Source organism: Amycolatopsis sp. NPDC004079 (assembly GCF_040610415.1).
In the GTDB taxonomy this organism is placed as follows: domain Bacteria; phylum Actinomycetota; class Actinomycetes; order Mycobacteriales; family Pseudonocardiaceae; genus Amycolatopsis; species Amycolatopsis halotolerans.
Map to the genome: position 1 here is coordinate 55194 of NZ_JBEXMH010000023.1, position 55067 is coordinate 110260.

Here is a 55067-nt window from a genome sequence, read left to right on the forward strand (position 1 = left end):
CGGAATGCTACGGCTGGTCCAGCAGCGGAGACCGGGACCGCGCGACGCTCGCGGTCCGCGCCGGCCGCAACGCCGTCCTCGTCATCGTTGAGGACGAACTGCTGACTTTGACGACGATCGGCGCGAACCAGCTGATCCGCGCGGTCGTCGAACAACTGCCGGATTTCCCAGCCGCCACGATCACCGAATTCACCGTCCCCAAAGCCGAATACGACCAGGGCCGGGTCAGCGACTCGTACACATTGGACACCAGCAGCGACTACACCCGCACTTCCCCCGAGGACCGGCTCCGCACCTTGATGGAGTCGCGAAGGGCCGCCAGCCACCAGTTGTTCGTCGCCGCCCGGCCCGGCGGCGCCCGGAGCGCCAGCATGCCGTTGACCGCCTTGGACAGCCTCGACCACGGCAGAGTCCTCACCTACCTGCTGGACGGACCGCACGGCGACGTCGCCATCGCCTGCGGCCCCGGTACCGCCGATTACCTCACCAGCGCCCTCGAAAACACCCTCGGTTCGCTCCGCGGCTGATCAGGCAGAGAATCGCTCTTAGGCCACTGCCTAGTCTTTCCGCCAACCAGGGTCCCCGAAAGCGTCCGCCAGCTCATCCGCACGGCAAGACTCCCCGCAATGCGCACCCAGCGCCAGCTCAGCCCCGGCGTCCCGCCAGAACCGCGCCTGCTCGGCGGTGGTCAAACCGTCCACGATGACCTCCGCCCCGACCCGGTGCGCCAAGCTCGGCAGCTCCCGGAACAGGTCGACCACCGGCGAGTCCGGCGCGACCCCGTCCAGCAGCCCGCAGTCCAGCCGCACGCCGTACACCGGCAGGTCGACCAGCGCGGCCAGCGCGCCGTCGCCCAGCCCGCTGACGCTGATCACCGGCCGCACTCCCAGGCCGGACAGCTCCCGCAGGTTGTCCCTGGACTCGCCGAGGTCGGCGGCCAGGGCCAGCATGGGCAGTTCGACCAGCAGCCGCTCGGCCGGGAAGCGCGTCTCCTCCAGCACGCCGACCACCCGGGTGAGCAGATCCGTATCGGCCGCCTGGTGCGGGCTCAGACTGACCAGCAGTCGCAGGTCGCGGTCGAGCCGTTGCCGCCACCAGCCGACCTGTTCGCAGGCGGTGTTCAGCAGCCATTCGCCGATCGGCAGCGTCAGCCCGGTGGTCTCGGCCAGGCTGCGGCAGCGCTCGTCGGACAGCGCGCCCGCGCCGGGCGGATCCCAGCTGAGCAGCACTTCCACCCCGTGCACCGCGCCGTCGCCCAGCCGCATCAGCGGCCGGTACCGCTCCTGGACATCCCCGTGTTCGAAGGCGCCCGGCATGACCGCGGCCAGCTCGTCGGTCTTGCGGTCCATCCGGTTCTGCTCGGGATGCGACAGCTCCCACTGCCCGTGCCCGTTGGCTTTGGCCCGGCGCAGTGCCTGGTGGGACTCGCGCAGCAGATCGGCGGCGTCGCGGCCGTCGGCGGTCCGGCTGACCACGCCGACGCTGATCGACAGGGCCAGCCCGTGTCCGTCCACATAGGTCGGTTCGGCCAGCTCCTGGCGCAGCTCGCGCACCAAGCACCCCGGCGGCGGGGTGTCCGGCGCGTTCTCCACCAGCACCGCGAACTCCGCGTCCCCGAACCGCGAGAGAAGGGCTTTCTCCTTTGCCAGCACGGACTTCAGCCGCCGCGCCACGGTGACCAGCAGCTGTTCGGCCGCGCGCTCGCCGAGGCCGTTGCGCACCACCGCGAAAGCGTCCAGCTCCAGCCGCAGGAGCGTCACGCCCAGCTCCGGGTCGGCCTCGCCCAGCGCAGTCTCCATCCGCGTGCTGAAACACTGCCGGTTGGGCAGGCCGGTGAGCACGTCGTGCAGGGCCTGCCGGCTGATTTCGTTCTGCAGCAGGAACAACTCGGTGCCGTCCTCGACCACGGTGACGAAGTGGCTGGGCTCGTCCCCGGCACCGTGCAGCAGAGAGGCGGTCAACGACACCGAAACCGCCTCGCCGTCGTGGTGCAGCAGCCGCTGCGACTGCTTGATCCGCTCGACCTTGCCCGCCAGCAGCGCGCGGTAGTCCTCGCGCAGAACGGGCACGTAGTCGGGATGTACCAGCTCGAACAGGTCGCATCCGGTCAGCTCGTCCGGAGCGCGCCCGAGCATCACGCCCGCCGCGGCGTTCACGGTGACCAGCCTGCCGTCGAGATCGGCGACCAGGATGCCGCTCGCCGACGACGTAGCGACCTCGTCGAATCGCGCCTGTGCGGTCCGCAGCTCGTACTTGGCGTCCCGCACGGCCTTGAGCAGAGACAGTTTCAGGTTCTCCTGCTGGGCCAAGGTGGCACGCTGCGCGGCCGCCGCCACGCTCGCGGCCAGCGCGCCGAGCACGCCCACGACACGTTCGGCGATCTTTTCGACGGGCTGGAACTCGGGCAGCGCGAGCAGGCCCTTGCCCAATACGCCCATCGTGGCAGTGAGCGCCTGCCCGCCCGCGCAATTCAACTCGACCAGCCGAGTGCCCGCGGCCTCCAGCGAACCGGTACTGCCTGGCGGGTTCCCGGGCCCGCTCTCGTGCACCTCGGTGCACAAGTCGTCCAGCAGCGCGGCCAGCTCGGTCTCGAAACTGTTGTGCGCCAGCGGAACGTAGCCGGTCCCGCCCAGCAAGTAGGCCCACTTGCGCGCGAGCAGGACGCGTTCGCGGCGCCCGTCTTCGGACGGCTCCGGGAGCAAGGATCTGCCGGGCTCGGTCACGGGCTCACGACTTCCGCGCCACGCCTGCGTAGATCAGTTCGTTCCACACCGGGTCCTCGGCGATGTCGGTGGGTCCGGCCGGTCGCCAGTTGCCACAGCCCACCAGGCCCGGCTCGACCAGCGCCAAGTCCCCGAGCAGGCCCAAGACCTGGTCGTGGGGACGATCGTACGGCACCTCGCCGCGCCGATCGGCCAACCGGCCGGTGGCCTCGGCGATCACGTCCGGGTGCGCGTCGGACGTGAGGTGGGTGAAGGCGACCAAGCTGCCCGGGACCAGGGGTTCCTGATAGGCGCGCACCACCCCGGCCGGGTCGTCCTCGTCCGGGATCCAGTGCAACAGCATGATGCACAGCAGGCCCACCGGCTCGGAGAAGTCGATCAGCCGCCGGACCTCCGAGCTGTCCAGCACCCCGGCCACGTCCCGCACGTCCGTGTGCAGGACCGCGGTGCGGTCGTTGCCCGCTAGCAGCAGTTCGCTGTGCGCGACCGCCACCGCGTCCTTGTCGACGTAGACCACCCGGGCCTCGGGGTCCTCCAGCTGGGCGATCTCGTGCACATTGCCCACGGTGGGGATGCCCGCGCCCAAGTCGAGGAACTGACGGATGCCCCGCGCGAGCATGAAGCGCACCGCGCGGCCGAGGAACGCGCGGTTGAGCCGCGCCGACTGCCGGACCCAGGGCAAGGTCCGCTCGATGTAGTCCGCGGTGGTGCGGTCCGTCTCGAAGTTGTGTCTGCCGCCGAGCCAGTAATCGTACACTCGGGCGATATTCGGTGAACTCGTGTCTATTCCGGCCGGGACCCAGTCCCGTGTACCCACCATCGGCCACCTCATCGATTTGGGAGCCGGAACAGCATACTCACCCCGGCGGCGATGCCTTAATCCGTCAATCGTGGGTGGGGTGCTACCCATTCGGGCGCTGCCGGCGCGGCTGAATGGCGCGTAACGTAGCGGCCTTCCCGATTCCCCCTCATGCCAAGGAGTTCTCGTGTCGGTCCGGGCGGCACCCGGACGGTGGCCCCTGCTGGGACACACACCCGCACTGGTCCGCCGTCCCATCCCATTCACCGCCGGGCTGCGGGAACACGGCGATGTGGTCACGCTGTTTCTGGGTCGGCTCCACACCTATTTCGTCACGAATCCGGAAATTATTCACCGCGTATTAGTCACGAACGGCGCGAATTTCGGAAGCGGGTTCATGTTCCGCAAATTCCGCCCGTACGTGGGCAACGGCCTGGCCCTGTCCGACGAGCCCTTCCACCGCAGGCAGCGCAAGCTGATGCTGCCCGCCTTCGGTCAGCAGCACCTGCGCCGCTACGCCGAGAACTGGGTCCGGGCGACCACCGCGCTGGCCGAGTCCTGGCGGCCGGGCGAGGTGCGACAGATCGACGCGGACATGCAGGCCCTGGCCATGACCAACGTGGGCGAGGCGCTGTTCGGCACCGAACTGGGCGAGGAGGCGATCCGCGAGGCCCGCCGCTCGATCCCGCTGATCATTCAGCTGGGCATGTACCGGGTGCTCTCCCCGGGCTTCGCGGAGAAACTGCCGTTCAACCGCCGCTTCGACCAGGCCATCGCGCGCATGAAGGCCGTAGTGCAGGAGCTGATGGCGAGCCGCGACGCCGACACCGACCACGGTGACCTGCTGTCCACGCTGCTGCTGGCCAGGGACGCCGAGACCGGGGAGCGGATGACCCGGGAGCAGGTGCACGACGAGGTGATGACCCTGCTCACCGCGGGCACCGAGACCACTGCGCTGATCCTGGCCTGGACCTGCCACGAACTGGGGCGCGATCCCGCCCTGGCCGAACGGGTGCGGGCCGAGGCGGACCAGGTGCTGGGCGGGCGCCCGGCGACCTTCGACGACTTGCCCGCGCTGGTCTGCACCGGGCACGTGGTCAGCGAGGTGCTGCGGATGTACGCCCTGTGGATCCTGATGCGCCGGACCGAACAGGAGATCGACCTCGGCCCGGTGCGGCTGCGGCCCGGCGACGAGGTGATGTTCAGCCCGCTCACCATGCACACCGACCCCCGGTACTGGGATCACCCGGAAGTATTCGATCCGGACCGCTGGTCCACCGAGCGGGTGCGGTCGTTGCCGCCGGGGGTGTTCATTCCGTTCGGCAACGGGATCCGGCAGTGCATCGGCCGCCTGTTCGCGCAAGCCGAGGTGGTCCTCGGGGTGGCCACGATTTTCGCGCGGTGGCGCCTAGAACCCACCGGCCCGGTCCGGGTCCGGTACACCACCATCGCCTACCCACGTGGCATGCCGATGACGGTACGTCCGAGGAATTAGTCGCTCTCACAACGGAATATGGAGTTTTTGTGCGTTTGCTCTTGCGCCGCGCCGCCGTCGCGGCGGCGGCTCTGCTGTGCGCCGGTACGGTGCTCGCCCCAGCACAGGCGTCCGCCGACGAGGCGGTCTGCCAGGATCTGACCATCCCCGTGTCACTGGTGGACCTACCACCGCTCGGGCTCAACGACCAGACCATGTACGGCAGGCTGTGCGTCCCGCCGGGCGGCAGCCACACCCTGCAGGTGCTGGTGCCCGGCGGTACCTACAACTCGACCTACTACGACCCGCCCGGCCTTCCGGACACCCAATCGTTCCGCAAGGCGGTGAACAACGCCGGATACGCCACCCTTGCGGTGGACCGGGTCGGTTCAGGGCGCAGCTCCAAGCCGCCGAGCGCGCTGCTGACCGCGAGCAGCCAGGCCAACGCGGTGCACCACGCCATCCAGGCGATGCGGACGGGCACTGTGGGACCTCGATTCGACAAGATCGTCCTCGTCGGGCACTCGCTCGGATCGGCCACCACGATCATCGAGGCGGCCACCTTCCACGACGTGGACGGCGTGGTGGTCACCGGGTTCACCCACCGGCTCGCCCCGCTGACGGTGTCGCCCACGGTGGCCGCGGTGATCCCCGCGGCGCTGGACGAGAAGATGTCCAAGGTCGTCGGGCTGGACCCGGGGTACCTGACCACGGCGAACGGCACGCGATACGCCGCTTTCCACAATCCTGGGCCGTTCAACCAGCAGGTCATCGACGAGGACGAGGCGAACAAAGACCTGGTCACGGCCGGTGAGCTCGTGGACGCCGCCCTGCTCGGCATTGTGCTGCCCTACAGCAGGCAGATCAACGTGCCGGTGCTGGTGGCCATGGGCGAGGAGGACGGCGTGTTCTGCGGCCCGCTGGCCAGCGACTGCTCCAGCGCGGAAAGCCTGCGGCAAGGCGAGGCCGCGTACTACTCGCCCGAAGCGAACCTGCGCACGTTCGTGCTGCCAGGCTATGGGCACTCGATCAACTACGCGTCCAATGCACCACTGCTGCACGACGCGGTGACCAGCTGGACGAACGAAATGGTCGGCCAGTAACGCATTCTGTTTGAGCATTGCCCGTCCGGCTCCGCATGACCGGAGCCGGACGGGCAGAAGGCTCGCACGACATTCTGGAACTTGGCGGAACTGCTGCGTTCTATCGCCTGCCGCTGCCCGCGTCCTGATCGGCGTCGTCACCTGGGGTCGCTGCTGTACTTTGCTGCTGTACAACACGAAAAAGGCCCTTCCCGGATGCCGGAAAGGGCCTTTGATTCACTGTGGAGCTGAGGGGAATCGAACCCCTGACCTTCTCGATGCGAACGAGACGCGCTACCAACTGCGCTACAGCCCCTAGGAGCGTGAGCCCCTGTTGTTCAGTGCTTGGAAAGCTTAGCAGCGCCCTCCAGGCACCGAACAGCGGGGGTCACTCTCCGACGGCCCGGCGGTAGGGGCCCGCGGTGGGCTCGGCGAGTTCCTCGAATGCGGGGTCCTCGTCGTCCAGGTCGACCACGACGGCCTGGCGGCGAATGCGGGACATCGGGGACGGCTTGCGCTCCACGATGTCGCGCGGCACCTCGGGTTCGACGACCTCGACGTCCTCCTCTTCCTCCTCGAAAGAGTCGTACGCCTCGGGAGAAGGAGCAGGGGCCGTCGTCGAGTAGCGGGCCATCCGACGCTGCCGGATTTCGTTCTCGATGCGGACCTGACGGCGGAGGTACACGAGGTAGCCGACGAGGGCGATGTCGACCGCGGCGTGTGCCCACCACGCAAGGGAGAGCGCGAATCCGGCGATCACAGCCGTCACGACGGCGGCGATCAGCAGGATCACGACTATCCGCTGACGGAAAGCGTACTTGGCCTTGGCAGCGATCTCCGCCGCTTCCGGGTCGAAGCCACCTCGGCCGGGCCGGTAGCTGCGGCGTTCGCGGCGCGGCGCGGCGGCACGTTCGGCGCGCGCGGGCTGCGGGAGCGGCTCCGGCTCGGGTTCGGGCTCCTCGTCCAGGTCAGCGTCGAGTTCCGCCTCGAGTTCGGCGAGATCGTCCTCCACCGAAGGCTTCGCATTGTCGGACACGGCGTCGTCCTCCTGTCCCTCGTTGCGAGCACTGCCCCTTCGCACTACCCGGGCGGCCAGCGCGGAGGTTGGCGTCCGCGCGACTTGCTGGCGTTTGCGAGCCACCATGGGCACGAGAACGACGAGCCATGCCGCGGCGAGCGCGACGATGATCACCGAACTGGGCATCTCCCGTCACCTCCCCCGATCCTCTGCTGTAGTCACGCTAGCCACAACAGTCACACAGGAGGCGCAGACTCGCCGGGTTCGATCACGAAAATGCATCACCGCATTAGGTGAATCTCACAGGATGTGGTAACGCGTGATCATGCTGGGACGCGTAGTCACCGTCAGGCCAGGTCGGCGCGCCCGGAGGCCACCAGTCGGGACACCAGGCCGTCGCCGGTCTCTTCTTTCGTCACGGCGAAACACAGGTGGTCACGCCATGCGCCAGCGACGTCGAGGTACCGCTCGAACAGCCCTTCCTGCCGATATCCGGCCTTCGTGAGCACGCGGATGCTGGCGTTGTTCTCCGGGCGCACGGTCGCTTCCAGCCGGTGCAGGCCGGCGACATCGAAAGCGTGATCTGTCACGAGCGCGACGGCCGCCGTGGCCACGCCTCCCCGGACGATCTCGGACGACACCCAGTACCCGATCCAGGCCGACCGGAGTGCGGCTCGGATCACGTTACCGACAGTGATCTGCCCGGCGAACTTTCCGTCCACCGTGATCGTGAACGGCAGGCACTGGCCCCGCCGCGCCAGCCCGCGCAGCGCCGCCCACTGCGACGGCCACGACCAGAACGCGTTGCGGTCGGCCCACGGCCCGATGCCGGTCGGCTCCCACTCCTCGAGGTGCTCGCGGTCGCGCAGCCGGACGCGGCTCCACTCGCTCGCGTCGCGCAGCCGCGCCGGGCGCACGGCGAGCACGCCTGCCGGGACCCGCAGCGGGCCGAGCGTGGCGGGCCAGCCCGGGTGCCGGTTTTCGACCGAGTCGGCGAGTGCGGCCACGGATCAGGCGCGTTGGGCGAGGAAGGTGACCTTGACCTGGTCGCCCGCGGCCACCTCGGTGAGATCCTCTTCGACGGTGATGAGGCAGTTGGCCTCGGCCAGCGACGCGAGCAGGTGCGCGCCCGACGTGCCGAGCGGCTGCACCAGGTACTCGCCGTTCGCTTCGTCGCGCAGCAGCTGGCCGCGCAGGTAACCGCGACGGCCCTTCGTCGAGGTGATCGACGACAGCAGCCGCGCCCCGACCACCCGGCGGTGCGGGTTGCGGGTGCCGCGGGCGGTGCGGATCAGCGGCCGCACCAGCACCTCGAACACCACGAGCGCGCTCATCGGATTGCCCGGGATGAGGAACGTCGGCACCGAATCCGGGCCGAGCCTGCCGAAGCCCTGCACCGAACCGGGGTGCATCGCGACCCTGGTCAGGTCGATGTGCCCGAGGTCGGACAGCGCGGCGTGCACCTCGTCGCCGGAAGACCCGCCGGCCCCGCCCGCGACGACCACGATCTCGGACATCAGCAGCCGTCCTTCGACGACCTCGCGCAGCCGCTTCGGGTCGCCCGGCACGATGCCGACCCGGCTCACCTCGGCGCCGGCGTCGCGCGCGGCCGCGGCCAGCGCGTACGAGTTGACGTCGTAGACCTGGCCGACCGACGGCGTGCGGTCGATGTCCACCAGCTCGTCGCCGACCGACACGATCGACACCCGAGGCCGCGGGTAGACCAGCACCTTCGCACGGCCGACCGCGGCCAGCAGCCCGACCTGCGCGGAGCCGATGGTGTCGCCCTTGCGCACCGCGACATCGCCGATCTGCACGTCCTCGCCGGCCCGGCGCACGTAGCCGGCGGACGGCACGGACCTGGTCACGGTGACCTTGGCCTGGTGGCCGTCGGTGTAAGCGGTCGGGACCACGGCGTCGGCGAGCGTGGGCAGCGGCGCGCCGGTGTCGACGCGTACCGCCTGGCCCGGCTGCAACCGGCGCGGCTGACGCGAGCCAGCCGGGATTTCGCCGACGACCGGCAGCTGGACCGGTTCCTGTCCGGCGGTGCGCACGTCGACGCTCCGCACCGCGTATCCGTCCACCGCGGCCTGGTCGAACCCGGGCAGCGCGTGCTCGGCGACCACTTCCTCCGCGCAGAGCAGGCCCTGCGCTTCGGAGATAGCGACGCGAACCGGCCGCGGGCGCACGGCGGCGTCGAGAGTCAGCGCGATCTGCTCGTCGACCGAGCGGAAGTCTCCGGATTCAGCGGATTCTTCCGTCGGGACAAGGATTTCCGCCGTTTCCGCCGCTGCGACGGCCTGCACCGCCGGTTCGGTCGCCGCGCCTTCTTCGGTCGGGGTGGCGGGGGTGGAATCGAGGGAGTCCGTCATGGGCGATCGTTTCCGATCCGTTCGGTCAGCCAGGCGCGCAGCGACGGCCCGTAATCCGGGTCCTCGAGCGCGAAATCGACAGCGGCGCGGAGGAATCCGCCCGGGTTGCCCAGGTCGTGCCGCCCGCCGCGGTGGACGACGATGTGCACGGGGTGCCCTTCCTGGATCAGGAGCGCGACGGCGTCGGTGAGCTGCAGCTCGCCGCCCGCGCCGGGCTCGATCCGGCGCAGCGCGTCGAAAATCGCCCGGTCGAGCAGGTACCGCCCGGCCGCGGCGTAGGTCGACGGCGCGTCCTCCGGCTTGGGCTTCTCGACCATGCCGTGGACCTGCTTGACGTCCGGGTCGTCGGTGTCGGTGACGTCGAAGACGCCGTACGGGGAGATCTGCTCCTTCGGGATGTCGAAGGCGCACAGCACGCTTCCGCCGTGCTGGGCGCGGACGGCCGACATCCGGTCGAGGACCCCGGCGGGCAACACGAGGTCGTCGGGCAGGAGCACGGCGACGGCGGTGTCCTCGTCGGTCAGGTTCGGCTCGGCCTGCGCGACCGCGTGCCCGAGCCCGAGTGCCTGTTCCTGGATCGCGACCTCGACGTCCAGCAGTTCCGGCGCACGGCGGACCTTCGCCAGCAGCTCAGTCTTGCCCTTTTCCTCGAGCGTCTTCTCCAGGTCCGGTTTCGCCTCGAAGTACCGGACTACGGATTCCTTGCCCGGCGAGGTGACGATCACCAGCCGCTTCGCCCCCGCACTCGCCGCCTCGGTCGCGACGATCTCGATCCCCGGCGTGTCGACCACCGGCAGCAGCTCTTTGGGCACCGCTTTCGTGGTCGGCAGGAATCGCGTGCCGAGGCCTGCGGCAGGCACGATGGCGGTTCTGAAGGTCTGGGTGGTTGAGGCGCCCGTCATGGGCGCAAAGCCTAACCTGGTCTCATGCACGAGCCGGGCAATGAGACCCCGAGCAAGGCGGAGTGGCGGACACGAATCCTTCGCGCCCGCGCCGAACTGCCCCCCGAAGCCCATGCTCGCGAGGCGGCCGCCCTGGCGACCGCGGCGTCGTCGATCCACGCGGAAACGGTGTGCGCGTACCTCCCTTTCGGCACTGAGCCCGGCCGAATCTCCCTGGTGAACGCCCTGGCCGCGCGTGTTCTGCTGCCCGTCATCCCGGACACTCCCGGCCCGCTCGACTGGGCCGAGTACACCGGCCCGGACGCTCTGATCCCCGGCCGCCTCCGCGGCGTCCTGGAACCGTCAGGCCCACGACTGGGCATCAGCGCGGTGGCATCGGCACAGGTGCTGCTGATCCCAGCCCTGGCCGTCGACCGCCACGGCACCCGCCTCGGCCGCGGAGCCGGCTACTACGACCGCACCCTGACCGCCGCGGCCGACACCGCCCGCGTGGCTGTGGTGCGCGCAGAGGAGGTCGTCGACCACCTCCCGGCCGAACCCCACGACGTGCCCATGACCGCCGTCCTGACGCCCTCCGGCCTCATTCAGCTGCCGACCGCCGCTGGCGCTCGGTGAGGCGAGTGGTCACGACCACCTGACCGGGCCGCCGGGTTCGGCGCTACCGCTTCGGTGAGGCGAGTGGTCTTGACCACTCGACCAGGTATGTCGGGTTCGGTGTCGCCGCTCGGTGAGGCAAGTGGCCACGACCACTCGACCGGGCCGCGCCGGGTTCGGTGCCGCCGCCCGAACCGAATGACCGCCATCATGGCCCGCTGGCCAACTGCCCAGTCGCCAGCTGCCCAGCTGCCCAGTCGAAGGCCCCAGCCGATAGCGCCACCCGATCGAAGACCCCAGCCGACAAACTGCCGTCCGCCTGAAGACCCCCAGCCGATGGCCGCTACGACGGCCCCCGCTGCCGACCAGCGCCCGAACCGAAGAGCCGTCCGCGGACGCCCAGCAAGAGCCACCTCGCCAGCCTCAGCCGACACCCGGCATCCACAACCGCCCGGCACTGAGCCACCAGCTCCGACCAGGTCACTCGCGCCGCGCACGGTCAGCCGGACACGTCGCCAGCTCCGCCCACCTCATTCACCTCAGCGTTCACCCACGAACCACCCAACCTCCCAAATCACCGAAACCACGCATAAACCCGTAATCCACACCGGCAGCTGCCCAAACCGGCGCACTTCGAGCCGCCCACAGACACCGCCCGACCCCGCCAACCGGCCCAGCGAAGGCCCAACCGACCGGACCAGCCGCGGTCCAGCCACCGAGCCGCACCCGCCCAGGACGTCCTGACCAGCGCCAACCCGCCGCTACCCCTTCCGCCGCAGCACTGTGAGCAAGGGGTAATTGCGCTGAGGGAATGTCGTCCAGCACAATTGGGTTAGCACTCTTGTAGGTCGAGTGCCAGTGCATGAAGGAGCTTCAGTGCCCACGTACCAGTACGCCTGCAAGGAATGCGACCACCGCTTCGAAGCGGTGCAGTCCTTCTCCGACCCCAGCCTGACCGTCTGCCCGCAGTGCTCCGGTCCACTGCGCAAGGTCTTCAGCTCGGTCGGCGTGGTCTTCAAGGGCAGCGGGTTCTACCGCACGGATTCGCGTGAATCGAGCAAGTCGAGCACTTCCGCGACTCCGGCCAAGACCGAGAGCGCCAAGTCCGACTCGTCGTCCACCACCTCCTCTTCGTCGACGTCTTCTTCGTCCTCGAACACATCGTCCACGACGAGCACGACAAAAACGGCTTCCACGCCCTCCTGACCCCCGAGTTATCCACAAGGGGCCAGTTGTCCACAGGTTCGCGAATCGACCCTTTCGGTCGGTTCGCGACGTCCTTAACGTCGGATTCGTGCGGCATCCCGTCGCATCGGAACCGACGAGGGGACAACCGTGAACACCTTGCTCAGCCGCCTTCCCGCGCTGCCTGACGTCCGTCTGCCGCGCGGTCGGCGAGCCCGGATGCTCCGCCGGTGTCTCGCGGCGGCCTTGCTCTTGGCCGGCCTGCTCGTCCTGTTCCTCCCGCCCTCCGCACGGGGCGCACCCGCCACAACAACGGTGGTCTCCGCACGCGATCTGCCCGCGGGCTCGGTCCTGCGCGCTGCTGACGTGCGGACCGTCGCGCTGCCCGACGACCTCCGCCCGTCCGGTGCACTGTCGGCGTCCGACGCGGCGGTGGGGCGGCTGCTGTCCGGCGCGGCCCGGGCCGGCGAGCCCATCACCGACGTCCGGCTCCTCGGCAACAACCTCCCCGTAACGGGTGAACCCGGCGCGGTCACGGTCGCCGTCCGGCTCGCGGACGCGGCCGTCGCCGAGCTGCTTCAGCCGGGTCAGCGCGTCGACGTCGTCGCGGGCGCGGATACCACAAATTCCGCGTCTGTGCTGGCCAGAGGGGCCGCGGTGGTCACCGTCCGGCGTTCCGACGACTCCGGGAACCGCACGCTGGGTCCACCGCAGAAGGGTCCGCTGGTACTGCTCGCGCTGCCGGCGCAGGTTGCCACGCAGGTCGCTGCTTCCTCGCTCGAACGACCGGTAGCGGTTACTCTCCGCTAACCCGACCCTGTTCTGATGAGCGACGGCTGTCTCACGACGGCCAGACGCCCGTCCCGAATCCCCTGGGAGCAGCAGTGCTGAAAGGTTTCAAGGACTTTCTGATGCGCGGCAACGTCGTCGACCTCGCGGTCGCCGTCGTGATCGGCGCCGCGTTCACCGCGATCGTCACGGCGTTCACCAACGGCCTGATCAAGCCGTTGATCAACGCGCTCGGCGGCTCGGACGCGGCGAAAGGCCTCGGCTTCAACGTCCTGCACGGCAACGACTCGACGTTCATGGACTTCGGCGGCGTGATCAACGCGGCGATCAACTTCGTGATCGTCGCCGCGATCGTCTACTTCCTGATCGTCCTGCCGATGAAACACGTCCAGGAGCGGCGCAAGCGCGGCGAGGAGAAGGGCCCGGCCGAGCCGACGGACGTCGAGCTGCTCACCGAAATCCGCGACCTGCTGCGCGCGCAGCAGGGCAACGGCTCCTCCAGCAGCGGCAACTGAGGGGTCAGCGATCGTGATGCGGGGGCCGGTTCTCGAGGTACCACGAATCCGGAGTGGTCTCCGGGCCCCGGCCCCGCTCATCGGACGTGGTCTCCGGCAGCACGTCGCCGAAGATCTCGTCGACCCGGCGGCGGCGCTGGGCCTCGGTCACGCGGGGACGTCGTTCTTCGTGCGGCATGGGTCCATCGTCCCACCTGTTGTTTGACAAGTGCAGAGAGATACCCCGCCGGGCTCAGACCTCTTCGAGGCCGGAGAGCTCGTCGATCACGTGCGGGACCAGCGAGGAAAGGGTCGCCATGCCGTCGCGCACAGCCGCGCGCGAACCGGCCAGGTTGACCACCAGCGTGCTGCCCGAAACTCCGGCAAGGCCGCGGGAGATCCCGGCGTCGACCGCGCCCGCTGCCAGTCCCGAAGCGCGCAGGGCTTCGCCGATGCCCGGGATCGGACGGTCGAGAACGCCGGAGGTGGCGTCCGGTGTGCGGTCGCGCGGCGACACCCCGGTGCCGCCGACCGTGATCACCAGGTCCGCACCGCCGATCACCGCCGTGTTGAGCGCGTTGCGGATGCCCGCCGTCTCGGCCTCGACCACGACGACGCCGTCGACGATGAACCCGGCCTCCTCGAGCAGCTCGGTGACGAGCGGCCCGGAGGTGTCCTCGTGCTCCCCGTGCGCGACCCGGTCGTCCACAATCACCACGAGTGCCCGGCCCAGCCGCTGTGCGCTCCGTTCCATGCCGACACCGTATCCGGTTCCGGGCCCCCTTCGCCGCCGCGGGCCCGGTGATTTCTGACGATTCGGTGACGTGGTCCGCGCAGGCCGCGCGCGCCACAGGGCAGGCGGCCTAACGTCGGCGAGGTGCGAGTGCTCATCACCGGCGGCGCCGGGTTCATCGGGTCCCGGATCGCTGACCAGCTGGCCGACGACGGCGACGAGGTCGTCGTGCTGGACAACCTGCTGTCCACCGCGCACGGCTCCACCACGCCACCCGAATACACCCGGCGGCACCGCTTCCTGCGCGGTGACGTCACCGACACCGAGATCGTCGCCGAACTGCTCGACGGCGTCGACGCGGTCTGCCACCAAGCCGCGGTGGTCGGGCACGGAGTGGATCCCTCCGACGCGCCCTCGTACGCGCTGAACAACGACTACGGCACCGCCGTGCTGCTGGCCGCGATGCACGCGGCGAAGGTGCGCAAACTCGTGCTCGCCTCGTCGATGGTGGTCTATGGCGAGGGCCGTTACGCGTGTGCGGAGCACGGCGTCGTCCCACCGTCGCCTCGTCGGCAGTCCGATGTGGACGCCGGACGATTCGAACCCACCTGCCCGCACTGCGGTGCCGAGTTGGGCTGGCAACTCGTGCCCGAAAACGCGCCGCTGCTGCCTCGAAGCACGTACGCGGCAACCAAACTGGCGCAAGAACACCTCGCGGGCGCATGGGCACGGCAGACCGGCGGCACGGTCTGGGCGTTGCGCTACCACAACGTCTACGGCCCGCGGATGCCGCAGAACACGCCGTACGCCGGGGTGGCGTCCCTGTTCCGCTCGGCGCTGGAACGCGGCGAGGCGCCGACCGTGCTGGAGGACGGACGGCAGCAGCGAGATTTCGTGCACGTGGACGACGTGGCCCGAGCGAACGTCCTCGCGCTCCGGAGCGACGGTCCGGAGGCAGACCTCACGCCGCTGAACATCTGTTCCGGACAGCCGCACAGTGTCGGCGACCTGGCCCGGGAGCTGGCCCGCGCCTGCGGCGGGCCGGAGCCGCGGATCGTCGGCGGCGCGCGGCCGGCTGATGTCCGGCACGTGGTCGCTGACCCGGCCCGAGCACGGGAGCTGCTCGGATTCCGGGCGGAAACGTCCTTCGCGGACGGCATCGCCGCGTTCGCCACCGCGGAGCTCCGCGCACCCGTCACCCGATGAGGTGAAGATCACTTTCCGGAATGAATCGGCCGTACCGGATCTTGATGTTGGGCATGCGTTCCATCGTGGTGGGGGATATCGAAATCCACGCACTGACCGACGGACGGCTGCAGCTGCCGTCGTCGTTCTTTCCGGGACTCCTGGGCAAGCGCTCGGCACCGAGCACCGTGCCCGTGGTCCTTGGCGCATTCCTGATCCGGACGAGCGGCCGCACCGTGCTGGTCGACGCTGGTTTCGGTCCGCGTCCGACCGGTGAGCCGCACCTGCCGCAGCACTCCAAAGAGCAGCTGCACCCGGTCGTCAGCGCCGCCGAAACCGAGCACACCGGAAGCTTGCCCGCAGCGCTCGCCGAAGCCGGAGTGGCCCGCGAAAACATCGACACCGTGGTGCTGACTCATCTGCACGCCGACCACATCGGCTGGGTCGCGCCGAACGGCGAGCCGTACTTCCCGAACGCCGAAGTGCGGTACGGCGCGCCCGACTGGGCGGCGTTCGTCGAACCGGCGGGTCGACACGACCGCGGCCGGGTAGCGCTGGAAGCCCTTCGCGCCCAGGGCAAACTGCGTCCGATGCTGGACGGCGAAACGGTCGCTCCCGGCGTCACCGTTCGGCATGCTCCCGGGCACACGCCGGGGCATCACGTGCTGGAGGTCGCGGATCAGGACCGTCGCGCCGTCCTGATCGGTGACGTGTTCCAGATTCCGGAGCAGATGGCCGATCCGACGATCGGTGCCGCGTCCGACGTCGATCCGGGGCAGGCGGAGCTGACCCGTCGTCGCTGGCTGGGCGAGGTGGCCGGCACCGGGACCATCGTCGCGGCGGCGCATTTCCCGGACGAGCCGTTCTTCCGGATCGCGGCCGACCGCACCGTGGAGCCGATCTCGGCCGTCGCCGCACCCTGACCGTCCACAATAGACAGTTCAGGACGCCGCCAACGGCAACCGCACCTCGAAGCGGCATCCTGGGCCGTGGTTCTGCACGCCGATCCGTCCTCGATGTGCCTCCACCAGGCCCTTCGCGATCGCCAGGCCCAGTCCGCCGCCGCTGGTGGTGCCGCTGCGGTCGGGGGTGCGGGCTTGCGTGCCGCGGAAGGCGACGTCGAAAACCCGGCTGATCTCGTCGTCCGGAATCCCGCCGCAGCCGTCGTCCACGGCCAGCAGCGCCTGGCCGCCGTCGATGCCGAGCTGCACGGCGACCGTGCCGTCCGGAGGGGTGTGCCGGATGGCGTTGGACACGAGGTTCCGCACGATCCGCGCCAGCTCCGGATCGCTGCCGGACACCACCGGCCACGCCGACGCGTTTTCCAGCACCCGCACGCGTTTGCGGTCCGCCACCGGTGCCTGCGCGGCGACCGCGTCGCTCACCACGTCGCGCAGCGGGACCGCCGACATGCTCAGTTCTAGTGCTCCCGCGGTGATCCGGGACAACTCGAACAAGTCGCCGACCATGCCGGACAGCCGGGTGGTCTCGCCGCTGATGCGCTGGGCGTAGTCGGCCACCTCAGCGCGCTCCGAGACCACGCCGTCGGCCAGTGCCTCCGCCATCGCCTGGATCCCGGCCAGCGGACTGCGAAGGTCGTGGCTGATCCACGCGACCAGTTCGCGACGCGACTTCTCCGCCGCGCGTTCGCGTTCTCGCGCCTCGCGTTCCCACACGCTGCGCCGCGCGATGACCCGGCCCAGCACCATCGCCGCGGGCACCGCGACTAGTGCCACGAGCAGGCACACGAGCAGTTCGGTGGTCAGGGCCTCGGTGAACATGAAGCCGCTCACGCCGAGGATTCCGACCAGCATCGCCGCGATCGGAGTCAGCACGAGGGTGGTCATCGTGGTGGCCAGCGACCGGCGCCGCAGCAGGTAAAGCGCGAGCCCGCCCAAGGCCGCCACGGGCAAGGCGAACAGCAAGGCGAGCGGAAGAATGTGCAGGACGTGGACGAACATGTCCCACGCCGACTCGCCCGAGCCGATCATGACTGTGTCCGGTCGTAGCGGTAGCCGACGCCCCACACCGTCGCGACGCGGATCGGTTTCGCCGGGTCACGCTCGATCTTCTCGCGCAGCCGCCGCACGTGGACGGTCACCGTGGACTGGTCGCCGAAGTCCCAGCCCCACACCTTCTCCAGCAGGTCAGCCCGGCTGAACGCGACGCCGGGGTGGGAGAGGAAGAACGCGAGGAGGTCGAACTCGCGTGTGGTCAGCGGCAGCACCGCGCCGTCGAGAGTCGCTTGGCGGGCGGTCATCTGGAGCCGGAGGTTGCCGTCCGCCAGCTCAGCGGTGGGCGGCTCAGGTCGTGGCATCCGGGCCCGGCGCAGCACGGATGCCACGCGCAGCGTGAGTTCCTTGGGGCTGAACGGTTTGGTGACGTAGTCGTCGGCCCCCAGCTGTAGCCCGGCGATGCGGTTTTCCTCCTCGCCCAGTGCGGTAAGCATGACGATCGGCACCTGGCTCGTCTGCCGCAGCCGCCGGCACACCTCCAGGCCGTTGAGTCCGGGCATCATCACGTCGAGCACCACCAGGTCCGGCACGCGCTCGGCGAATTGGGCGAGCGCCGCCGTGCCGTCGCCGGCCAGGTCGACGGTGAAACCGGCGGTTTCGAGGTAACGGCGGACGACGTCGCGCACCGTTTCGTCGTCGTCGACCACGAGCACACGACCCGCTTGGTCTTCCATGCCTCACCTCACCAGTTCGTCAACAGCAGGTGGTTGACCGCGAGCGCGACCACCGCCTGTCCGGCCAGCCACCAGCGGCGGTGGCCCGCCGGAAGCAGCGCCGTGGCCGGGATCAGCCACGCGCCGAACGGTAGCCAGATCCGTTCTACCTCAGCCTTCGACAGGCCGGACGAATCGGCGAACACGATCGTGAGCACAGCCGCGACCACGATCAGCAGCACCGGATCGCGCAGGAGCGTCTTGCGAGACGGCAAGAAGACGGCCGAAGCCACTCCCCTGCGGGCCGCCGCGACCACTGCTGGCCCGCACGCGACCGCCACCGCGGCCAGGTCGGCCCACACCCAGTAGGAATACGGCCGCACTACCGCGACGCCCTGGTAGTAGCGCTCGACCACGAGGTGGTAGCCGTCGAACCACCAGAATCCGGCCAGGGCGAACACGGCGATCACTGCCAACGCGCCGAGGACAGCGGCTGCCGCGGCCCGCCATTGTCGGCCGAGCAACGCGACGGCCAGCGCGACCAAGCCGAGCAGGACAAGGCCGTAGGAGAGGAAGATGCCGAATCCGATGAGAATCCCGGCAGCCAATCCGGTGGGCCAGGCGTAACCACGGCGCTCGCGGAAGCCCACCGACGCGAGGGCGAGCAGTGCGATGCCGGTGGCGGTCACGCCAGCGAAGAGACCGTCAGCGGACACTCCCAGCCAGATAGCACCTGGGCTGAGCACGGCGAACGGCAGCGCCGCGCGGGCTGCGTCGGGACGGCCGAGCAGGGCAATCGTCGCTGGTACCGCGACCGCGACCAGTGCGGCCACCAGCACCACGGCGGTCGACGCCCACGCACCGCCGTGGAGACCGAGCCGGTCGAGCCAGACGAAGACGAGCGTCGCGCCGGGCGGGTGTCCGGACACGTGGGTGGTCCACGAGTTCGGCTGGAAATCGAGGATGCGCGAGGAGAATTCGCGGAGGAAGCGCGGGATGTCCGTGATGCCGGGGACTTCGTGCAGGTACTCCTGCGGAGTGGTCAGCCGGCCGGTGAAGCCGCGGGTCCAGCCGTCCACCAAGGCGAGCGAGAAGATCCAGGCGAGGGACGCCAGGTAGCCAGCAGCCAGGGCGCGTCGCCATCGCAGCCGGGCGGCCAAGGCCGGGCCGTACAGGACGACACCGGCGGCGATCAGGACAGCGAACACCGAGCCGGGACCGACGTGCGGCAGCCAATACGCGAACAGCGGCGGTGCGAACGCGTAGATCACCACGCCCGAGCCTGGCCGGTTGTAGTACACGCCAACGGCAGTCGCGGCGGCGATCACCACGAGGGTGACGCCGACCGTCACGAGATCACCGCGGAACCGGGGACGGACGGGAACCGGGGGCGGCGGCTCGGCGAGCCGGGCAGCCTTCGTCGACTCGCTCATCGCCGGTCACGATAACCCCGTCGGCGGCCGTTCGGCAGGTTTCCCGCGGATCCGTGAGAAGTCGGTAAGATCTTGACCGACGTCAGGATTTGGTAAGCACAGCAAGGGTTCTGCACTGTCCTTTCCAGACTTACCGTACGCCTCGTGAACGAATTCGGAGTGGACGTCGTCCTCCCCTGTCTCGACGAGGCGGCCGCACTGCCCGGCGTGCTCGCCGGCCTCCCGCCGGGGTATCGCGCGATCCTCGTGGACAACGGATCGAGCGACGGTTCTCCCGGCGTCGCGGCCGCGCACGGCGCGAAGGTCGTCGACGAGCCGCGGCGCGGTTACGGGGCCGCCGTCCACACCGGGCTGGAGAACGCGACCGCTGACATCGTCTGTTTCGCGGATGCGGACGGATCGCTCGATCTGGCCGAACTGCCTCGTCTGGTCGCCGCGGTCGCGGATGGCGCTGACCTCGCGGTCGGACGGCGGGTGCCGGTGTCCCGGGCGGCTTGGCCGTGGCACGCGAGAGCAGGCAATGCCGTCCTCTCACTGCTCTTGCGGTCGCGCGGGCTGCCGGTGCGGGACATCGCGCCGCTGCGGGCGGTGCGTCGCCGGGAACTGCTGGCTCTCGGCGTTGCCGACCGGGCGTTCGGCTATCCGCTTGAGCTGCTGGTGAAGGCTCAGCGTGCGGGCTGGGTGGTCCAGGAATTCGACGTCACTTACCGGGAACGGGCGCGGGGCACGAAATCGAAGGTGTCCGGTTCGGTGCGCGGCACATTGCGTGCGGTGCGGGACTTCGGGCGGGTGTTGGTCCGATGAAGTTCTGCCTGCTTGTGGTCGCGAAAGCCCCGGTGCCGGGGTTCGCGAAGACTCGGTTGTGCCCGCCCGCGACCGCGGAACAGGCAGCGGAGATCGCCGCTGCTGCGCTGCTCGACACGTTGGACGCCGCGTTCGCCACGGACGGCGCGATCACCGTGGTGGCGATGACGGGCGACCTCGCGGCAGCGGCGCGGGGTGCCGAGATCGGTCGCGCATTGCGCAAGGCGACTGTGATTGCGCAACGGGGCTGGGATTTCGGTACCCGGCTGGCCAATGCGCATTCCGACACCGCTGCGGTGCATGCCGGTTTGCCCGTGCTGCAGATCGGCATGGACACGCCGCAGGTCTCTCCCGCGTTGTTCGCGGCGGCGATCGAGCCGGTCGTCGCCGGAGCCAGCCGCGCGGTGCTGGGCGACGCTGAAGACGGCGGCTGGTGGGGGCTTGGGCTCGCTGATCCGCGGCAGGCGCAAGTGCTCGCCGGAGTTCCGATGTCGCGTCCGGATACTGGGTTTCGCACCCGATCGGCGTTGGCGGATGCGGGGCTCCGGGCAGGTGAGCTGCCGACGTTGTCCGATGTGGACACCATGGCGGACGCGGTGCGAGTGGCCGCGATCCGGCCCGGCGGCAGGTTCGCGGCCGCGGTCGACGCAGTGGGAGCGATGGCATGAAACTCGTGACCGGCCGGGAATTCGACCGCGGGCTTCTTGGCTATCACTGCTGGCTGGAGTTGGCGAACGGTGGCCGCATCGAGCTTCCGGTCGGTCGTTGGGCGGACGGTTGCGACGCGGGCGACGCCGTCCTGCTCGACGCGTGCGAGGGTCCGACGCTCGACGTCGGCTGCGGACCTGGCCGTCTTACTGCCGCGTTGACGCGCCGAGGCGTGGTGACCCTTGGTGTGGACAGCTCGCCGGTCGCCGTGCGACTGACTCGACGCCGTGGGGCGAGCGCGTTGCAGCGCAACGTTTTCGCTCGCTTGCCTGGCGAGGGACGATGGAATCACGTGTTGCTGGCCGACGGCAACATCGGGATCGGTGGCGATCCCGATGCGCTGCTGCGGCGAGTACGCGAGTTGCTCACGCCCGACGGTGACGTGCTCGTCGAGTTGGAGGAGCCCGGCCACGGCGTACGCCGGGATCACGTCCGGCTGCGGCCGGATCCCGCGGACGGCCGGTGGTTCACGTGGGCGTGGGTCGGCGTCGACGCCATCGCGGAAATCGCGGTACGGACTGGGTTCCGGGTTGTGTGGACGACCAGTCGCGGGCACCGCTGGTTCGCGAAGCTGGCACGCGCGTGAAACGCGGACGGCTGGCGGCCGCGTGGCGCCGACTCGATGCTCGGGTCACCTCGGCACAAGCCAAGATCGGCGAACGAGCCCGTGCCGTCGATCGCCGGGTCCCGAAGGCGGAGCAGTTCAAGGGCGGCGCGCACGGCGAGCGCGTGACAGCCAGGGTCGGCAGCCTGCTCGGACTCGCGTTCCTGATCTGCTTCGTCACCGGGCTGTTGAGCCATTTGATCCAGCATCCGCCCGAGTGGTTCTTCTGGCCCAGCCGGCCCGTCTGGCTGTATCGGGTGACGCAGGGCGCGCACGTGCTGTCCGGGATCGCGGCGATTCCGTTGCTGCTGGCCAAACTGTGGAGTGTCTACCCGAAGCTGTTCGAGCGGCCGCTGGTGCGTTCGGTGCCGCACGCGGTGGAGCGGCTGTCGATCCTGGTCCTCTCCGGGGCGGCGTTCTTCGAGCTGAGTTCGGGATTGCTGAACGTCGCGCAGAACTACCCGTGGAACTTCTACTTTCCGCAGGTGCACTACGCGGTGGCGTGGGTGGCGATCGGGTCGGTCCTCGTGCACGTCGCGGTGAAGCTCCCGGTGATCCGGCGGGCGCTGACGCGAGAGCGTGCGGCGGTCGAGCCGTCTGGCCCGGGGTTGTCGCGCCGAGGATTCCTGACCACCACTGGGATCGCGACCGGAGTCGCTGTGTTGGCCACTGCGGGAGCGACGGTTCCCGCCCTGCGGAACGTGTCCGGGTTGTCGTGGAGCTCGGACAAAGGTTCGCAGAAGTTGCCGGTCAACCGCACGGCTGTGGCGGCTCAGGTGACGCGCGCCGCGCAGGATCCCGGGTGGCGGCTGTCCGTGGTGACGCCAGCGGGAACGCGGCAGTTCACGCTGGCCGAGTTGCGGGCGTTGCCGCAGACCACTGTGGACTTGCCGATCGCGTGCGTCGAGGGATGGAGCCAGATGGCGACGTGGCACGGCATCTCGTTCCCGGACCTGTTGCGTGCGGCCGGCAGTTCGCCGGGGGTCGACGTGCGCGTGTCGTCGCTGGAGAAGACCGGGCTGTACGGCGTCAGCGTGCTGCCTGGCGAGCACACGGCCGACCCGCTCACGTTGCTGGCGCTGGAACTGAACGGCGAGGTGCTGAACCTCGACCACGGCTATCCGTGCCGCGTGATCGCGCCCAGCAGGCCGGGCGTGCTGCAGACGAAGTGGGTCTCGAAGCTGGAGGTGCAGTGAAGACCGCGCGGATTGTGCTGGCGTTGCCCGGATTAGCGGCGCTGGCGTACGGGGTTGTGCTGTTCCTCGACTACGCGGCACCGGCGTGGCCGGACAGCTTCACGACGTTGCTGTGGCTCGGCGGTGGCCCGATCGTCAACGACGCGGTGTTCGCCCCGGTCGCGGGCGTGGTTGGCCTGCTGCTGGCGCGAATCCTGCCGAAGCCGTGGCGGGGGCCAGTGCAGGTCGGCGCGGCGCTGACGGCGGTGCTGGGCTTCGTGGCGTTCCCGCTGCTGTGGCGCACGTATGGCGTGCCGCCGAAACCTGGGCTGCACGACGGCAACGCGTGGTTGGGGCTGGCGGCGACGCTCGCGGTGGTGTGGGGTGCTGTCCTGGCGGCGGTGGTCGTCCGGATTGTCCGGGTCCGGTATCGCGCGGCACGGAAAATTCGGGCCCGCGAACTTAGTTGACCTGGGTTTTCTTCCGGTACCGGAATTTTCCCGCGGATTCGGCGTTTGGGACGTCAGGCGGGTGGGCACCTCACCGCACGCGGAGAGGCTCTCCGTGCCGAGTCGGAGGCGGCACGGAGAGCCTCTCCGTGTTTTCGTGCGCGAGCCGGTTTTCCGGCGCTGGTCACTAAAAACGGCCACGCGCGACCGGCTCGGATGCTCCGGTCGCGCGCGGCCTGCAAAGGTTCGGCCCCAAGCGCGGATAGGGGGTCGAGCCGTGGCTGGTCTCGGCCGCGCCACGGCGGCCGAGCGATTCTAGTTGGCCGGTACCGCCTGCCCGCCCAAAGTGACCTGCACCGTGCGCCCGCCGGCGAGGGTGAAGGTCGTCTGGTCGTTCGGGGCGCGTGTGCGGATCGCGGCGACGAGTGTGTTGGCGCTGTCGATGACGCGGTCGTCGATCTTGGTCACCACGTCACCGGACTTCAGGCCGGCTTTTTCCGCCGGGCTGCCCGGCGTGATGTCGCCGAGCTGGGCGCCGCCCTGGGGCGCGTCGGTGACCTTCGCGCCGATGAACGTCTGGGTCGCGTGCCCGGTCTTGATGATGTCCTGCGCGGTGCGGCGTGCCTGGTCGATCGGGATGGCGAAGCCGATGCCGACGTTGCCGCCCTCGCCGCCGCTGCCCTGGCCGCGGCCCGAGTTCGGGCTGTAGATGGCCGAGTTGATGCCGATGACCTGGCCGCTCATGTTCGACAGCGGGCCGCCCGAGTTGCCGGGGTTGATCGCGGCGTCGGTCTGGATCGCGTCCATCACCGTGGTCTGGTCGGTCTCGTCGCCGCCCGCCTGCACGGGACGGTGCAGCGAGCTGACGATGCCCGAGGTGACCGTGCCGGTCAGCTCGTACGGCGAGCCGATGGCGACGACCTGCTGCCCGACCCGCAGGTCGTCGGACCGGCCCAGCTCGACCGGAGTCAGGTTGCCGACGCCGGACACCTTGACCACGGCGATGTCCGTGGTCGGGTCCCGGCCGACGACCTTCGCCGCGGCCTTCTTGCCGTCCTGGAACACGGCCTGGATCTGGCCGCCGTTCGCGGCGACCTGGACGACGTGGTTGTTGGTGAGGATGTAGCCGTCGCTGCTGAGCACGAAGCCGGAGCCCTCACCCGCCGCGGTCCGGCCGGACACCTGCAGCTCGACGACACTCGGCGACAGCTTCTGCGCCACCGATTCGACCGAGCCGGCGGGCACGTTGCCGGTCTGCTGCGCGGGTTTCGGCGCGTCGAGCGCGCTCACCGACGAACCGGATCCGCCGGTGAGGTACCCAACGGTCCCGCCCGCCACGCCGCCGATCACGAGCGAGATGGCGGCGACGCTCGCGAGGAGCTTGCCCGCCGACCCCTTCTTCTCGCGCTGCGCGGGGACGCCGTACACCGCGGTTCCCGGTGCGCCGTAAGGGTTGGCCGGGGATCCGGCGGGCGGAGTCTGCGTCCCGCCGGGGTACTGGCTGCCGTACGGCTGACCCGCCGCGGGCTGCTGCTGAGCGCCGGGGAACTGCCCGCTTTGGGACGCGCCGGCGGGCGACGCCGCCGCGCCTTGGGCCGACCACGGGTTCGGCATGCCTCCAGTCGGAGCAGCGCCGGTTCCGTACGCCGTGCCGCCGGCCGCGGCGACACCGTACTGACCCGCAGGCGCTCCGTACGCGCCGGAAGCGTCACCGCTCGCCGTACCGGGGCCGGACGTCCCCGCCGAGCCCTCAGCGGCCGAACCGTACGCGGCAGTCGTGCCGGTCGCGCCGGGAACTTGCTGACCCGCGTCGCCGCCCGCCGGATCGGCTGCCGGGGATTGGCTCGCTGGCTGAGCGGGGGTCTGCTGCCAAGCCGCCTGGCCTTCGGCGCCCGGCTGGGCACCCGGGTCCTGGCGACCCGCCGCGGAGTCGGGCGCGTGGGGGTCGTTCTCGGTCATGTCTTCACCTAAGCGGCTGGGCCTGAGAGGTTCCTGAGTCGAACCTGTGTTTCGTAGATGAGTATGCCGCGAGTTCCGGTCAGCCTGCCGCGCGAAGCCGTTCCGCGATCTGTTCCGGCGTGGCGTCGTTGATCCAGACCGCCATGCCCGACTCGGATCCGGCCAGGTACTTCAGCTTGTCCTTGGCCCGCAGCACGGAGAACAGCTCCAAATGGAGCCACGACAGTTCCCGGTCCCGCCGCACCGGCGCCTGGTGCCAGCCCGCGATGTAAGGCAGCGGCCGGTCGTACAGCGCGTCGCAGCGGCGCAGCACGTCCAGGTACACGCGGGAAAAGTCGTCGCGCTCGGCGTCGGTGAGCGCGGGGAGGTCCGGCACCTGCCGGTGCGGCACGATCTGGATGTGCACCGGCCACCGCGCGGCCGGCGGCACGAAAGCCGTCCAGTGCTCGCCCGTGGCGATCACGCGCTCGCCGGATTTCTGTTCCGCCGCCAGCACGTCGCCGAGCACCGACCCGCCGTGTTCGCGCGCGACCGCCAGCATCCGCTCGGTCTTCGGCGTGACGAACGGATAGCCGTAGATCTGGCCGTGCGGATGCGAGAGCGTGACGCCGATTTCCTCGCCGCGGTTCTCGAAGGGGAAGACCTGCTCGACGCCGGGCGTCCGCGCGAGCGCGGCCGTGCGGTCGGCCCAGGCGTCCACCACGAGGCGCACCTGTTCCGGAGTCAACCGGGAGAACGCGCCGTCGTGGTCGCTGGTGAAGCACACGACCTCGCAGCGGCCGAGGCCCGGCGCGGTCGGCACCAGACCCAAGCCGTCCACAGTGGACGGATCGCCGGTCGCCTGCTGCGAGAACGACGGGAACCGGTTCTCGAACACGACGACGTCGTAGTCGGCCTCGGGGATCTCGCTCGGTTTGCCCGGCCGGGTCGGGCAGAGCGGGCAGAGGTCGGCGGGCGGCTTGTACGTGCGCGTCTGGCGATGTGCCGCCATCGCGACCCATTCGCCGGTCAGCGGGTCGCGGCGGATCTCCGAGGCCGCCGCGACGGGCGGCAGGTCGCGGGTGTCCGCGGCGACCCGCTCGTGGGCGTCGGTGTGGTCGAAATAGATGATCTCCCGGCCGTCGGCCAGGTGCGCCACAGTGCGTTTCACGCTTCTTCTGCCTCGAGGTTCTCCGCCGTTTCGGCGATCATGAGTTCTCCGACCCGCTCCGCGAGGTCTTCCCGCGCGCGGTCGTCCAGTCCGTCGTCGGTCACCACGACCTGCGCTTCTTCCAGGTCCGCGATCGTGGAAATGCCGACCGTGCCCCACTTCGTGTGGTCGGCGAGCACCACGAGCCGCCGTCCGGCCTCCACCAGCGCGCGGTCGGTCTCGCTTTCGGTGAGGTTCGGGGTGGTGAACCCGGGCCCCACCGCCATCCCGTGCACGCCGAGAAACACCAGGTCGAGGTGCAGCGTCCGCAGGCTCTGCACGGCTACCGGGCCGACCAGCGCGTCCGACGGAGTGCGCACCCCGCCGGTCAGGACCACCGTGCGGTCCGGCTGGGCGGCACTGCGCAGCACGTCGGCGACCTGGATCGAGTTGGTGACGATGGTGAGGCCCTCGACGCCGTCGAGCGCGTGCGCGAGCGTCCAGGTGGTCGTGCCCGCGGACAGGCCGATCGCGGTGCCCGGTTTGACGAGGGTGGCGGCGAGTTCGGCGATAGCTTCCTTCTGCGCGCGCTGGCGCACCGACTTCGCCTCGAACCCGGGTTCGTCGGTGCTCTTGCCGACCAGCGACGTCGCGCCGCCGTAGACCTTCTCGACCAGGCCGCGGCCCGCGAGCACGTCAAGATCCCGGCGGACCGTCATATCGGAGACGCCCAGCCTCGCGACGAGGTCACTGACCCGGACCGCACCGGTCCGGCGTGCTTCCTCGAGGATCACCGCCTGTCGCTGCCGCGCGAGCACCGCCACTCCCCAAGCACACCATCAACTACACAAAATCCTACACGATTCAACATCAGGTGTGCGCGACATGCAGATCGAGCGTCCCCCTGCCGGGCGACCGCCAAGCGTGGCGGACAAGTCAGGCGACCGGCGCCCCTGGTAACCGGATCGTGAGCAGAGCCCCTCCTTCCGGTGCCCGGTTGGCGTAAACCGTGCCGCCGTGCCGTTCGGCCGCGTGCTGCACGATCGCCAGGCCCAGGCCGGATCCGGGCAGGGTGCGCGCCTCCGACGAGCGGTAGAAACGGTCGAATACCTTGGGCAGGTCTTCCTCGGCGATGCCGGGTCCGGAGTCCGCGACCTCGACCACGGCGGTGCCGTCGCCGAGCGGACGCAGCGTGACCCGTACGCGCGAACCCTGCGGCGAGAACTTCACCGCGTTGTCCAGCAGGTTCAGCACCGCCCGTTCGAGCGAGCTGTTGTCGCCGGTGAGCACCCACGGCTGCAGCGCGACCTCGAACTCGATCTCGCCCGCCCGGCGGCGTGCCCGGTCGAGAGCGCGCTCGACGACGTCCATCAAGTCGACGCGCTCGGCCTGCTCGCGCGGTTCGTCCTGCCGCGCCAGCTCCACGAGGTCGCCGATGAGCTGGGTGAGCTCGTCGAGCTGGCCGCGGATGTCGGCCTCGATGTCGGTGCGGTCCTCGTCCGGCAGCGACGGCGCGCCCGGACGGCTGGCCGACAGCAGCAATTCCAGGTTGGTGCGCATGGAAGTGAGCGGCGTGCGCAGCTCGTGCCCGGCGTCGGCGACCAGCTGCCGCTGTCGTCCCTGCGAGTCCGCGACCGTGCCGAGCATGATGTTGAAACTGTGCGTGAGCCGGGCGAGTTCGTCGTCCCCGCTCACCGGGATCGGACGCAAGTCACCGGTCGCGGCCACTCGCTCGGCGGCCGACGTCAGCCGGTCGACCGGGCGCAAGCCAGCGCGCGCGACCGCCGTGCCCGCGCCCGCGGCCACCACGATCCCGGCGCCGCCGACCAGAAACAGCACCACGGACAGCTGGTTCAGCGCGCGCATCGTCGGAGCCATCGACTGCGCCAGCACGATCGCCTGGCCGTGCCCGAGCGGCACCGCGACCACCCGCATGCCAGTGGTCGCGTCGGTGCGCAGCGACTGCGACAGCAAGCCAGTCGCGACGCGCATCTCGGCCGGGCCCACCGGCGGCCGGGTGCCCGGCTGCGGATAGATCAGGTCACCGGTGACGCCGTTGAGCTGGCCGATCTGCAGGTCCGCGCTGGCCAGCAGCGCACCCGGCACCTCGCGCAGCTGGTCGGTCGGCACCTGCGGCGAGTTCGCCGCGGCTTGTGCGCGGGCGAGCAGGTTGTCGTCGAGCTGGCTCAGGAGGTTGTTGCGCACCACCAGGTACGCGCACAGGGAAACGAGCGCCACCGCACCCGCCACGCACGCGGCGGCCAGCAGCGTGACGCGGCCGCGCAGCGAGAACCGGCGGGTGCTCCACCGGGTGCCCCGCGGATCGGGGACCTCCCCCGCCGGCGCGGCCTGCTCGCCCGCCGGGTGGTCGGTCACGGCGGCGTCTCGCGCAGGACGTACCCCACTCCACGGACCGTGTGGATCAGCCTCGGTTCGTTGTCCGCTTCCGTCTTGCGGCGCAAATAGCCGACGTAGACCTCCAGCGCGTTGCCCGACGTCGGGAAGTCGTAACCCCATACTTCCTCCAGGATCCTTCCGCGGGTCAGCACGTGCTTGGGGTACGAGAGGAACAGCTCGAGCAGCGCGAACTCGGTGCGGGTGAGACTGATCTCGCGGCCGCCGCGGCGGACCTCGCGAGTGCCGGGGTCCAGCGTGAGGTCGGCGAACGACAGCACCTCCGACGTCTCGCCCTGCTGCCCGTCCGGCACGGCGCGGCGCAGCAGGGCGCGCAACCGGGCGAGCAGTTCCTCCAAGGCGAACGGCTTGGGCAGGTAGTCGTCGGCGCCGGCGTCGAGGCCGGAGACCCGGTCGGAGACGGTGTCGCGCGCGGTCAGGACGAGAATCGGCAGGTCATCGCCGGTGCTGCGCAGCCGGCGGGCCACTTCGAGCCCGTCGAGGCGCGGCATCATGACGTCGAGAACCATCGCGTCCGGACGGTTGGCGAGGATCGTCTCCAACGCCTGCGCACCATCGCTCGCGAGCTCCACGGTGTAGCCGTTGAACTCCAAAGACCGCCTGAGCGATTCACGGACGGCACGGTCGTCGTCCACTACGAGGATGCGCATGGCGCCAGTCTTACGCAGAGTGCTGAGACCCGCCTAAGAACACACGCAGAACACACAAAGAGCATTCCCGGACGAGCTGTGGACAGAAGGCATATTCGTACTGGCCGCACCGGGGGTCGCGGACGCGGAAATCACAACGAGCGCTCTTCCGGCGGCCGCGCGACCGGAGCGTTCCAGTGTCGCCAGAGCGTGAGCACGCGGATCGCGACCACGACCACCGCGGAGCCGGTCGTGACCGCACCGGCCGGGAGGCTCAGTGCGTGCCCCGCCCAGACGCAGACCGCGCCGGTCAGCGCGGCCATCGCGTAGATCTCCTTGCGCAGCACGAGCGGGATCTCCCGCAGCAGCAGGTCGCGGAGCGCGCCGCCGCCGATGCCGCTGGTCATGCCGATCAGGCAGGCGGCGTACCCGGTCGCGCCCGCGTTGAGCGCGAGCGTCGTCCCCGCCGTGGCGAACACGCCGAGCCCGACCGCGTCCGCGAGCAGCACCGCGTGCCGCAGGCGGGCGACCTGCGGATGGAAGGCGAACACGATCAGGGCCGTCGCCGCGCACACGGCCAGGTACGGCCAGTTGCGCAGGGACGTCGGCGGATGGATGCCCAGCAGCACGTCGCGGATGATGCCGCCGCCGAGCGCCGTGGTCAGCCCGACCACGACGACGCCGAACACGTCCAGCCGCGCCCGGACCGCGGCCAGCGCCCCGGACGCCGCGAACGCCACCAGCCCGAGGAACTCGAGCGCGGTCAGCAGCATGTGCTGGTTCTACTGGTCGAGGAGCCCGCCGCGGTAGGCCAGGAGCGCGGCCTGCACCCGGTTGGCCGCGCCGATCTTCGACAGGACGGCCGACACGTACCCCTTCACCGTCGCCTCGGAGAGATGCAGCCGCCCGCCGATCTCGGCGTTCGACAGCCCCTGCCCGATCAGCGCGACGACCTCGCGTTCGCGCTCGGACAGCGAGGCCAGGAGCTTGCGCGCCGGCTGCGCGGCCCGCTGCTCGTCGCGGTGGCTCTGCACCATGCGCACGGCCACGCCCGGGTCGAGGACGGCCCCGCCCTTGGCCAGGTCGCGCACGGCCCGCAGCAACGCCGCCGGGTCGATGTCCTTCAGCAGGAAGCCGTTCGCGCCGAGCCGCAGCGCGAGGCTGACGTACTCGTCGATGTCGAACGTGGTGAGCATGGCGACGGTCGGCGGATCGGGCAGCGCGAGAATGGCCCGAAGCGCGCGAATGCCGTCGTCAGGGGCGCGCATCTTGATGTCGAGCAGCGCGACGTCGGGGTGATAGCGACGGGCGACCTCGACCGCCGATCTGCCGTCGCTTGCCTCGCCCACGATCTCGATGTCCGACGCCCCGGACATCATGGCGCGCAGCCCCGACCGAACTAGTTCCTCGTCGTCGGCGAACATGAGCTTGATCAACGAAGCCCTCCGGCAAACCGTGGGTTGGAGGCGGCTCCCCGCACCCGTTACGGAAGATTACCTACTGTTGTTCACGGTTTCGAAACCAGACACGACCAGGTGACTCGACTGGTCCACCGGAGCGGCCGAGAGCAGGTGTTGACCTCGTTGCAGGTCACCCACTTGAGTGAGTTCATCGGGTGGGCACCGCCGAGTTGCGTAACCGATCCAGAAGAAGCGGATGTTCATCGGCCGCACACCGGTGGCCGGTCCATCGCGGTCGAGATGGCTGCCGAGGCGGCGGATCGTCGGGTTCGCGCCCTCAGGCCATACGACCGCCGGAAGGCCGTGCGCCGATTGCGGAGAGTGCTGCCGTGGCGAAGGAAATTGCGCCCAGCGTGACGAGCACGGCCAGCGGTAACGTCCTTTTGCGGAGGCGGACCGGTTCCCGCCAGTGCCCGTCGCCACGGTTGCCCGGCCAGAGGGAGCTCGCATGCGCCGTCCGCGCCAGATTCTTACGTGTTCTACGGTTCTGGCACTGCTGACAGGCTGTTCCGGCACGCAACCGCAGCCCAGCGAAACGGTGGCTCAACCTGTTCCAACAACTGGCACGCCTCCCGAGAGCCCGTCGTTCACCGACCCGCAGCCCGCCGGGCCCGCGATGGCGTTTCCGCCCCCGTTGCTGATTCTTGGCGCGGTCGCGCTCGTGCTCGGCGCAGTCGGACTTTTCCTTGTGCTCACCAGAAACGGGCTCCCTCGCACAGTCGGCGCCGTACTGCTCGGCGGCTGTGGCGGGATCATTTTCGCCGTAACCGTCGTGCTGATCGTCCCGAGCTGATCAAGAAGCATGGGCTGAGGAAAAACGTTTGCCCGCAGGCCATCGAACTCGCTATTGCTGGTCATGACGAGCATCCGGGAAGGCCATCCGATGACGGACGAACGCAAGACCCATGAGATCCGGGTGGGCATCTACGCGACCGAGGACCAGGCTCGGGACCTGGTCGAGCAGATCAAGCTCCTGCTGTGCCCCGAACCCGAGCACAGCTCGCCCTGTCCGGTTCCCTGGGCGATCGGGTTGCTGTCCCAGGACGAGTTCCCGGCTGATCTCAGTTATCCGGGACTCGAACAGCAGTACCTGGTCGAGCGCGGCGGCCAGTAGGCCACAACGATGCCGTCAGGTTATCGCCGGATAGCGAGCCAGTCTTGGACGGCAGCGGCGCGAGGCGGCAAAACTTGAGGCATGGTCACACCAACTATTCGCCTCCCCGGTTCCGATACTCGTCGAGCAGCAGCTTCGTAGTCAGCTCGATGTGGTCCCGCAGCGCTTCGACAGTGCTCGGGACGTCTCGTTCGATCGCGCGTTCGCAGATCAGCCGGTGTTCCGCGGCGACATCCCGGTGGCTGTCCTCGCTCGACGTGCGGGCCCAGCATCGGTAAACCTCGGCGGATTCGCGCAGTTGCGTCGCCACCGCGCGCAGGTGTTGATTAGGGCAGCCCTCCAGCAGGACCTGGTGAAATCGGGCGTGTGCGGCCAGCCATCGGTCGTTGATCGCGTCTGACTCGTCGGCGAACGTCGTGCGGGCGAGATTGTGGTGCGCCGCGAGCAGGTCAGATTCCCATTCGATGCTGCCGTGCGCGAGGGATTCGCGGACCACGTGCGTCTCGACGACCACGCGCGCTTCGGTGAGGTCTTGCAGGGTCTCCGGGGAGACATCGATGACTCGGAAGCCTTGCTGCGGCGCGAAAGTAGCGAGTCCCTGGCCGACGAGGCGGGGAAGTGCTTCGCGCAGGACGCCGCTGCTGGCGTCGTAGTCGCCTTTGAGCGCTTCCACCCGCAGTCGCGACCCGGGTTCATGCCTGCCGTTGAGGATGTCGGCGCGAAGACGCAGGTAGACGTCTTCGACGCGGGTCGTGCTGCGAACGCCAGTCATGTCGCAGATCGTACCTGGTTACGCACTAACGCCAGAATCTCGAGATTTAGTTGACTTATCGAGATTACCAGGTGTTCACTGGCCGGGAAGCAGCGGAAGGACGCGGAGAAATGAAGACGACGACACGGGCGGGCCGGATGTGCCTGGTGCTCGACGACAAGGCGATCGACGTCGAGGGCGCGAGCGGCGGGCGGTTTCCGGCCGATCCGCTCGCGGTTTTCGAGCGTTGGACCGAGTTCGCGGAGTGGGGGCGAGCGACGACCGGCGGGCCGGCGGTGCCCGAGGGCCAAGCCGGGGGCCCTTCGCCGAAGCCGCGGCAGGTCTTCGCGATCGGGTTGAATTACCGGGAGCACGCGCAGGAAGCGGGGCTGGCGCTGCCGGAGTCACCCGCCACTTTCACGAAGTTCGCCACTTCTCTCACCGGGCCGGACACCCAGCTGAGGCTGCCCAGCGAGTTCGTCGATTGGGAGGCGGAGCTCGTGGTCGTGATCGGCCGTCGGGCCGAGAAGACCGCGGTCGAGGACGCCTGGTTGCACGTGGCGGGATTGACTGTGGGACAGGACTTTTCCGAACGGGTCGTGCAGGCCGCGGGGCCCGTCCCGCAGTTTTCGCTCGGCAAGTCGTTTCCGGGGTTCGCACCGACTGGGCCAGCGCTCGTGACGGCCGACGAACTAGCCGACCCTGACGATCTCGCGATCGAATGCCTCGTCAATGGCGAGAGCGTCCAGAAGGCGCGCACGTCGTCGATGGTCTTCTCGGTCGCCGAGCTGATCGCCCGGCTGTCGGCAGTTTGTCCGCTGCTGCCGGGAGACCTGATCTTCACCGGCACGCCTTCGGGCGTCGGGCATTCGCGGTCTCCGCAGCGCTACCTGCAGCAGGGCGACGAAGTGGTCACGCGGATCGAGGGCATCGGACAGCTCCGGCAGATCTGCGTCGCCGGGTGAAAGGGGCAATTCCATGGCACTGCACAGATTGAAGTCACTGACCGTCGGCGTACCGGACGTCGCTGGAACCGCTGGCTACTACGACGACTTCGGGCTTACGCAGCTCGCGCCGGGGCGGTTCGCCACGGTCGAGGGTGGTGAGCAGTTCGTCCTTCAGCACTCGCGAGTCCGTCGGCTGCTGGGGATGACCGTCGCTGTTGACGACGCTGACGATCTCGGTCGTATCGCTGCGAACCTTGACCGGTTGGGCATTCCGGTGCAGCGCGAGGCGGAAACGTTGCGCGCCAGAGAGCCGATCGCGGACATCGCGGTCGAAGCGGTCGTCGCGCCTCGGTTGGTACGCGCGGCCGTGCCCGCGACGCCGTACAACGGGCCTGGTCGGCTGGACCGCGCCAACACCCGGGCACCTGTGCTGTCTCGGACCGAACCGGTCCGGCCGCTCGCGTTGGGGCACGTGGTGATCGGGACGGTCGAGCAGGAATCGACTCAGCGGTTCTTCACCGACGGCATCGGGTTCAAGGTCAGCGACGTGGTCCCGGGCCGCGCCGCGTTCCTGCGGTGTTCCACCGATCACCACAACCTGCTGGTACAACAGGCTCCGCTCAACTTCCTGCATCACACGTCGTGGCAGGTGTCCGATGTGGACGATGTCGGGCGCGGAGCGATGAGCATGCTCGCCGAGCATCCGGAACGCCACGTCTGGGGACTGGGCCGCCACCACATCGGGTCGAATTTCTTCTGGTACCTCAAGGATCCCGCCGGGAACTTCGCCGAGTACTACTCCGACATGGACGCCATCGTCGACGATCAGCTCTGGACGCCGCGGTCGTTCGAGGGCATCCAGTCGCTCTACGAATGGGGTCCGCCGCCTCCGCCGTCGTTCATCAATCCGGAAGACCTCGCGGCGCACATGACCGGCGCGCACGCGGAAGGCAGTTGAGCAAACCGCCGAGGGAAAGGCAAAGACCTTGCGCTACATCGCCATGGAGGAAGCGTTCGCGCTTCCCGAACTGCAGGCCGGTTACCCAGTGCCCAAGACGGAAACCGCCGCGCGGTGGGTTGCGGACTGGGGAAAACGGCTGTGCGATTACACGACTTACCGGCTGCCGGAAATGGACCGGAATGGAATTGACGTCCAGGTGCTTTCCCTTACCGCACCTGGAATTCAGGGGCTGACCGACGCTGGCCAGGCAGTCAAAGACGCCCGGATCGCCAATGATCATCTAGCCGAGGTGATCGCCGAGCACCCGGATCGGTTCCGCGGACTGGCCGCGTTGCCGCTCCAGGATCCCGAGGCAGCGGTGGCGGAACTCCATCGCGCCGTCGGCACGCTCGGGCTGAGTGGCGCGCTCGTCAACGACCACACCAACGGCAGCTACCTCGATGGCCCGCGCTACGAACCGGTGTGGGCGGCGCTCGAGGAGTTGCGGGTGCCGCTTTACCTGCACCCGGGCGCTCCCCCGGCCGAGCCGTGGCAGGTGCTCGAAGGGCGACCCGAACTGAGGGGTCCATTGTGGAGCTGGGCTGCGGAGACAAGCGGGCACGCGCTCCGGCTGATTTTCGGCGGCGTCTTCGATCGGCATCCGGGCGCCACGCTCATTCTCGGCCACCTCGGCGAGTTCCTGCCGTTTCAGCTCGCGCGGCTTGATTCCCGCTACGATCGGCAGGAACACCGGACCCTTGAACGGAAACCGTCGGAATACTTCGGCGACAACATCCTGATCACCACCAGCGGCGTGTGTTCCCCGGCCGCGCTCGCCGGGGCGATCCTGGCCGTCGGCGCGGACGCGATCCTGTTTGCCGTCGACTATCCCTTCGAGGACACCGCCGAGGCCGTCCAGTTCCTCGAACAAGCGCCGATCAGCAACCGCGATCGGGAGAAAATCAGCCACGGCAACGCCGAACGGGTGCTGCGCCTGCCGACGGCAAAGGCAAGCACGTGAGGATGATGCCGTGGCAGGCCATCGCGATCGGGCTGGCCGTCATGACGTTGGAAGGGTACGACCTCGTCGCTTTCGGAGCGACGACGCCGCTGTTGCTCCGGCACCAGCCGTGGCACCTTTCCCTTCCCGAGCTGGGCACGTTGGGCAGTCTCACCCCGGTGGGCATGCTCTTCGGCGCACTGCTGGTCGGTCCGCTCACCGACCGATACGGACGCCGCCGGACGACTTTGGTCAGCATCGCGGTCGTCTCGCTGGGCATGTTCGCCTGCGCGCTCGCGCCCGACCCAGAACTGTTCGGCGCCAGCAGGCTCGTCGTCGGACTGGGCGTCGGCGCCGTCTACCCCGCGATGGGGCCGCTGATCTTCGAACTCGCGCCGCCGAAGCGGAAGAACATCAGCTCGGCGATCGTCCAATGTGGAGTTACGGTCGGCGGGTCGCTGGCCGCCGTCGTGGCCGCGGCCTTCCTGCACGGAGACAACTTCCGGCCGGAGTATGTTGTCGGCGGCGTGGTCGGGCTGCTGTTGCTGCCGATGACTTACCGTTGGCTGCCCGAATCACCGGTCTATCGGCGAGAGCCGACGGGAGCAGGCGGCTTCCGCGTCGTGCTGCGGTCGCCGTACACGGGAACGACCATGCTGTTCTGCGTGATGGTGATCTGTTCCTTCTTGCTCATCTTCGGGATCAACACCTGGCTGCCGCAATTGATGCAGGCTGCGCGATATCCGCTGGATTCGTCGCTGATGTTCCTTACCCTGCTCAATGTCGGCGCGACTGTCGGCGGCCTCGCGATCGCGGTGCTCGCCGACCGGGCGGGGTCGCGAATCCCCATTATCGCTTGTTTCGTCGTCGCCGCGGGCGCCATGGCTGCCTTGAGCGTCCGGTCGCCGTTGATCGTGCTTTCCATAATCGTGCTGATTGGCGGCGCGGGCGCGTTCGGCGTGCAGGGATTGATCAACGTGTACATCGCCCGCACGTATCCGGCGCATGCCAGGGCCAGCGCCATTGGGGTCGCGCTGGGAATCGGCCGGATCGGCGCGATCGCCGGGCCGGTGCTCGGCGGCTGGATCCTTGCCGCCGGGTTCGCTCCACAGTGGAATTTCCTGCTTTTCGCGGTACCGGCGATCTTCGGGGCGCTTCTCACCGTTGCCCTGGGCAGCTTCCGGCGCACACCCACGTCGCAGCCGATCGAAGAACCGGCTTGAGCGGAGGAACAGTAATGGACACTTATGACATCGCTCTCGTGGGCTGCGGTCCGGTCGGCTTGGCCCTCGCGCGACTGCTCAGCGCGAAAGGACTTCGGGTCGCGGCGATCGATCCGAACCGGATCGTCTGCCACCATCCGCGAGCGACCCATCTCGACGACGAATCGATGCGCACCCTGCAAACGCTAGGCGCGGCCGATCTGGAACAGCGGTTCCTGCGGCAGACCGGATGGACGCTGCAACTGCCGGACGGGACGCCTTTCCTCGAATTCGCCCACGCACGAGGGGAATCCGGACAAGGCTGGCGTACGGATTACCAGTTCCACCAACCGGATTTCGAATCCCGGCTGCGCGGTTTGCTCGCGAGCGACCCGAACGTCGACCTGTGGTTCGGCTGGTCCGTCACCGAGATCACCCAGGACGCCGACGCCGTCTACCTCACCGTGACCGATCGGGACCAGGTCAAGACACTCAAAGCGGCCTACGCCGTCGGATCGGACGGAGCGAATTCGTTCGTCCGGCAATTGACGGGCTCCGAAGTCGAAGATCTGGAGGGGACGCAACGTTCGCTCATCGTCGACATCCATCCGTTCGAGCATCCTCCGGCGCTGCCCGCGGAGTCCGGATTCATTCTGTGCCAAGGACAACGGCCGATTACCTACGTGCCGATCTTTCCCCCGATGCTGCGGTTCGAATTCATGCTCCTCGACGGAGACGACGCCGCCGCGCTCGAACGCCCGCAGGCGGTGTACGACGCGCTCAGCCGCTGGATCGAGCCGGGCAGCTACCGGATCATGCGAGCCGACACTTACGAATGGCACGCGCGGCTCGTGCACGGCTGGCGTTCGGGGAGGCTGTTCCTCGCCGGTGACGCCGCGCATGAGATGCCGCCGATGCTCGGGCAGGGCATGTGTTCCGGACTCCGCGACGCGGCGAACCTCGCTTGGAAACTCGCCGCCGTCGTCCAAGGCACCTGCCCCGACAGCCTGCTCGACACCTACGAAACTGAGCGCGCCCCGCACGTTCGCCCCTACATCGCCGAATCCGCTCGGCAGGCCAACCTCATCGAGTCCTTCGGCATCGGCGACACCCACCCGGAGCTGGGAGAACCCCAGACCCTCGAACCGCTCAGGCCGCCGCTCGGCCCCGGCTTGAGCGACGAGCCCAGCTGGCTCAGCCCACAACCGCGAGCTGACGGTATCCGGCTCGACGAGGTCACTGGATACAACTTCGTCGTGGTCGGCAAGCAGGCTGTGTCAGCGGAGATCGCGGAGCTGTGGCGACGCCTGGACGTCGCCGTGGTCGCCGACGCTGGTCCGGCGGTCGAAGAGTGGCTGGCCGCGAATTCAGCCACTGCAGCCATCATCCGCCCGGACCGGTACGCCTTCGCTCTGGCCGCCGACACAGCGGAGCTGGAGACTGCGACGAAGGAACTCGCCCGACGCCTGGAGGTGCGCGCATGAAGCCGTACGGCACCGGGATGTCCTGGGGCGAGGGACCGCGCTGGCATCAGGGCGCGTTGTGGCTGTCTGACACCCAGGGCAGTCGACTGTGGACAGATCACGGCGGGAGCTGGAGCGCTACCAAGCTGGACTCTCCGTCCAACGGGCTGTGGTTCATGCCCGACGGCAGGCTCGTCGCGGCGATGATGCACGAGAAGCGCATCGGTGTCTGGGATGGCGGGCAGTTCGCCACCTACGCGGATCTCAGCACCGTGGCCACCGGTCCGCTCGGCGATCTTGTCGGTGACGAGCAGGGCAATCTTTATGTTGACGACGTCGGGTTCAAGCCGGGTGAACCGCCGAGGCCAGGCCGTCTGGTGCGGGTCGCCGTCGACGGCTCGGCCACCGTTGCCGCCGAGAACCTCGTCTTCCCCAACGGTCTCGCCTTCATTGACGACGGGCGCACCTTGATCGTCGCCGAAACCGCTGCGCAACGGCTGACTGCCTTCACCGTCGGCGCGGACGGGACCCTGACCGACCGGCGTCTTTATGCCGACCTCGCCGACTTGGTCGGCCCCCACGCTCGTCCGGACGGGATCTGGCCGGGGTCGGAAGGAATCTGGGTCGCGACCACGACTGGGCACGCAGTCGTGCTGGTCCGGGACAACACGGTGCGCGAGACGATCGCAACCGGCACGGCCTTCCCCATCGCGTGCTGCAGCGACGGCGGAAAACGGCTGTTCGTCACCTTGGCGGACACCGGCGGACGGCCGCTGTTCGAAGCGCTCGCGGCCAAGGCCGTACAGACCACGGTCGCGGAATGGGAGCTCGGATGACCGGCTGGGTTCCCGTGGAGGAAGCGCAGATCACCGATTTCGCCCGGTATGCCTCGTCCCGGGTCGGACGCGACTTGACCGGCGGATACTGGACGCTGTGGGAGTGGTCGGTGCAGGATCTCGACGGCTTCTGGTCCGCGGTGTGGGACTACTTCGGGCTGCCCGCGCGTCGGGAGGGACAACCGGCGCTGGCGACCGAGGCGATGCCGGGCAGTGTCTGGTTCCCGGGGAGCACGCTGAACTATGCGGCCGAGGTGTTCCGGGGCCGCGATGATGCCGCCACTGCCGTTATCGCGGTGACCGAGGACGGCGCTCCAGCGGAGCTGAGCTGGGGTGAATTGCGCCGTCAGGTCGGGTCTGTCGCCGCTTCTTTAGCCGCGCTGGGCGTGTCGTCCGGCGACCGGGTCGTGGGGTATTTGCCTAATTCGGCGGAGGCGATCGTCGCGTTTCTGGCCACCGCGAGCCTCGGGGCGATCTGGGCCGGATGCGGTTTGGACTACGTCGGATCGGCCGCGCAGGCGCGATTCGCGCAGCTCTCGCCGATTGTGCTGATCACCGCGACCCGGTCGCGGCACGGCGGCCGGGCGGTCGAACGCAGCGCCGATGTGGCCGCCCTGCGGGCCGGACTGTCCACTTTGGCCGCGACCGTGGTCGTCGACGATCCGGACTCGGTGCCTGGAGCGATTCCCTGGTCATCGCTCACGGGCGGCGATTCGCTGCCTCCCGTCTCGGTTCCTTTCGATCATCCACTGTGGATCCTGTTCTCCTCGGGGACCACTGGCCGTCCTAAAGGGATAGTGCACGGGCACGGCGGCGTGGTCGTTGAGCAGCTGAAGCATGCCGCGTTCCATGAAGACCTGCGGGCTGGCGATCGGATCCTTTGGTACACGACGCCGAGCTGGATGCTGTGGAACTCCCTCGTCGGCGCTCTGCTGGTCGGAGCGACCGCGGTTTGTTACGACGGCAGCCCCGCATTCGGTCGGCCGGATGCTTTGTGGGAGTTAGCCGCCCGCTTGCGGGTCAACACGCTGGGAACCAGTCCTGGCTACCTGGCATCCTGCCGCAAGGCCGATGTCCGGCTTAGCGATCACGATCTGAACGCGTTGGTGCGGCTAGGCGTCACCGGATCGACGTTTCCGGCCGACCTGCACCGCTGGGTCGAGCACGAACTCGGGCCGCGAGCCCAGGTCGTTTCGAGCAGCGGCGGGACGGACGTCGTCACAGCCTTCGCGAGTGCGGCTCCTACCACTCCGGTATGGGCGGGCGAGTTGTCGGCTCCGTGCCTCGGCGTAGCGCTCGATTCGTTGGGGCCTAACGGGGAATCTGTCCGCGGCACGGTCGGCGAGCTGGTCGTGCGACGGCCGATGCCGTCCATGCCATTGCGATTCTGGAACGACACCGACGACATCCGTTACCGGGCCGCGTATTTCGACACGTTCCCGGACGTGTGGCGGCACGGCGATTGGACGACTATCACCGACCGCGGCTCGGTCATTATCCACGGCCGTTCAGACGCGACGCTGAACCGGCATGGCGTGCGGATGGGCAGCAGCGATATTTACGGTCCGGTGGAGGAACTTCCGGAGATCGCGGAGGCACTTGTCGTCGGCGTTGAACAGGGTGACGGCGGGTACTGGATGCCGTTGTTCGTCACCTTGGTCGAAGGGGAGAGCCTCGACGACGCGGTGCGGCAGCGCATTCTCGCCGCAATTCGCCAGGGTGCTTCAGCGCGGCATGTTCCCGACGAAATCATTGCGGCACCTGGGATTCCACATACCCGGACCGGGAAGAAACTGGAAGTACCCGTGAAACGGTTGTTAGGTGGGGAGGATCCGGAGGTCGATCCCGGCAGCGTCGACCAGCCTGCTCTTCTTGACTGGTACCGGCAGATCGGACCGCCTATGCGGGACGGGTGAACGGGATCGGCGTGTGGTGCTCCCAGATTTTCCGCGAAGCCTCTTCCGGATACGGAACAGTCTTCGACTCGACGTCCAGCACGCGGGTCAGCCGCTCATCGGGACGATAGGCGGCCCATCCCGGATCGCCATTGGTTGCGAAACCGACCCAAGCTTGTCGAAGCTCCTCGGACACCCGAAGCGTTGCGGCATCAGGCTTCTCGCCGAACACCTGGCGGCCGACCGGACTGTCCAAAGTTCCGAACGCCAGAGGCACATCGAGGCTGTGACACGCACCCAGACCAGGCGCGGACAGGCACAGCTCGAATAGATACGACCTGCCTCCGGCCAAGGCGTTCGCCTCGGCCAGTTGCTGGCTCGGCATCCGGAAGAGCGCGTCCGAATAGACGGTTTCCATCAACTCCTCCGGGCTGGCTTCCGCGTAGGCGGCGTGATAGCCATCGGGTTCCGGGGCAAAGAGGTCGAGGGCCATTTGGGCATTCTCGGCGGTGAATGTGCCGACCCGCCCGGCCATGACGGAGAACAGCCGGAACTCGTCGCGGGTGTGGCCGACGAGTAGCTCGGCACCGTCCTCGAGTGCGGACCAGGGTGTCCGAGGAAGGGAAGTCTCGTCCAGAACTGGACAAACCCCGGTGCCGACTTGGGCCATCGGACCCCAGCGGTCGTGCTGGCCGGACAGGCTGGCGTTGAATGCGGTGAGTCTGTCGGCCAGCTGCCACGGGTCGACGTTCCGGAGGTCTTCCCCGTTCGCGAGCGCTGCGGTGACCTGCTTCGCGAGCGAGGGAAGGACGAAAGCTCCTGGCACCGAATGAGTTATGGCACGCCGGAACAAGCCCTGCGCCAGCACGAGCAAGGACGCGATCGATCCCGCTCCCGCCGATTGCCCGGCGACACACACTCGGCCGGGGTCGCCACCGAAGCGGGAGATGTTGCGCCGCACCCATTCCAGGGCAGCGATCTGGTCCAGGAACCCGCGGTTGGCCGGCGCGCCGTCGATCAGCGCGAATCCCTCGACGCCGACCCGGTAATTGACGCTCACCACGACCAACCCCGCCTCACACAATAGTGCCGGGTCGTAAGTCGGGTCGCTGCTCACCGAGATGACATATCCGCCGCCCGGCAGCCAGACCAGCACCGGCAGTCCCGCCGCGCCCGGATCCGGCGTCGCGACGTTGAGGGTCAGCCAGTCCGTCTCGTGCGCCGACTCCGTCTGGACCGGCCCGGATTGCGGAGGCAGCGGGCCGAATTCGGTCGCCTGCCGCGTGCCGTCCCAGGGCGAAACCGGGACAGGCGCGGCAAAACGAAGATCGCCCACTGGCGGCTGGGCGTACGGGATTCCGCGGAACTCCGCCATCCCCGCCCGCCAACGGCCCGTCACGGCCCCCTCGACCGTCCGGACCGCCGGCGGCCTCTTGTCGTCCATATTCAACCCCCTCAGGTTTCAAGTCAAGTGTATTATGTCAGCTGTATTGGAACGAGGGAAAGGCCCGACGTGCCGAAGAAGGTCGACCACCGCGAGCGCCGGGAAGCGATCGCGCGCGCGTTGTGGCGGGTGGTCGCGCAGCAAGGCTGGAACCGGGCGACCATGCGCGAGGTCGCGCACGAGGCGGAGGCATCCCTCGGCCAGTTGCAGCACTACTTTTCGACCCGGACCGCGATGCTCGCGTTCGCGATGGAGTTCGCCGCGGAACAGACCTCGCATCGGGTCGCCGAGCGCCTCGCCGGTGCCACACACCCTCGAGAGGTGCTGCGAGCGACGCTCACCGAGATGCTGCCGCTGCATCCCGACGCCCGCGCCACGAGCCGGATGAGCGCCGCGTACGTCCTCGAAGCACTGCACGACCCGGAGTTGCACACGAAGCTGCGCGACGATCTGCGCCAAAAACGAGCGCTTGTCGAGCACCTGCTCCGGCAAGCCATCGCCGACGGACACATCGCCGCCGATCGCGACCCAGCCGTCGAGACGAACCTTGTCCTCGCACTGACGGGTTTAACGCCACTGCTTGAGCTGGACGTGATCGAGTCCCGCGCCGCACTGGTAGCTATCGACCAGTACCTCGACCGGCTTTTCGCTTAGCCGCCCTCGGCCAAACAGCACTGCACGAGCGGCCCGAACCGGCTGACCAGCTCGTCGACCGGCGCTGACGCGATCGGTTCGATCCGCACGACGTACCTCGCCACAGTGAGCCCCAAGAGCTGGACGTTGACCATGCCCGCCCGGAACGCGGCGTCCGGGGTGGCGATCAGCTTCGCAAGCCGTCCGGTGATTTCGCGGTCGATGTATTCGCGAAGCAGGGCGTCGGCTTGGTCGTCGGCGCGGGTGAGCATCGCGAGCGGGGTTCGGCCCGAGGCGTCCAGGTTCTCCACGAGCGCCCGGACGATGCGCTCTCCCAGACCGTCGAGTCCGCCCGCGAAGACTGCCTCGATGGCTGGCGGAGCCTGGGCGGACATCTCGATCGCCGCGGCGAAAAGGCCCTGCTTGTTGCCGAAGAAGTAGAACACCATCCCGGGGTCGACCCCCGCCTCGCCCGCGACCGCGCGCACGGTGGTGCCGCCGTAGCCGTGCTGCCGGAACAGCGCGCGTGCCGCGTCCAGGATCCGCTGTTTGCTCTCCGCCCCGGTTCGCCAGCGTCCGGGGCGAGCGTTCTGTTCTGCCATGACGCCGGCGAGTCTAGCCGAGCTTTCTTCATCGTTGGTGGAGTTTCCTGCCGACCCGCGCTAGCCTGAACTTCATCAGTGATGAAGAAACCGGGGGTTGCGATGAAAGTGATCGTGATCGGCGCAGGCCTGGGCGGGTTGACGCTCGCCCAGGGGCTGCGCCGAGCGGGGATCGACGTCGCCGTGTACGAGCGCGACGGCGCGCTGGGACGGGCGCAAGGCGTCAGCCTGCACATCGACGACCGAGGCGTCACGGCATTGCGGGGGTGCTTGCCTTTAGCGCACGCCGCGATGATCGACGCCACGATGGGTGGGCTGCGCGAACAGACTCTTTCAGTGTCCGAAGTGGACGGAGCTTGTGCGGTCGTGGATACCGAGCCGCCCGGCGCACGACCTGGTCGGCAGGCACATCGCCCGTTGCTGCGGGCGATATTGCTGACCGGTTTGGAAAATGTGGTTCGCTTCGAGGCGGAGTTCACGCGGTTCGAACGGCGACCCGACAGCAAGGTCCGGGCGTGGTTTGCCGACGGCAGCACAGATACGGCTGACGTCCTGGTCGGCGCGGACGGGATCGGCTCCGCGGTCCGTCGGCAATACCTGCCGCAGGCGCAGGTGGTCGATACCGGACGGCGCATGCTGATGGGCGCGACTTCCTTGTGCGCAGTGACTGGATTACCCGGTTTGATCGGCAACAATCCCGCTGTCGCCCGGATACGCGACTCAACGATGGTGGTGGGCGCGCTGCGGTTCACCTCGCCGCCGACCGTGGCACGGCAACGATTTCTGCCCGCCCTGCGGCTCGGCGCGGTCACTGGGATCGAGGACTACCTGATGTGGGCTCTGCCTGGCCCGGCCGAAAATCTTCCTCGCACCTTCCAGCAGATCGTCGACGAGGCGTGGCCAGAAATGACGTCCACGCTGCGCATCGGAATGATCCCGCCAATCCCCGCTTGGCCCGCCAGCCCAGTGACAGTCCTCGGCGATGCCGTCCACCTGGCCCCGGGTTTCGGCGGCAACCTCGCGATGCAAGACGCGCACCGTCTCTGCTCAGCGCTGATCGAGGCGAATCGCGGGCAGCGCGATCTGCTCGACGCGATCGGCTCGTACGAAGCAGCGATGCGTAACTCCGTGCAGGTCAAGGCAAGCGCATGAAGCTCGCGCTGCTGACCGAGAAGTCGTTGTCCTTGTTCGCCGCGGTGGGCGGTTGGCGCACTGTTGCCGAAGGGGTCGCGTCGCGGGTGGTGTTCCTGATCGCTTACCTGGTGACCGATCAGGTGTCGACCGCTTCGCTGATCGCGGTCGGCGGGGTGGTGGTATTCGCCGGAATTCGCGCGTTCACCGACCGAAAGTACTGGCAGGCAGCGATTGGGCTGGTGATCGTGGGTGCGTCGGCGCTGCTGGCCGGGAGCACCGGACGGGCCGTCGACTTCTACCTGCCAGCGGTGCTCATGCAGGCGGCCGGAGGTGCGGTTTTCCTGCTGTCGATCGCGGTGCGATTGCCGCTGATCGGGCTGGTGCTGGGGCGAGGCGAACGTCTTGACTGGCGACGGGATCCCCCGCGGCGACGGCGTTATCAGCTGTGCACCGGGATTTTCTTGGCGAAATACGTTCTCGCTACGGCGGTTTTGGTGCCGTTGTATCTAGCCGGACTGGTTACGCCGCTTGGGATTGCCGCGACATTGCTGGGCGGGGCACCTGCGGCTGGGGTGTGCGCGTATCTGTGTTGGCGGTTTCTTCGGGCCAGGAGTGCGTTGGCCCGCTGACCTGCCCTGCGGCGGCAGCGGCCTACGCCACCGCCGCCGGGCGGACCGCTCAGTTGAAGATGACGTCCGAGCAGGAGTAGAAGGCCTCGCCGGAGTCGGGCCAGTGGCGTTGCCAGATCGAGTAGATCAAGTGCCTGCCGGTGCGGCCGCCGGGCAGGTTCGCCTGGAGTTGGTAGGCGTTGCCCGCGATCGGCGGGTTGTCCTGCTTGTAGAACGGGGTGTCTTCCAGGTCGGACCACTTGAGCGGTTTCGTCGGGTCGTAGCTGGGCTTGGTGACGTACAGCTCGAAGGTGCCCTCGTGCGCGGCGGTCAGCTGATATTGGAAGGTGTACGGGCCGCTGCTGGGCATCGTGGTGGCCGGCCAGTCGTCGCGGGGCAGGTCGAGCCCCTTGTACTTGTCCCGGCCGGCGCTGCACAGCTTGCCGTCCGGAATGATCTCGCGGCTGCGGCCACTGGCGTCGCCGATGTTCACCTCGTCCCAGTCGTAGAGCGGCCAGCTGTCCCCAACCGCGACGGCGGCCTTGCACGCCGCGGACTGCGGATTCTCCGGACCCTCCTGAAAACATTGCATGATCCGGCTGATCGGGTTGCCCATCGAGCCGTGCGCGAGCGCCGGGACGGCGGTGAACACCGAAACCGTCCCGAGCACGGCGGTCAGTATCCCGACTTTGACGGCGGAGCGGGAAAACTTCATCGCGGGTTCCTCTCATGAGAGGTCTAGACCATGCTTACGGTAGGTGTTGTGGTGCATCGGGTTGTAGGCCCGAAAGTCGGGGGTAGGCGATTTCGGGTGCCTGTCGAGCATGATGGAGTTCATTCGCTCCGGCGGCCGTCCGCGACATGTTCGCCGTGATCAGCGACATCATGCGGTTGCGGCACAAAGACCCGCTGTTCGAAAGGCGGCGACATCTCTGCGGACGACATGTGCCGTTCCAGCCGCGAAAGAAGGCGCCGGCGAGCGGGTCTTATGAGTGCGACTGCGGACGCCGCGCACCGCATGCGCGTCGACCAGTCCCCCGACGCTGCCCAGACAAGCGTTTATGCAGTTCAGGGCATATTACGATCATAAGGATGCGCCCTCGGCCGGATTCGAACCTGCGACACCGGCCGCGCATCTCGCCCAGGCGAGCCGCGACCACATCACGGTCGACGCGATAGAGACCGCCGGGTCGATGCGCGAAGCAGCCGAGCAGCAGCGGGGACTACATCGACCCACTGGAGTTTGCCCTGCCTGCGAGTGCCCGGTCAACACACCACAGCGGAACCGACCGCACATCGCAGCAGTCAGCCATCGCCAATGGTGAGCGTGATCGGTGCGTGCGCCTGCTCAGCCGACAGGAACTGATCACCGCGGTGGGACACCGTCAGCACATACGAAGAAAGCCCGTCAGGGACATCGTTGACGGTGAACCCGAGCTGGCAGCCGGTCACGACGTTGTGGTCGTAGACGTACCTCGTTTGAGCGCTCCCACTGGTGATCGAACCCGTCGAGATCACATGGCCGGCCCCGTCGGACACCTTGACTGCGGTGCCCGGCGCGAGGTCGGAATAGCCGCCCGCCCCTTGGCAGCTAGCGTCGGTCGCGTCGCCGTCGGTCGTCACTCCCGACGAATCGCTCTGGATCGTGAGGATGCCAGTCAACACGAATGTCTGCTTGAACGGAGCGGCCGTTGTCGACGGAATACCCAGCGACATTCCCGACGGCCGGGTCGCGACGTAGGTGACAGTCGCCGTGGCCGCGAGGGCGAGCACCAACGCACCGAAACCGGCAATGAGGCGGATACTGGTCATGTCTTGCTCCAGTCGTTCGTACCGCTATGGACCAGTCGCGTGGAGCACGGTGCGTGTTACTGGTGTCTGGCCCACGAGTTGTCGCGCAACAATCCGACCCTCTCCGGCGATTAGCAGGCGTACGAACGAAAAGAGGGAGTGGCCGTTGACAACTCGGGAACCGCCGAAGGGGCGTCGGCTCATGCGGCAGTGGCCGTGGGTGCTGATCGCGGTCTCTGTTCTCATCATCGTCGGTTCGTCGCGTCCATTGCTTGGTCCGGCGGACTGGGCCGGACTCGGCCAATGGGTTGGCGGCCTCGGTGCCGGTGCTGCTGTCATAGCAGCCATGTGGCTCGCCGGTGCCGAATCTCGGCACGAGCGAGCGCGCGAAGCCGAGCGGCTTCGGGTTCAGGCGTACTACGTCAAGGCGGACTGGAAGAGCGACGAAGAAAGCCGTGGGTTCCATCCGATCAAAGTGGAAAATTCAGGTATTGACCCGATGCTGAACGTCCGCGTCGTGGCGGTGCACACGAATGAGGGCCCGTCCCGACCGCCCCTGGAGGTCGTCGCGAAGTCGGACTGTCCGGTCTTGCTTCCTCACGAAATCTGGACGGTCGATTGGCAGACCGGGAAGGATCTCAGCGACGTCCTCGTTAGGCTGTACGTAGCGCCGATGAACAGGATCGAGATCACGTACGAAGATCTCGCGGGCGGTCGATAGCGGCGGATCGGCATCGATCAGCCGACTCCTGACCAGCGCAAGCGGTAGCACGAGCCGCAACCGGTAATGCTGCCGGATGCGCCGACTTGTGCCGCCTCCTACCGCTGCGGCGGAGGTAGCGGAGTCCGCCAGGCTCGGAAGATGCGCGGCGCGTACGAGGAGATGCAGCGGTCCGGGACACCGCGCTGAGCGAGCGCGAACGTCCGAACCATCGCGCAGTGAATTCTGACAGTTTATGGACTCCCAGGCCTCCCCGGTTCGAACTTTCTTGATCGAAAACGGCCCTGACCTGGGAAGATGTGCCCCCGGCAGGATTCGAACCTGCGACACCGGCTTTAGGAGAGCCGTGCTCTATCCCCTGAGCTACGAGGGCATTCGCGTGTTGCTGCCTACATCCTAGCGGGGCCCGGAGGCGGGTCTGCGGCTGGTGAAGCCAGGTACGCCAGCGCCATTTCCGCCACCTCCTCCGCCCACGTCGTCCATGATCGGTCATCCGGCCAGAATCTGCAGGTCGCGGCGCGGTGGATGCATGCGCCGATGATCGTTCGGGCGGCCATTTCCAGGCCGTCGGTGTCGGCAAGGAAGGGCGCTAGGGCTTCCAGCAGGGCGTCTTGGATCGCGGACAGGGCGGCGAGGCCGCGGTCTCGGCCGTCGGAGCGTTGGGCGTCCAGGAGTTCCGGGAAGATTCGGTCGTGTTCCTGGAAGGTCTGCGCCAGGGCGGCCACGAAGGCGTCGAAGATCGGGCGGAGGCCGGGGGGCGCTGCGTGGAGGGCGTCTCGGACGGTGGTTTCCAGCTCGGTCAGCAGCTGGTCCTTGACGGCGTACAGCAGCTGTTCCTTGCCCTCGAAGCGGCGGTAGATCGCGCCCACCGACATACCGGCCTGCGCGGCGACCTCGGCGACGGTGAACGACTCCAAGCCCTGCTCGGCCAGCACGCGTTCGGCGGCGGCCAGGACTTTCTGCAGCGAAGCCCGGCTGCGCGCTTGTTGCGGCGGGCGGAAGCCCTCGCTGGTCTGACTCACCCGGGGAACCTTACCTGGCCAGCGACCAGATGCGAATGGTAGTTTCCATTCGCATCCGGGGAGGGATCTTGGTCAGCATCGAGATACGCAACGCCTACGTCGATTTTCCGATCTTCGACGCCAAGACGCGGTCGCTGAAGAAACGCGTGCTCGGGAAGGTCGGCGGGAAGATCGGCACCGAGGCGAAGGTGCCGGTGATCGAGGCGTTGCGGGACGTGTCGTTCCAGCTCAGCGAGGGCGATCGGGTCGGGTTGGTGGGGCATAACGGGGCCGGGAAGTCCACGTTGTTGCGGTTGCTGTCCGGGATTCACGAGCCGACGCGCGGCGTCCGGAGAGTCGCGGGGCGGGTCGCGCCGGTGTTCGATCTCGGGGTCGGGCTGGATCCGGGCGAGTCCGGGCGGGAGAACATCCTGGTCCAGGGGTTGTTTCTGGGGATGAGCCGACGGCAGATGCTGAAGCGGGTCGAGGACATCGCGGAGTTCACCGAGCTTGGCGACTATCTCGAACTCCCGTTGCGCACATACTCGGCCGGCATGCGGGTGCGGCTCGCGCTCGGGGTCGTGACCACGATCGACCCGGAGATCCTGCTGCTCGACGAAGGGCTCGGCGCGGTCGACGCGGCGTTTCTCGGCAAGGCGCGGGATCGGCTCCGGGATCTGGTGAAGCGGTCGGGGATTCTGGTGTTCGCGAATCACTCCGAGGAGATGCTCAAGGAATTTTGCGACACCGCGTTGTGGATGGACGAGGGACAGGTGCGACAGCAGGGTTCGCTGTCTGAGATTCTCAAGAATTACAGCGGGAAGCCTGCTGCTTAGAGCGGGAACACATCGTCCACAATGGATTGATCAGGCTGGCTCGAAACACTGCCGATGCGCCGTCACGAACTCGCGGAAACTCCGCGGCCGCTGGCCGGTGACGTCCTCGACCGCGGGAGTCACGGTTTCCGCGCCGCCGTCCAGGTACGTGTTGCACACCTCGACCAGCGCTTTGGCGTGGAACGACGACATTCCGGCTTCCGCCAACGCCGAAAGCGCTTGCTCGTTCGACATGCCACGGTACGCGATCGGACGGCCCAGCACGTCGGACAGCACCGCCGCGGCCTCGTTGTACGTCAGAGCCTCTGGGCCGCTTAGTGCGTACGCTTTGCCTGCGTGGCCGTCCTCGGTCAGCGCGCGAAACGCAACGCGGGCAATGTCTTCGGCGTCCACGAACGCGATCGGGCCGCGGATCAGCGGGCTGGCGAAGAAGTTTCCGGATCGGATGGTTCCGGACCAGTTTCCCGAGAATGCCTGCAGGTAGAAGTTCGCGCGGAGAAAGGTCCAGGACAGCGGCGACGTTTCCAGCACCCGTTCGACCGGACGGTGCAGCCGGGCGATCGGCGTGAGTTCCTCGTCCGCCCGCCACAGCGATTGCTTGACCACGTGCGTGACCCCGGCGGACACCGCGGCTTCGACCACATTGGACTCGTTGCCGGTCTGCCCGGGGCTCATCGCGCCCAGCAGGAACACCTTCGACACTCCGGCCAGCGCCGGTTGCACGGTGGCCGGATCGGACATTTCGACGGTGACCGCGTCAATTCCGTCGGCGGCGGCTTTCCTTGCCTTCTCCGGGGAATGATAGGCGGCGCGGAACGGCACCTCGGCCGCGCGCAACCGCGCGACCAGCGCTGACCCCACATTGCCGCTCGCACCCGTCACCAGGATCATGCGCCCGCCTTCGCGCGTCGAGGGAAATCACGTTCGCGTGTAGGCGATTCAGTGTAGTGGATCAGCCGGTGACGGCGGGGGTTTCCGCGCCGGCAGCCCGGCGCTGCACCAGTTCCTCGACGGCGGACGGCAGCGTGGTTTCGAAGTCGATGAGCTTCGCCCAGGTCGGGGTGACGACGATGCGGACCATCCCCTCCGCGTAGAGCGAACGGATTTCGGCCTCCCATTCGACGCGCTGCTCGGCCGTCATCTCGTAGGAACCGTTCATTTCCAGGAACTCGTCCGGGATCCCGTCGGTGTAGTCCAGTTCGGCGCGGCCGCGCAGGAGCAGGATCTTCGGCGGGTGCACCTCGGTGTCGACGGTCAGCGCGACCATCGGGTTCTCCTTCAGCGCGTGCAGTTTCGGGGAGTTCTTGGTGGTGCACAGGACAACCTCGGCGCCATTCCAGCTGAACGAGATCGGGATGCTGCGCGGCGTGCCGTCCTTCGCGACGTAGGCAAGCCGGGTCAGGTCGCGGGCGAGCAGTTCGCGGCTGAGCGGGCGGTTCAGGACCTCGGCGACTTCCTGCGGTTCCATGTCGGTCTCCTCCACGTCGGATGGCCACGGCGGCCAGGTGCTGCAGGGACGGAGCCGCGGCGGAGTTCTCGACATTACCTCAACAGTGACCTAGCTCACATCGATAATTACAACACTTGTACAACTGCTTGACAGTTATCCGGCGGATGGCGTTGAGTGGTTGCCGTGCGGGGTTTCCCTGCCCGGAAACCGGAAGCGAGCCGCGGGGAGGTGAGGGCGATGAGCGATACGAGCCCGGGGCGAAGTACGCCCCCGGACCCCGGATTGTCCCCACTTTCCGGCATCCCCGGCTGATCCCGGTTTCCCCGCCCGTCCGGCCCGCGCCGGACGGGGTCTTCGGAGTGCGCGGAAACCGGCGGTCGCGGGTGCCCTGATCGGCCCGGAAAGAGGGCCGAAGGGAGTGCTCGGCATGACCACCGACACCACCGTAAGCATCGACCGGCGCACCACCGCCGTCCTCGACGAGCAGCACGTCGGCGACATCCGCGGCGCGCTCGGCACCATCAAAGCGGGCGACTGCGCGCCCCGGACCGGCCTGTCCGCCAAGCTCAAGACCCTGCTCGCGATCGTCGGGCCGGGGTTGATCGTGCTGGTCGGCGACAACGACGCCGGCGCGTTCGCGACCTACGGCCAGGCCGGGCAGAACTACGGCCCGAAACTGCTGTGGACCCTCCTGCTGCTCGTCCCGGTGCTGTACGTGAACCAGGAAATGGTGCTGCGCCTCGGCGCGGTCACCGGCGTCGGGCACGCCCGGCTGATCCTCGAACGCTTCGGCAAGTTCTGGGGCGCGTTCTCGGTGATCGACCTGTTCCTGCTCAACGCGCTGACGCTGGTCACCGAGTTCATCGGCATCACGATGGCGACGCGCTACCTCGGCCTGCCGACAGTTCCGTCGGTGGTGCTGGCCGCGGCCGTCATCATCGGAGCCGCGTTCACCGGCAGCTTCCGGCGGTTCGAGCGGATCGCGATCTTCTTCTGCCTCGGTTCGCTGACGCTGATCCCGGTGTACGTGTTCGCGCACCCGGCACCGGCGGAAATGCTCGGCGGACTGGTGCCCACGATTCCCGCCGGACCTGGCGGGATGGCCGAGCTGATGCTGCTGATCATCGCGATCGTCGGCACCACGGTCGCGCCGTGGCAGCTGTTCTTCCAGCAGTCGTACGTGATCGACAAGCGCATCACGCCGCGGTTCATGCGGTACGAGAAGGCGGATCTGTGGATCGGCCTGGTCGTGGTGATGGTCGGCGCGGCCGCGATCATGGGCATCGCGTCGGCGGCCTTCGCCGGTGCCAGCACGTCCTTCACCGACACAGCTGGCGTTACGGACGGCATCGAGGCTTACGCGGGACGTACGGCGGGCGCGCTGTTCGCCGTCGCGCTGCTGGACGCTTCGATCGTCGGAGCGTTCGCTGTGTCGCTCTCGAGTGCGTACGCGATCGGTGACGTCTTCGGGATGAAGCACTCGCTGCATCGCGGGGCGCGGCACGCGAAGGGCTTCTACGCGGTGTACGCGGGTCTCGTCGCGCTGTCGGCCACCATCGTGCTCATCCCGGGCTCGCCGCTCGGGTTGCTCACCACCGGGGTGCAGACGCTCGCCGGGGTGCTGCTGCCGTCGGCGACGGTGTTCCTCTTGCTGCTGTGCAACGACAAGGCGGTGCTCGGGCCGTGGGTCAACGGACGGCTCACCAACCTGTTCACCTCCGTGGTGGTCGGGGTGCTGGTGGTGCTGTCGGTGATCCTCACCGCGGCGGTGCTGTTCCCGGACATCAGCGCGGACCAGATTTTCCTGATCATGGCGGTCAGCGGCGGGATCGGCGTGCTGACGGCCGGGTACGCGCTGCTTCGCCGCCGCCGAAACGCCGCCCCGATCGATCGCACCGGACGCGCGGAGTGGCGGATGCCGCCGCTGCAGTACTTGCCGCCGCCGGAGATGTCGACCGGACGCAAGATCGGGCTGACCGCGCTGCGCGCGTATCTGCTCCTGGCGATGGCGCTCGTCATCGTGAAGCTCGTCCAACTGGCTCTAGGTTAACTCTGCGTGAGAGTACTTCTCAGCGTGCACACAGCGAGTGTGCACAACAGTGGGTAACCGTGACGCCCTGGCACCGGAAGGCCTGATGACCGACCCCAACGACAGACGCGCCGCCGCATCCCGAGGTGCGGCGGCACGCGGTGTCGCCGCCCGCGCCGCTGCCCGGCGACGACGGATCACCGGCCGGGTCGCGCTGGCCCTCGCGGCCGCGCTGACGCTTTCGCTGACCGGCTACGGCTGGGCGGCCTACAACGGCATCGTGGCCGGGCTGCAGGTTTCCGACGTGCTCGACGGGCAGTCGACCTCCAGCGGCGGCGACACCAACATCCTCATCATGGGCCTCGATTCGCGGCTCGACGAGAACGGCAACCCGCTGCCGAAGGACATCTACAACTCGCTGCACGCCGGGGATCAGCAGGACGGCGGCTACAACGCCAATGTGCTGATGCTGCTGCACGTCCCCGGCAACGGCGGCAAGGCGACGTCGATCTCGATTCCGCGCGACGATTACGTTCCCCTGGCGGGTTGCCCGGACAACGTGTGCAAGGGCAAGATCAAACAGGCTTACGGGCTGGCGTTCGACGAAAAGGCCAAACAGCTCGTCCAGCAGAACGTCACCGACAAAACCCAGCGCGAGCAGCAGGCGCGGGACGCGGGCCGCCGCGCGGAAATCGACACCGTCCGGAAATTCCTCGGCGACGTCCCGATCGACCATTTCGTCGAGGTCACCCTGGTGGCGTTCTTCGAGATCGCCCAGGTCGTCCAGCCGATCACGGTGTGCCTCAACGAGGACACCCAGGACAGCTATTCGGGCGCGAACTTCCACGCCGGCCAGCAGGAGATCAGCGCCGAGCAGGCCGTCGAGTTCGTCCGGCAGCGCCGGGACTACGTGCATCCGTCGCTCAATTTCACCGACCTCGACCGCGAACGCAGGCAGCAGGCGTTCATCTCCTCGCTCGCATATCAGCTCAAACAGGGCGGTACCTTCACGAATCCGGCGAAACTCCAGGGAATTCTGGACGTCGCGAAGCAGAACACCGCGGTCGACAGTTCGCTGGACCTGCTCGCGCTCGCGAAACAGGCGTCCAGCCTGACCGGCGGCAACGTCAGTTTCGTGACCCTTCCGGTCGATCATTTCGGCAAGAGCCCGTCCGGCGAGGACGTCAACTTCGTCAATACCGCGCAAATCCAGTCCCTGGTCGCGCAACTGCTGAGCGGAGCCCCGGTGCCGAGCCCGGCCGCGTACGTCACCCCGCTGGCGCACGGAAACACCACCCCCGCTCCCCCGCCGGCGTTGAGCGGAGGCGGAATCCCGTGCGTGAAATAACTCGTGAAATAGCTTCAGCACCGCGAATGAGACCACGGACACTCCGCGCGCCTCAATGTCCTTTCAGGACAGAGCAGGCATAATCGGCTCGGCGCATTCTTTCCCGCGCCGAAAAATCGGCGGACGGCGGTGCTCGGGTGGCTACGACACGGAACAGACGAAGCCGGGTCCCGGTCGCGATCGTCGGCTGGCTGTCCCGGCCGCTGGCGTCGTTCCACCTCGTGCTCGCGCTGTGCGGCCTGCTCACGCTGCTCGGCGTCATCATGGTGCTGTCGGCGTCTTCCGCGCAGCCGGGCGGGGTGTACAGCACCTTCCAGAAGCACATCATCTTCGTCCTGATCGGGCTGGTCGCGCTGTGGGCCGGGCTGCGGATTCCGTTGCGGCGGATCAGGTCCCTCTCGCCGATGCTGATGCTCGTCACGCTGGCGATGCTCGCGCTGGTGCTCACCCCGCTCGGCGCGAAGGTGAACGGCGCGCAGCGGTGGTTCACGCTCGGTCCGTTGACGCTGCAACCGGTCGAGCTCGCGAAGGTCGCGTTG

General features: G+C 68.3%; 57 protein-coding genes and 2 tRNA genes (2 of these 59 cut by a window edge). 31 read left to right on the forward strand and 28 right to left on the reverse strand.

What is annotated here, in order from left to right; translation table 11 throughout:
- Positions 1–527, forward strand: partial view of an ESX secretion-associated protein EspG gene (locus ABZX37_RS23675; RefSeq protein WP_354742862.1) — the 3' portion only. Its footprint begins 244 nt before the window's first position; only the last 527 of its 771 coding nucleotides appear in the window; its start codon lies beyond the left edge, outside the window; its stop codon occupies positions 525–527.
- Positions 528–557: 30 nt separating this feature from the next.
- On the opposite strand, the gene ABZX37_RS23680 is transcribed toward ABZX37_RS23675, so the two are convergent.
- Positions 558–2723: an EAL domain-containing protein gene (locus ABZX37_RS23680; RefSeq protein ID WP_354742864.1), complete on the reverse strand. Its 2166-nt coding sequence runs from the start codon at positions 2721–2723 to the stop codon at positions 558–560.
- A gap of 4 nt (positions 2724–2727) precedes the next feature.
- Complete coding sequence (locus ABZX37_RS23685) at positions 2728–3555, reverse strand: SAM-dependent methyltransferase (RefSeq protein WP_354742866.1); 828 nt, start codon at positions 3553–3555, stop codon at positions 2728–2730.
- 154 nt (positions 3556–3709) lie between these two features.
- Between ABZX37_RS23685 and ABZX37_RS23690 the strand changes: the two genes are divergently transcribed.
- Positions 3710–5017 (forward strand): cytochrome P450, encoded by a 1308-nt coding sequence (locus ABZX37_RS23690; protein ID WP_354742868.1) that lies wholly within the window; start codon positions 3710–3712, stop codon positions 5015–5017.
- A gap of 29 nt (positions 5018–5046) precedes the next feature.
- On the forward strand, positions 5047–6099 hold the full coding sequence (locus ABZX37_RS23695) for an alpha/beta hydrolase (protein ID WP_354742870.1): 1053 nt from the start codon (positions 5047–5049) through the stop codon (positions 6097–6099).
- Positions 6100–6321: 222 nt separating this feature from the next.
- Here ABZX37_RS23695 and ABZX37_RS23700 read toward each other — a convergent pair.
- The 5 genes from ABZX37_RS23700 to ABZX37_RS23720 all read right to left on the reverse strand — a co-directional run bounded on the left by ABZX37_RS23700 (position 6322) and on the right by ABZX37_RS23720 (position 10370).
- Positions 6322–6394, reverse strand: a tRNA-Ala gene (locus ABZX37_RS23700).
- Between the two features lie 72 nt (positions 6395–6466).
- Entirely contained in the window at positions 6467–7282 is an 816-nt protein-coding gene (glpR, locus tag ABZX37_RS23705) for a gephyrin-like molybdotransferase receptor GlpR (protein ID WP_354742872.1), read from the reverse strand.
- Positions 7283–7443: 161 nt separating this feature from the next.
- Positions 7444–8103: a GNAT family protein gene (locus ABZX37_RS23710; protein ID WP_354742874.1), complete on the reverse strand. Its 660-nt coding sequence runs from the start codon at positions 8101–8103 to the stop codon at positions 7444–7446.
- Between the two features lie 3 nt (positions 8104–8106).
- Complete coding sequence (gene glp, locus ABZX37_RS23715) at positions 8107–9468, reverse strand: gephyrin-like molybdotransferase Glp (RefSeq protein WP_354742876.1); 1362 nt, start codon at positions 9466–9468, stop codon at positions 8107–8109.
- Positions 9465–10370, reverse strand: coding sequence for a UTP--glucose-1-phosphate uridylyltransferase (locus tag ABZX37_RS23720; protein ID WP_354742878.1), 906 nt, complete (start codon positions 10368–10370; stop codon positions 9465–9467). Before ABZX37_RS23720 ends, glp begins: the two co-directional genes overlap by 4 nt.
- Positions 10371–10394: 24 nt before the next feature.
- On the opposite strand from ABZX37_RS23720, the gene ABZX37_RS23725 reads away from it, so the two are divergent.
- The 4 genes from ABZX37_RS23725 (at position 10395) to mscL (ending at position 13453) form a co-directional block, all read left to right on the forward strand.
- On the forward strand, positions 10395–10985 hold the full coding sequence (locus ABZX37_RS23725) for a 5-formyltetrahydrofolate cyclo-ligase (RefSeq protein WP_354742880.1): 591 nt from the start codon (positions 10395–10397) through the stop codon (positions 10983–10985).
- Positions 10986–11840: 855 nt separating this feature from the next.
- Positions 11841–12170: an FmdB family zinc ribbon protein gene (locus tag ABZX37_RS23730; RefSeq protein WP_354742882.1), complete on the forward strand. Its 330-nt coding sequence runs from the start codon at positions 11841–11843 to the stop codon at positions 12168–12170.
- A 129-nt stretch (positions 12171–12299) separates the two neighbouring features.
- Positions 12300–12959 (forward strand): SAF domain-containing protein, encoded by a 660-nt coding sequence (locus ABZX37_RS23735; protein ID WP_354742884.1) that lies wholly within the window; start codon positions 12300–12302, stop codon positions 12957–12959.
- Positions 12960–13033: 74 nt separating this feature from the next.
- The gene (mscL, locus tag ABZX37_RS23740; RefSeq protein WP_354742886.1) at positions 13034–13453 is read left to right on the forward strand and encodes a large-conductance mechanosensitive channel protein MscL; all 420 of its coding nucleotides are present in this window, start codon (positions 13034–13036) and stop codon (positions 13451–13453) included.
- Positions 13454–13457: 4 nt separating this feature from the next.
- Here mscL and ABZX37_RS23745 read toward each other — a convergent pair whose 3' ends face one another.
- Together ABZX37_RS23745 and ABZX37_RS23750 are read right to left on the reverse strand one after the other, a co-directional pair.
- Entirely contained in the window at positions 13458–13631 is a 174-nt protein-coding gene (locus ABZX37_RS23745) for a hypothetical protein (RefSeq protein WP_167493483.1), read from the reverse strand.
- Positions 13632–13685: 54 nt separating this feature from the next.
- Entirely contained in the window at positions 13686–14186 is a 501-nt protein-coding gene (locus ABZX37_RS23750) for a MogA/MoaB family molybdenum cofactor biosynthesis protein (RefSeq protein ID WP_354742888.1), read from the reverse strand.
- Positions 14187–14309: 123 nt separating this feature from the next.
- Between ABZX37_RS23750 and ABZX37_RS23755 the strand changes: the two genes are divergently transcribed.
- Both ABZX37_RS23755 and ABZX37_RS23760 read left to right on the forward strand, forming a co-directional pair.
- A complete protein-coding gene (locus tag ABZX37_RS23755; protein WP_354742890.1) occupies positions 14310–15371 on the forward strand; it encodes an NAD-dependent epimerase/dehydratase family protein in 1062 nt (353 codons plus the stop codon).
- A gap of 53 nt (positions 15372–15424) precedes the next feature.
- On the forward strand, positions 15425–16273 hold the full coding sequence (locus ABZX37_RS23760; RefSeq protein ID WP_354742892.1) for an MBL fold metallo-hydrolase: 849 nt from the start codon (positions 15425–15427) through the stop codon (positions 16271–16273).
- Between the two features lie 18 nt (positions 16274–16291).
- On the opposite strand, the gene ABZX37_RS23765 is transcribed toward ABZX37_RS23760, so the two are convergent.
- Genes ABZX37_RS23765 through ABZX37_RS23775 form a run of 3 tightly spaced genes read right to left on the reverse strand, consistent with a single transcriptional unit; the run spans position 16292 to position 19451 of the window.
- The gene (locus ABZX37_RS23765; protein WP_354742894.1) at positions 16292–17341 is read right to left on the reverse strand and encodes a HAMP domain-containing sensor histidine kinase; all 1050 of its coding nucleotides are present in this window, start codon (positions 17339–17341) and stop codon (positions 16292–16294) included.
- Positions 17338–18039, reverse strand: coding sequence for a response regulator transcription factor (locus ABZX37_RS23770; protein WP_354742896.1), 702 nt, complete (start codon positions 18037–18039; stop codon positions 17338–17340). The genes ABZX37_RS23765 and ABZX37_RS23770 overlap by 4 nt, the downstream gene beginning before the upstream one ends.
- 8 nt (positions 18040–18047) lie before the next feature.
- On the reverse strand, positions 18048–19451 hold the full coding sequence (locus ABZX37_RS23775) for a hypothetical protein (protein WP_354742898.1): 1404 nt from the start codon (positions 19449–19451) through the stop codon (positions 18048–18050).
- Positions 19452–19610: 159 nt separating this feature from the next.
- On the opposite strand from ABZX37_RS23775, the gene ABZX37_RS23780 reads away from it, so the two are divergent.
- The 5 genes from ABZX37_RS23780 to ABZX37_RS23800 all read left to right on the forward strand — a co-directional run bounded on the left by ABZX37_RS23780 (position 19611) and on the right by ABZX37_RS23800 (position 23212).
- Positions 19611–20255, forward strand: a complete 645-nt coding sequence (locus tag ABZX37_RS23780) for a glycosyltransferase family 2 protein (RefSeq protein ID WP_354743000.1) — start codon at positions 19611–19613, stop codon at positions 20253–20255.
- Positions 20252–20923, forward strand: a complete 672-nt coding sequence (locus ABZX37_RS23785) for a DUF2064 domain-containing protein (protein WP_354742900.1) — start codon at positions 20252–20254, stop codon at positions 20921–20923. The genes ABZX37_RS23780 and ABZX37_RS23785 overlap by 4 nt, the downstream gene beginning before the upstream one ends.
- Positions 20920–21549, forward strand: coding sequence for a class I SAM-dependent methyltransferase (locus ABZX37_RS23790; RefSeq protein WP_354742902.1), 630 nt, complete (start codon positions 20920–20922; stop codon positions 21547–21549). The genes ABZX37_RS23785 and ABZX37_RS23790 overlap by 4 nt, the downstream gene beginning before the upstream one ends.
- A gap of 143 nt (positions 21550–21692) precedes the next feature.
- Positions 21693–22763, forward strand: a complete 1071-nt coding sequence (locus ABZX37_RS23795; protein ID WP_354743002.1) for a molybdopterin-dependent oxidoreductase — start codon at positions 21693–21695, stop codon at positions 22761–22763.
- Positions 22760–23212, forward strand: coding sequence for a hypothetical protein (locus tag ABZX37_RS23800; RefSeq protein ID WP_354742903.1), 453 nt, complete (start codon positions 22760–22762; stop codon positions 23210–23212). The genes ABZX37_RS23795 and ABZX37_RS23800 overlap by 4 nt, the downstream gene beginning before the upstream one ends.
- A gap of 294 nt (positions 23213–23506) precedes the next feature.
- On the opposite strand, the gene ABZX37_RS23805 is transcribed toward ABZX37_RS23800, so the two are convergent.
- From ABZX37_RS23805 to ABZX37_RS23835, 7 genes are all read right to left on the reverse strand, one after another.
- Positions 23507–25150 carry a trypsin-like peptidase domain-containing protein gene (locus ABZX37_RS23805; RefSeq protein ID WP_354742905.1) on the reverse strand — a complete coding sequence of 548 codons (1644 nt, stop codon included), beginning with the start codon at positions 25148–25150 and terminating at the stop codon, positions 23507–23509.
- Between the two features lie 79 nt (positions 25151–25229).
- A complete protein-coding gene (galT, locus tag ABZX37_RS23810; protein ID WP_354742907.1) occupies positions 25230–26300 on the reverse strand; it encodes a galactose-1-phosphate uridylyltransferase in 1071 nt (356 codons plus the stop codon).
- Positions 26297–27097, reverse strand: coding sequence for a DeoR/GlpR family DNA-binding transcription regulator (locus ABZX37_RS23815; protein ID WP_354743004.1), 801 nt, complete (start codon positions 27095–27097; stop codon positions 26297–26299). Before ABZX37_RS23815 ends, galT begins: the two co-directional genes overlap by 4 nt.
- Positions 27098–27215: 118 nt before the next feature.
- Positions 27216–28655 (reverse strand): HAMP domain-containing sensor histidine kinase, encoded by a 1440-nt coding sequence (locus ABZX37_RS23820; protein WP_354742909.1) that lies wholly within the window; start codon positions 28653–28655, stop codon positions 27216–27218.
- Entirely contained in the window at positions 28652–29344 is a 693-nt protein-coding gene (locus ABZX37_RS23825) for a response regulator transcription factor (RefSeq protein WP_354742911.1), read from the reverse strand. Before ABZX37_RS23825 ends, ABZX37_RS23820 begins: the two co-directional genes overlap by 4 nt.
- 131 nt (positions 29345–29475) lie before the next feature.
- Positions 29476–30096, reverse strand: coding sequence for a trimeric intracellular cation channel family protein (locus ABZX37_RS23830; RefSeq protein WP_354742913.1), 621 nt, complete (start codon positions 30094–30096; stop codon positions 29476–29478).
- Positions 30097–30105: 9 nt separating this feature from the next.
- The gene (locus ABZX37_RS23835) at positions 30106–30759 is read right to left on the reverse strand and encodes a response regulator transcription factor (RefSeq protein WP_009083595.1); all 654 of its coding nucleotides are present in this window, start codon (positions 30757–30759) and stop codon (positions 30106–30108) included.
- Positions 30760–31399: 640 nt separating this feature from the next.
- Here ABZX37_RS23835 and ABZX37_RS23840 point away from each other — a divergent pair.
- Both ABZX37_RS23840 and ABZX37_RS23845 read left to right on the forward strand, forming a co-directional pair.
- Positions 31400–31576, forward strand: coding sequence for a hypothetical protein (locus tag ABZX37_RS23840; RefSeq protein ID WP_354742915.1), 177 nt, complete (start codon positions 31400–31402; stop codon positions 31574–31576).
- A gap of 63 nt (positions 31577–31639) precedes the next feature.
- The gene (locus ABZX37_RS23845) at positions 31640–31897 is read left to right on the forward strand and encodes a hypothetical protein (protein ID WP_354742917.1); all 258 of its coding nucleotides are present in this window, start codon (positions 31640–31642) and stop codon (positions 31895–31897) included.
- A gap of 94 nt (positions 31898–31991) precedes the next feature.
- On the opposite strand, the gene ABZX37_RS23850 is transcribed toward ABZX37_RS23845, so the two are convergent.
- Entirely contained in the window at positions 31992–32669 is a 678-nt protein-coding gene (locus ABZX37_RS23850; RefSeq protein WP_354742919.1) for a GntR family transcriptional regulator, read from the reverse strand.
- A gap of 110 nt (positions 32670–32779) precedes the next feature.
- Here ABZX37_RS23850 and ABZX37_RS23855 point away from each other — a divergent pair, with 110 nt between their 5' ends.
- The 7 genes from ABZX37_RS23855 to ABZX37_RS23885 are packed head-to-tail and all read left to right on the forward strand — an operon-like array spanning position 32780 to position 40952.
- Positions 32780–33613 carry a fumarylacetoacetate hydrolase family protein gene (locus ABZX37_RS23855; RefSeq protein WP_354742921.1) on the forward strand — a complete coding sequence of 278 codons (834 nt, stop codon included), beginning with the start codon at positions 32780–32782 and terminating at the stop codon, positions 33611–33613.
- Positions 33614–33626: 13 nt separating this feature from the next.
- Positions 33627–34553 carry a VOC family protein gene (locus ABZX37_RS23860; protein ID WP_354742923.1) on the forward strand — a complete coding sequence of 309 codons (927 nt, stop codon included), beginning with the start codon at positions 33627–33629 and terminating at the stop codon, positions 34551–34553.
- A gap of 28 nt (positions 34554–34581) precedes the next feature.
- Positions 34582–35556, forward strand: a complete 975-nt coding sequence (locus ABZX37_RS23865; protein ID WP_354742925.1) for an amidohydrolase family protein — start codon at positions 34582–34584, stop codon at positions 35554–35556.
- Between the two features lie 2 nt (positions 35557–35558).
- The gene (locus ABZX37_RS23870) at positions 35559–36758 is read left to right on the forward strand and encodes an aromatic acid/H+ symport family MFS transporter (RefSeq protein WP_354743006.1); all 1200 of its coding nucleotides are present in this window, start codon (positions 35559–35561) and stop codon (positions 36756–36758) included.
- 14 nt (positions 36759–36772) lie between these two features.
- Positions 36773–38221, forward strand: a complete 1449-nt coding sequence (locus ABZX37_RS23875; protein WP_354742927.1) for a bifunctional 3-(3-hydroxy-phenyl)propionate/3-hydroxycinnamic acid hydroxylase — start codon at positions 36773–36775, stop codon at positions 38219–38221.
- Complete coding sequence (locus tag ABZX37_RS23880; protein ID WP_354742929.1) at positions 38218–39036, forward strand: SMP-30/gluconolactonase/LRE family protein; 819 nt, start codon at positions 38218–38220, stop codon at positions 39034–39036. The genes ABZX37_RS23875 and ABZX37_RS23880 overlap by 4 nt, the downstream gene beginning before the upstream one ends.
- Positions 39033–40952 carry an acetoacetate--CoA ligase gene (locus ABZX37_RS23885; protein ID WP_354742931.1) on the forward strand — a complete coding sequence of 640 codons (1920 nt, stop codon included), beginning with the start codon at positions 39033–39035 and terminating at the stop codon, positions 40950–40952. Before ABZX37_RS23880 ends, ABZX37_RS23885 begins: the two co-directional genes overlap by 4 nt.
- On the opposite strand, the gene ABZX37_RS23890 is transcribed toward ABZX37_RS23885, so the two are convergent.
- On the reverse strand, positions 40936–42375 hold the full coding sequence (locus ABZX37_RS23890) for a carboxylesterase family protein (protein WP_354742933.1): 1440 nt from the start codon (positions 42373–42375) through the stop codon (positions 40936–40938). The genes ABZX37_RS23885 and ABZX37_RS23890 overlap by 17 nt on opposite strands.
- Before the next feature lie 69 nt (positions 42376–42444).
- On the opposite strand from ABZX37_RS23890, the gene ABZX37_RS23895 reads away from it, so the two are divergent.
- Positions 42445–43029 carry a TetR family transcriptional regulator C-terminal domain-containing protein gene (locus ABZX37_RS23895; protein ID WP_354742935.1) on the forward strand — a complete coding sequence of 195 codons (585 nt, stop codon included), beginning with the start codon at positions 42445–42447 and terminating at the stop codon, positions 43027–43029.
- Here the strand turns inward: ABZX37_RS23895 and ABZX37_RS23900 are convergent.
- Positions 43026–43610, reverse strand: a complete 585-nt coding sequence (locus ABZX37_RS23900) for a TetR family transcriptional regulator (protein WP_354742937.1) — start codon at positions 43608–43610, stop codon at positions 43026–43028. The genes ABZX37_RS23895 and ABZX37_RS23900 overlap by 4 nt on opposite strands.
- Positions 43611–43712: 102 nt before the next feature.
- Here ABZX37_RS23900 and ABZX37_RS23905 point away from each other — a divergent pair, with 102 nt between their 5' ends.
- Positions 43713–44762, forward strand: coding sequence for an NAD(P)/FAD-dependent oxidoreductase (locus ABZX37_RS23905; RefSeq protein ID WP_354742939.1), 1050 nt, complete (start codon positions 43713–43715; stop codon positions 44760–44762).
- Positions 44759–45373: a DUF3159 domain-containing protein gene (locus tag ABZX37_RS23910; RefSeq protein ID WP_354742941.1), complete on the forward strand. Its 615-nt coding sequence runs from the start codon at positions 44759–44761 to the stop codon at positions 45371–45373. Before ABZX37_RS23905 ends, ABZX37_RS23910 begins: the two co-directional genes overlap by 4 nt.
- A 49-nt stretch (positions 45374–45422) precedes the next feature.
- On the opposite strand, the gene ABZX37_RS23915 is transcribed toward ABZX37_RS23910, so the two are convergent.
- On the reverse strand, positions 45423–46067 hold the full coding sequence (locus ABZX37_RS23915) for a lytic polysaccharide monooxygenase (RefSeq protein ID WP_354742943.1): 645 nt from the start codon (positions 46065–46067) through the stop codon (positions 45423–45425).
- A gap of 590 nt (positions 46068–46657) precedes the next feature.
- The gene (locus ABZX37_RS23920) at positions 46658–47164 is read right to left on the reverse strand and encodes a hypothetical protein (RefSeq protein ID WP_354742945.1); all 507 of its coding nucleotides are present in this window, start codon (positions 47162–47164) and stop codon (positions 46658–46660) included.
- Between the two features lie 181 nt (positions 47165–47345).
- Between ABZX37_RS23920 and ABZX37_RS23925 the strand changes: the two genes are divergently transcribed.
- The gene (locus tag ABZX37_RS23925) at positions 47346–47864 is read left to right on the forward strand and encodes a hypothetical protein (RefSeq protein WP_354742947.1); all 519 of its coding nucleotides are present in this window, start codon (positions 47346–47348) and stop codon (positions 47862–47864) included.
- 300 nt (positions 47865–48164) lie between these two features.
- Here the strand turns inward: ABZX37_RS23925 and ABZX37_RS23930 are convergent.
- Positions 48165–48237, reverse strand: a tRNA-Arg gene (locus ABZX37_RS23930).
- 16 nt (positions 48238–48253) lie between these two features.
- A complete protein-coding gene (locus ABZX37_RS23935) occupies positions 48254–48886 on the reverse strand; it encodes a helix-turn-helix domain-containing protein (RefSeq protein WP_354742949.1) in 633 nt (210 codons plus the stop codon).
- Between the two features lie 68 nt (positions 48887–48954).
- On the opposite strand from ABZX37_RS23935, the gene ABZX37_RS23940 reads away from it, so the two are divergent.
- Complete coding sequence (locus ABZX37_RS23940; RefSeq protein ID WP_354742951.1) at positions 48955–49701, forward strand: ABC transporter ATP-binding protein; 747 nt, start codon at positions 48955–48957, stop codon at positions 49699–49701.
- Positions 49702–49731: 30 nt separating this feature from the next.
- Here the strand turns inward: ABZX37_RS23940 and ABZX37_RS23945 are convergent, their stop codons facing one another.
- Entirely contained in the window at positions 49732–50592 is an 861-nt protein-coding gene (locus ABZX37_RS23945; protein ID WP_354742953.1) for an SDR family oxidoreductase, read from the reverse strand.
- A gap of 61 nt (positions 50593–50653) precedes the next feature.
- A complete protein-coding gene (locus ABZX37_RS23950; protein WP_354742955.1) occupies positions 50654–51169 on the reverse strand; it encodes a pyridoxamine 5'-phosphate oxidase family protein in 516 nt (171 codons plus the stop codon).
- A gap of 409 nt (positions 51170–51578) precedes the next feature.
- Between ABZX37_RS23950 and ABZX37_RS23955 the strand changes: the two genes are divergently transcribed.
- The 3 genes from ABZX37_RS23955 to ftsW form a co-directional block, all read left to right on the forward strand.
- Complete coding sequence (locus ABZX37_RS23955; protein WP_354742957.1) at positions 51579–53201, forward strand: NRAMP family divalent metal transporter; 1623 nt, start codon at positions 51579–51581, stop codon at positions 53199–53201.
- Positions 53202–53286: 85 nt separating this feature from the next.
- A complete protein-coding gene (locus ABZX37_RS23960) occupies positions 53287–54528 on the forward strand; it encodes an LCP family protein (protein WP_354742959.1) in 1242 nt (413 codons plus the stop codon).
- A gap of 137 nt (positions 54529–54665) precedes the next feature.
- Positions 54666–55067, forward strand: partial view of a putative lipid II flippase FtsW gene (ftsW, locus tag ABZX37_RS23965; RefSeq protein WP_354742961.1) — the start only. The gene runs 867 nt beyond the window's last position; only the first 402 of its 1269 coding nucleotides appear in the window; the start codon lies at positions 54666–54668; its stop codon lies off the right edge, out of view.

What these genes read in the sequence shown, in the direction of transcription:
- ABZX37_RS23720 (WP_354742878.1), bottom strand. Translation starts at nt 10,370, where the DNA reads ATGACGGGCGCCTCAACCACCCAGACCTTCAGAACCGCCATCGTGCCT.
- ABZX37_RS23925 (WP_354742947.1), top strand. Translation starts at nt 47,346, where the DNA reads ATGCGGCAGTGGCCGTGGGTGCTGATCGCGGTCTCTGTTCTCATCATC.
- ABZX37_RS23890 (WP_354742933.1), bottom strand. Translation starts at nt 42,375, where the DNA reads ATGGACGACAAGAGGCCGCCGGCGGTCCGGACGGTCGAGGGGGCCGTG.
- ABZX37_RS23900 (WP_354742937.1), bottom strand. Translation starts at nt 43,610, where the DNA reads ATGGCAGAACAGAACGCTCGCCCCGGACGCTGGCGAACCGGGGCGGAG.
- glp (WP_354742876.1), bottom strand. Translation starts at nt 9,468, where the DNA reads ATGACGGACTCCCTCGATTCCACCCCCGCCACCCCGACCGAAGAAGGC.
- ABZX37_RS23725 (WP_354742880.1), top strand. Translation starts at nt 10,395, where the DNA reads ATGCACGAGCCGGGCAATGAGACCCCGAGCAAGGCGGAGTGGCGGACA.
- ABZX37_RS23960 (WP_354742959.1), top strand. Translation starts at nt 53,287, where the DNA reads ATGACCGACCCCAACGACAGACGCGCCGCCGCATCCCGAGGTGCGGCG.
- ABZX37_RS23955 (WP_354742957.1), top strand. Translation starts at nt 51,579, where the DNA reads ATGACCACCGACACCACCGTAAGCATCGACCGGCGCACCACCGCCGTC.
- ABZX37_RS23905 (WP_354742939.1), top strand. Translation starts at nt 43,713, where the DNA reads ATGAAAGTGATCGTGATCGGCGCAGGCCTGGGCGGGTTGACGCTCGCC.
- ABZX37_RS23880 (WP_354742929.1), top strand. Translation starts at nt 38,218, where the DNA reads ATGAAGCCGTACGGCACCGGGATGTCCTGGGGCGAGGGACCGCGCTGG.
- glpR (WP_354742872.1), bottom strand. Translation starts at nt 7,282, where the DNA reads ATGCCCAGTTCGGTGATCATCGTCGCGCTCGCCGCGGCATGGCTCGTC.
- ABZX37_RS23875 (WP_354742927.1), top strand. Translation starts at nt 36,773, where the DNA reads ATGGACACTTATGACATCGCTCTCGTGGGCTGCGGTCCGGTCGGCTTG.
- ABZX37_RS23885 (WP_354742931.1), top strand. Translation starts at nt 39,033, where the DNA reads ATGACCGGCTGGGTTCCCGTGGAGGAAGCGCAGATCACCGATTTCGCC.
- ABZX37_RS23845 (WP_354742917.1), top strand. Translation starts at nt 31,640, where the DNA reads ATGACGAGCATCCGGGAAGGCCATCCGATGACGGACGAACGCAAGACC.
- ABZX37_RS23945 (WP_354742953.1), bottom strand. Translation starts at nt 50,592, where the DNA reads ATGATCCTGGTGACGGGTGCGAGCGGCAATGTGGGGTCAGCGCTGGTC.
- ABZX37_RS23770 (WP_354742896.1), bottom strand. Translation starts at nt 18,039, where the DNA reads ATGGAAGACCAAGCGGGTCGTGTGCTCGTGGTCGACGACGACGAAACG.
- ABZX37_RS23910 (WP_354742941.1), top strand. Translation starts at nt 44,759, where the DNA reads ATGAAGCTCGCGCTGCTGACCGAGAAGTCGTTGTCCTTGTTCGCCGCG.
- ABZX37_RS23805 (WP_354742905.1), bottom strand. Translation starts at nt 25,150, where the DNA reads ATGACCGAGAACGACCCCCACGCGCCCGACTCCGCGGCGGGTCGCCAG.
- ABZX37_RS23750 (WP_354742888.1), bottom strand. Translation starts at nt 14,186, where the DNA reads ATGGAACGGAGCGCACAGCGGCTGGGCCGGGCACTCGTGGTGATTGTG.
- ABZX37_RS23850 (WP_354742919.1), bottom strand. Translation starts at nt 32,669, where the DNA reads ATGACTGGCGTTCGCAGCACGACCCGCGTCGAAGACGTCTACCTGCGT.
- ABZX37_RS23760 (WP_354742892.1), top strand. Translation starts at nt 15,425, where the DNA reads ATGCGTTCCATCGTGGTGGGGGATATCGAAATCCACGCACTGACCGAC.
- ABZX37_RS23860 (WP_354742923.1), top strand. Translation starts at nt 33,627, where the DNA reads ATGGCACTGCACAGATTGAAGTCACTGACCGTCGGCGTACCGGACGTC.
- ABZX37_RS23855 (WP_354742921.1), top strand. Translation starts at nt 32,780, where the DNA reads ATGAAGACGACGACACGGGCGGGCCGGATGTGCCTGGTGCTCGACGAC.
- ABZX37_RS23870 (WP_354743006.1), top strand. Translation starts at nt 35,559, where the DNA reads ATGATGCCGTGGCAGGCCATCGCGATCGGGCTGGCCGTCATGACGTTG.
- ABZX37_RS23840 (WP_354742915.1), top strand. Translation starts at nt 31,400, where the DNA reads ATGGCGTTTCCGCCCCCGTTGCTGATTCTTGGCGCGGTCGCGCTCGTG.
- ABZX37_RS23950 (WP_354742955.1), bottom strand. Translation starts at nt 51,169, where the DNA reads ATGGAACCGCAGGAAGTCGCCGAGGTCCTGAACCGCCCGCTCAGCCGC.
- ABZX37_RS23790 (WP_354742902.1), top strand. Translation starts at nt 20,920, where the DNA reads ATGAAACTCGTGACCGGCCGGGAATTCGACCGCGGGCTTCTTGGCTAT.
- ABZX37_RS23765 (WP_354742894.1), bottom strand. Translation starts at nt 17,341, where the DNA reads ATGATCGGCTCGGGCGAGTCGGCGTGGGACATGTTCGTCCACGTCCTG.
- ABZX37_RS23920 (WP_354742945.1), bottom strand. Translation starts at nt 47,164, where the DNA reads ATGACCAGTATCCGCCTCATTGCCGGTTTCGGTGCGTTGGTGCTCGCC.
- ABZX37_RS23685 (WP_354742866.1), bottom strand. Translation starts at nt 3,555, where the DNA reads ATGAGGTGGCCGATGGTGGGTACACGGGACTGGGTCCCGGCCGGAATA.
- ABZX37_RS23785 (WP_354742900.1), top strand. Translation starts at nt 20,252, where the DNA reads ATGAAGTTCTGCCTGCTTGTGGTCGCGAAAGCCCCGGTGCCGGGGTTC.
- ABZX37_RS23745 (WP_167493483.1), bottom strand. Translation starts at nt 13,631, where the DNA reads ATGCCGCACGAAGAACGACGTCCCCGCGTGACCGAGGCCCAGCGCCGC.
- ABZX37_RS23830 (WP_354742913.1), bottom strand. Translation starts at nt 30,096, where the DNA reads ATGCTGCTGACCGCGCTCGAGTTCCTCGGGCTGGTGGCGTTCGCGGCG.
- ABZX37_RS23915 (WP_354742943.1), bottom strand. Translation starts at nt 46,067, where the DNA reads ATGAAGTTTTCCCGCTCCGCCGTCAAAGTCGGGATACTGACCGCCGTG.
- ABZX37_RS23825 (WP_354742911.1), bottom strand. Translation starts at nt 29,344, where the DNA reads ATGCGCATCCTCGTAGTGGACGACGACCGTGCCGTCCGTGAATCGCTC.
- ABZX37_RS23775 (WP_354742898.1), bottom strand. Translation starts at nt 19,451, where the DNA reads ATGAGCGAGTCGACGAAGGCTGCCCGGCTCGCCGAGCCGCCGCCCCCG.